This window comes from Spirosoma pomorum (assembly GCF_054776615.1).
The window spans coordinates 57,672-115,342 of record NZ_BAAHBP010000032.1 but is presented as its reverse complement, the minus strand read 5'-3'; the positions used below and the strand labels follow the sequence as shown (position 1 = coordinate 115,342).

Sequence of the window (57,671 nt, the reverse complement as noted above, 5' to 3'; positions counted from 1 at the left end):
GATGGTTTTCGGTACGTTTTCAGCCATCGAGATTACGAACTCCAGCCCCTTTTCCTTAGCTAGTAGCCCAAACAACGACTGTAATTCATTGGTCATGTCAGTAATCTCGACGGGCAATAGATCCAGTGTCATCTGCCCGGCTTCGATCTTAGACAGATCCAGGATTTCATCGATCAGTCCTAACAACCCTTTGCCGGATGACTGGATAACGTTAGCGTATTCGACCTCTTCCTCGTTTAGATTTTCGTCGGTGTTTTCGGACAGCAGTCGGCTCAGCAGCAGAATGGAATTAAGCGGAGTTCGCAGTTCGTGCGACATGTTGGCCAGGAACTCCGATTTATAGCGGGTTGATAATTCCAGCTCGGTCGCTTTCTGCTGAATTTCGCTGTTACGTTCTTCCAGCAGTACACCGCGTTCCTCCAGTTCGGTATTGGTTTGCTGCAGTTCTTCCTGCTGAACGCGTAATTCCTCCTCCGAAGCTTGCAGCTTCTGGGTCTGCATTTCGAGCTCGGCGTTTAGGTTTTCGAGTTCGTGCTGCTGAGCCTGTAGTTCCTCAGACTGGGCCTGCGTTTCTTCCAGGAAATTCTGCAGTCGGACGTAATCCAGTGCCGCATTCAACCCAATGGCCATCGACTCCTGGTTCCGCTCCAGAAACAGCATTTCCTGGGCGTTTGGCTCTCGCAGTAGTCCCAACTCAACTACGCCCACGCAATCGTCTCCGTATACCATCGGCACAATCACTACCGATTTAGGCCGGACCTCCCCCAGGGCGGACTTGATGTGCTGGTAATCGTCGGGCAGGTTATTTATAACAACTGTTTGCTTTCGTTCAATAGCCTGACCAACCAGTCCTTTACCTGCTACAACGTATTCCGGGGCGTCACTAACCGCGTAGCGCCCCGTCAATCGGTAGTTAGATCCATTATCGACGAGATACATGGCTCCCAGCGGTGCGTTCAGGTAGCCAGCCAGCGTGTCCATCAGGTTGTTCGCCAGTTTTTTCAGATTACGTTGCCCCCGGATAGCATTACCAATATTGACGGCTCCGGTTTGCAGCCAGGTGTACTCGTTCAAATCCTTGAACGTCCGCTCCAGCGCGGCTGTCATAACGTTTAGCGCCCGCCCAATTCGACCTAGTTCATCATCCCGAACGTCTTCGCTACGTATTGTATAGTTACCATCGGCAATGTCCTGGGTTACGTCTTCCAGCACGGCAATGCGCTCGCTAGCCTCCCGATATTGCCGATCCGTTTCCTTCTGGTGCGCAATTCGGTCATCCATATCCTTTTTTATACGGAGGTAGGTGAGCCCCGTTATCAGAATAGAGATGATAGCGACAAGTACCAACAGAAACGGGGTGTAGGTAATGTACGTCTGTTGCTCCGACGTCCGCTCGACTAAGATTTTATGTTCCGCCGTTTTTATCTGATTGATTGCCAGCCGAAGATCATCCATGACCTTCTTGCCTTTCATCATGTCGGCGTTACGAGCCTCGCGATTATCGTTATAACCCGGCGTTCGTTGTGCCAGACTAATGATCTTACGCATCTGATCAAACTTGGCTTCGTACAGCTCCTTGGCGCGATCCAGCGTCTGCTGCTGCGCTGGGCTGCCACTCGTCAGTTCTTTCAGATTTATGTAGTTTCGATTGATCTTCTCGTAAGCTCCGTTGTAAGGTTGTAGAAAGTCGGTATCTAGCGTAACCAGAAACCCGCGCTGGCCCGTTTCAGCATCCTTCATGTTTGAGATGATATTCTCGGCTTCGATCAATACCTGGTTGGTATGGTTAACCAGCTTCGAGTTATCAATCAGCTTCTGAATGCTATAATACGCTGCGGCCAAACTACCGATGAGTAGCAGCGTAGAAAGCGTAAAAACGAGTTGGAGTTGCCGCAGGACGGAATCCGACGAAGAGTATTTAGGCATTAGTTTATACGTAAGGGCGGTGTTCTCAGCTAATTTCTTCGGTAGTGGCGGTTTGCGTTACGGGCAGGACAAGAATAAAACTGGCTCCCTGATCGGGCTGGCTACGAGCCGAGATCAAACCGCGGTGCTTGTCAATATTCTTCTTGGCAATAGCAAGTCCGATCCCCGTTCCTTCATAGGCGACCCGGTTGTGCAGCCGCTGAAATATAATAAAGATGCGACTCAAGAATTTCTCGTCGAAGCCAATCCCATTATCCTGAACGACAATCCGGCAGAATGCGCCCGACGCTGAGGGTTCGCCGTCAATGGCTTTCGTAGCAATCAGTTCGCCACGAATGGAAATAACCGGCGGAACTTCCTCTTTTGCAAACTTCAGTGCATTGCTGAGTAGGTTCTGAAAGACCTGCCGCATGCGCGTAGGAATAACATCAAGTATGGGCAGCCGATCGATCTGAATTATTGCCTGTTTCTGACTGACCAGATCATCGAAGTCCAGCAGAAGTTCTTCGAGCAGTTCGTTCAGGTCTGTCGTTTTGAACGCTTCGGGGGCCGAAAGCTGTGAGTAGGCCAGCAGATCATTGATCAGCGATGACATACGAGCCGACGAACGAATCGAGCGATCCAGGTAGGAAACCGCATCGGGATTGTCACCCACGAATCGTTCCTTGATGGTATCGTTCAGCAATTGAATTTTGCGGAGAGGTTCTTTCAGGTCGTGCGATACAACCCAGGTAAACTGCTGCAACTCATGGTTAGTCAACTCCAGTTCCGTGTTCTTCAGTACCAGCTCACTCGTGCGTAGGTTCACCTGCTCTTCCAGCAGCTCGGCAGCCTGCTTTTGCGCGTGTATATCAGTGAACGTACCAATCCAGCGCGATGGTGCACCTGTTCCCACCGGCGTAATGCGCAATAGATGGTAACGGTAGTCGCTCGTCATCAACTCTTTCAGACGAACTTCACGCGCGAATTCAACGCCGTCAGCGAAGGCTGTCTGCCAGTCGTGATAGGCTTCGTCGTCGGGGTGAGTTACGGGAAATTGGGTAGCATCGGCAGAGTAGCGAAACCAGTGCGAATTGGCATATTCGATGATTCCCGCCGTTGTCATCGTGAAGGCAATCTGGGGCAGCGAGGCCAGTACCATCTGGAGTTCCTGCATCTGCTGGGCCAGGCTCTTCTGCGCTTGCTTACGTACTTCCACTTCTTTTCGCAGCGCGTCCTGCGCCAATCGCAGTTCCTGCTGCTGCATGTAAAGCCGATGCAGCGTTTTGACTTTCAGCGCCAGGATATCCGGATCGACAGGCTTTGTCAGATAATCGACGCCCCCAGAAGTGTATCCTTTTGTGATGAATTTCTTTTCGGTATTAACCGCCGACAGAAAGATAATGGACGTATCACGGGCTTTACCGAAGCCGGCTACGGCCGTAGCCACTTCAAACCCATCCATATCGGGCATCTGCACGTCCAGAATAATGACGGAGTAAGCGTTCTTCAGGACTTTTTTCAGGGCTTCTTCGCCCGATTCGGCGGTATCAACCGAAAACCGATGCAGTTCCAGAATTTTCTTTAAGGGGAGAATATTTTCTGGCCTGTCATCAACGATGAGAATCATGCTTTACTTGTATAATGACGCTGAGGGTGGTTGCGGCAGGGCCGTTGAATCGGTCATCAAACAGGCGGTATGCCGTAACCAATCGGTGAAGATACGGCCATAAACAAAAAAATCGTACGTAGCTCCCCTGATTAGCGGGGTTACTACGTACGATCTTATTGAATAGCCCTACCCGAGTACCAGATCTGGCGGGGCATCGTCTACTTTTCAGCAACCTGACACAGTACGTAATAATTTGCGTCGGGCGTTAGCTTAGTCGCCTGTTTAGTCGTCAGGGTTTTCCACTGCTTTGTGGGCTGAAGCTGCTGATAGGGTCCTGATTCACCCAGACAAACTCGTACGGGCATCGTAAAGTCAGCGATGCAATTGGTCCAGCGGTATTGGATGCCGCCTGCTACGGGCCGGTATTCTAAGACCGGAATCTGGGTGTTACGTAAGTACTGGTCGAAGATTGGTTTCAGGTTTTTTCCCGTCTGCTCGATCATGTACTGTTCGATCTGCTGGGTCGTTACGGTCTGGTGGTAAAAGGTCTTGTTCAGACCACGCAGCACCTGCCGCCACTTGTCGTCATCGCCCACCATCTGCCGGATCATGTGCAGCATATTGCCTCCTTTGTAGTACATATCGCTCGAGCCCGACTGGTTGACATTATACGTACCGATGATTGGTTTATCGTTCCGAACCAGCGCCCGACAGCCGACTACGTACTGCGAGCCGGCTTCTTTGCCGTAGTAGTACTCGGTAAACAGACATTCCGAATAGTTTGTGAAACTCTCGTGAATCCACATGTCAGCAATGTCCTTGTACGTAATGTTGTTGGCGAACCACTCATGACCCGACTCGTGGACGATGATGAAATCCCAGAGCAACCCCCATCCCGTTTGCGACAAGTCTCGGCCCAGGTACCCGTTCCGGAAGCGATTGCCGTAGGTTACCGAACTCTGGTGTTCCATACCCAGATAAGGCGTCTGCACCAGTTTGTAGCCATCTTCGTAGAATGGATACGGCCCAAACCAGTATTCAAACGCCTTCATCATCTTAGGCACTTGCTTGTACTGTTCGCGGGCCTGTTCAACGTCGTCCTTCAGCGCATAATAGTCAATAGCAAGCGGCCCTTTTTCACCCTGGTAGGTCTCCGACCAATGTTCGTATTTGCCAATGTTCATGTTCACCCCGTAGTTATTGATGGGGTTTTGCACGTACCAGTCGAACGTACGGGTATGATCAGCGTTGGTCGTTACCCGGCGAAGTTTGCCGTTTGATACGTCCATCAGGTCTTCCGGCACGGTGACACTGATCGCCATGGAATCCGGCTCGTCGTACATATGGTCCTTGCAGGGCCACCACGCGCTAGCCCCCAGCCCCTGGCAAGCCGTAGCGATGAACCAGTTGCCAGACTTATCCCGCGACCAGACCATGCCGCCATCCCAGGGTGGACGTTTGGCGATGTGAGGTTTACCCGCGTATTCCACCGTAATGGCTTCCGTTTTTCCAACCTGCTGTGGTTTAGTCAACGTAACAAAATAGGCATCGCCGTCCTGACGTACCTGTAACGGCTGGCCATCCTGTTTTATGCTGACCACCTTCAGCGGACGCTGCAAGTCGACCTGCATGGTCTTACCTGGTTTCAACACCCGGTAACGGATTTCGGTCGAGCCGCTCAGCGTACTGTCTGTCGGTTGCACCCGAACCGTCAGGTGATAAAACGACAAATCCCACCAGGCCCGCTCGGGCGTTATGGAGCCCCGCAACGTATCGGCATGGGTAAACTCATACCGTTGCGCCCAGCCTGCCAGCGGCAGCAGACAGGCGAAAATTATCAGCAGTCGGATCATGGTTAGCGAGGGCCAGGAGGGCAGTTTTTCAGCATATAGTTGGTGTACAGCTTGCGCAGGTGCTGCGACGTACCGGGTCCTTCGCTAATCGAATGTGATCGGTTTGGGTACGACATCAGTTGGAATTGCTTATTGTGCTTAATCAGCTCATTGATCAGCACTTCGGCGTTATCGTAGTGCACGTTATCATCGCCCGTACCGTGAATATACAGCAGATTTCCGCGTAAGTTCTTAGCGTAGGTAATTGGTGATCCAGCGACGAAGTCTTCGCGGTTTTCCTGTGGCAGACCCATGTACCGCTCCTGGTAGATGTTATCGTAAAACAGCTGGTTACCCACGGCCGCAATCGAAACGCCGGTTTTGTAAATCTCCGGATACTGGAACAGCAGATGCAAGGTGGTCGATCCTCCCCCGCTCCATCCCCAGACGGCTACGCGACTGGTGTCCATGTAAGCGTGTTGCGAGAATAACTTCTTCGCTCCCAGGGCCTGATCGCGGATGTTGAGTCGACCAATCTGCCGATAAATCGACTTGCGCCAGGCGGCTCCTTTCAGATTAGGCGTACCCCGATTATCTAGCGCTACGTAGATGTATCCCGCTTTAGCCATATCGCCTTCGAACAGTCCGTTACGTCCCAGCCCGTACTGATCGTCAACCGTACTGCTTGCGGGCTCGCCATACACGTGAAAAACAACCGGGTATTTTTTGGTGCTGTCCATATCGACGGGCTTAGCCATCCAGCCGTCCAGCGTCACGCCATCATCAGTCGTTACCTTGAAGAAGCTAACATTCGGGCGGGGCGTCGCTTTCATACGCTTTGCCAGGCTCTCGGCTTCGTTGACAGCTTTGTGCTCGGGCAGGCTGATCCATTCGCGAGCAGTCGGCGTTTCGTAGTTGGTAAACGTATGCGTGGCCAGTTTTCCGTTTGGCGAGAAGGTATAGCCGTGCGTACCTGAGAGTCCTTTGGGCGTTACGCGCTCCGCCTTACCTTTCCCGTCCAGCTTTGTCCGGTACAGGTACCGTTGATTGGTGTTTTCGGGCGATGCGATGAAGTAAATCAGGTTGGCGGGCTCGTCGATGTGGCTGATGGTCTCAATATCGTACGAACCGGGCGTTAACAGAAGTTCTTTCTTACCGTCCACGCCCATCCGGTAAATGTGCCGCCAGCCGTCTTTCTCCGATACCCAGACAAATGATTTACCGCCTTCCAGCCATTCCCAACCGCTCGGATCGTCGTGGTTCCAGCGACTTTTTATGTCAATCCACGCTTTATCGGTTTCGGAATAAATTGGATTAGCAGCCTGCGTAGCCGGATTGCAGACAAACAGTTTGCTTTCGTTCTGTTTGCGGTTGAGCTGCTGCACGATCACTGAGTTGCCGGTTGGAAACCATTCCATCCGGGTCAGGTAGTGCTGTTGCGGATCGCCGGGAATGTTCAGCCAGTTAGTTTTCCCGCCCGTTACGTTCACCACGCCAATTCGCGCGGGTGACGGATCAACCCCTACTTTAGGATACTCGACCGGAATCACGTACGAATAGATTGAATCCGTCGTGTTGAGCATCAAGTAGTCCGGGATTTTGGTCGCGTCGATTTGCCAGTAGGCAATCTGTTTGCTGTCGGGACTCCACCGAAAACCATCCCGGCAACCGAACTCCTCTTCGTACGCCCAGTCGAACGTACCGTTGATCCGTTTGCGGGTTCCGTCCGTCGTCAACTGCGTCGTCTTGCCCGTGGCTACGTCTTCTACGTAAAGGTTGTGCTCGCTCACATAGGCGACGCTACGTCCATCCGGCGAGAGCTTGGCGTACATCAGCGACTGCATCGGCCGACTCGCGCCGGCTCCTGTTCCCAGCTGCCGGTTCTGCCCGGTGGCCCGATCAATCAGGTAATAATCACCCCGGGTATTGTAACGCCAGACCCGGGCGGGGTTTGTAAAGATCAGGAGTTGGCTGCTGTCAGGCGTAAAGGAAAAGTCGACGATAGGCATGCCATTCGTGCCGAAGCGACGTAATTTATCGCTACTTAACAAGGTTGTTTTCTGGCCCGTCCGGATGTTCGTTTTTACCAGGTTCCCCTGCTCAACGGCGGCATAGGCATTACCGTTATCGGTCCAGTGCGTCTGACGGCCGGGAATCTGAGCCTGGGCAGTAAACGATGAAAGACCGAGCAGGGCAATCAGCCGTAGTCGGCGGTTAGTCAAAAAAGACAGATTCACGAAGTAAGCGTGTAAGGATTTGATGAATCACCAAATTTACGCGCTTATTCCGTGAATCTGTCTCTTGAGCGATTACCGAAACTGGTAGTATCTTAACCGTCCCCGGCCAAGCCAGGCCTTTATCCCTAACTTTTTACCGGTTTATGTTCCGTATTTGTAGCAGTCGGCACGGGTAACCGCGAACTCCGGACCAGAAAGAAAATACCTAGTAACACCGCCGGAATGCTCAGAATCTGGCCCATGTTCAGTGCCATCGTGTTTTCAAACGCTTCCTGGTTTTCTTTTAAGTATTCATACAGGAAACGTAATGTAAAGATCCAGATCAGGAAAATACCGAGCAGACTACCGGGGGGCGTTGCCGCTTTCTTCCGGTTCCAAAACCAGATCATAATAAAGAACAGAACTAGACACGACAGCGATTCGTACAGTTGCGCCGGATGACGGGGAATCTTGGCGTATTCGGCATTCCGCAGAAAAACAAACGCCCAGGATACGTCCGTTGGGCGACCGACAATCTCAGAGTTCATCAGGTTACCAAAGCGGATAAAGGCCCCACCCAGCGCTACGGTAATGGCCATACGATCAGTCACCCACAGAAACGTCTGTCCCGTAGCCCGGCTCGACTCCCGGCGGGAATAGAGCCACAAGCCCAATAATATCCCAATGAGCGCACCGTGGCTGGCCAGTCCCGCAAACGGCGGCAGTACCACTTCGAGTGGGTTGTGCAACAAAACCTGTGGTTCGTAGAACAGAAAATGGCCGATCCGTGCGCCCAGGATAGTCGACACCACCATGTAGATCAGCAGTGAGTCGGTGTCAGCGACGGGTTTGTTTTCCTGTTTGAAAATATGCGTCATGATCTGCATACCGATCAGGAAACCCAGCGCGAACAGCAGCCCATACCAGCGAACGGAAAACGCGCCAATGTGAAAAATTTCGGGATCAACGTCCCAAATAACGTATTGCAGCATAAGAAGTAAGATCGACGCCCAATATAAGCGTAAAAGTCGATCGCGGGCAAAGATACAGATTGCGGGAAAGTTTTCCGTCGTTTTGGTGTTGTGGTTCCATGATGAAAACAATCCTGATCGGACTCGTCAAAGTGTATCAGGGGGTGCTGTCGCCGTACCTGCCCAACGCGTGCCGCTACACACCTACCTGTTCGCAATACGCCATTGAGGCCATTCAGAAACATGGGGCGTTGAAAGGCGGCTGGCTCGGTTTGAAACGTATCAGTCGTTGTCATCCCTGGGGTGGCCACGGATATGATCCCGTCCCGTAACTTTGCCCACTTTTTAACCAATTTCAGACATTCTACCCATTCTCCCATGCTTGGCATTACAGCTGATAACAAATTGAAACGATTAATCGTCGTTGGTGATCGTGTTCTGATCAAACCTAAAGATCCAACCGACCGGACAGCCAGTGGTCTTTACCTGCCGCCCACCGTTCAGGAAAAAGAACAGGTGCAGTCGGGTTACGTTGTCAAAGTTGGACCGGGCTATCCGATCCCGGCTCCGGTTGATGATGAACCCTGGAAAGAAACCGAAGAAAAGGTAAAATACATGCCTCTTCAGGCACAGGAGGGCGACGTAGCGCTGTATCTGCAGCGGAATGCTATTGATCTGCAATATGAGGGCGAGCAGTACGTCATTGTGCCGCAGGCATCCATCCTGATGCTCGAACGGTCGGAAGATCTGCTATAACTTATTTCGTTGCCCACCGGTTACCTGTGTAGTCATTACCGACCGGCCAGACGGTCTTTGCTCGAAACACTATGCAACACCGTTGGTTACTATCTCTGACAGTCCTCCTTATCGGACTTACTCTAGTTATGGAAAGCGTAGCGAATCAACAAAAATCGTTGAAAGCCTTACTCGACGAGAAAAAAGACAACCGGCGCGTGTTACTCCTATACGGTCGCGACGATGCCCAGCATTTCCTGATCGAACAACAGGAAGCGCTGAATGAATACCGAAAAGAAATGGACGAGCGCGATCTGGACGTAATCGTCCTCGTAGCCTCGGAGGTCTCCGAACCCGATCGGCAGTTCCTGATGAGCCAGTTCAAACTCGTTCCCTCCAGCGACTTCGTTGGCTGGCTAATCGGTAAAGACGGTGGGGTAAAAGAAACGTATAAGAAACCCGCTGATCCGAAAGACATTTTCGGGCTGATCGACACAATGCCCATGCGAAAGCAGGAGACAAAACATTGACTAAAAAACGGGAGCCAAATGACTCCCGTTTTTTTATTGTCTATCAAAAAGGATAAGCAGAACTACAACTTAACGAAGCCGGCTAGCTGCGTTTCCCTTCACTTCGAGAACACTGTTTGTCCGGGTACGACGGAGCGCATATGTATAACGTAGCGACACTCCGTAACTCATGCCCGTACCAGCGCCGTGCAGAGAAGTTTGCTGAACTGTTCCTTTGCTGGATACGTAACGCACGTCTGTAGTCATCGCATTGCCTAATCCCCAGAGTCGGCGAACCGAAAAACCAAGGTCAACCGCATTACTCAATCTGACGTTATATTCAGCACCCATTTCTGCCAGTGCGGTTATTTGCGGAGCTTCATTTGTCAGGCTACGAAGTGTATCAGGCACTTCCATCTTTCCCCAGTAGCCGTACCGTACCAACGCCAGACGGGCTTCCTGCTGCCCATTCGTAGGAACTAGATGCATCCCGGCGCTCAGCCAAAAGCCGGATCGTAACCATCGCCCACTGGTCGAAGCAATCAATCGTTTTCCCCGTACCATGAACGCATTACCCACGTTGGTGTACCGGAACGAAGTAGGCCGGTAGGCATTGCCAATAGTTATTTGCGTGTGAATGGGCATCCGGGCGTATCCTCCTTCGACAGCCCATCGCTCGCGGAATGACCAGCCAATCATGGCTCCCCAGCCCGCTTTCGTAACTAGTCCGCTTTCTACCAATCCATTTAGGGAATTTTCCAGCCGGGCCCGGTCTGTGCGAATGAATCCGTCAATAGCGAAATACCAACGATCCCGGATAGTAGGACCACCATACCGGGCCAGCAACCGACCCGATGAATTGTTACGTTCCGGCAAGCGGTAGTAATCCATCATTTCCTGCCCACTTGCAGACAAGGTAACGATTAAGAACAAAACGAATAGAACGTAATTTTTCATCATGCGGTACGCGGAATAAATCTCTCTGCAATAACTACACAAATTATTGTTTGTTAGTCATTTAACCCTATAAATTTCATCTTTTACTACACAGAAATCGAGTTACCGGCTTCGTTCATAGCCACAAGCGCATTCTTTTCAATTTTCTGTTCGGTTGTGAGCTTCCTAACAACAAAAAAATCCGGCTTATCAGAAGCCGGATTTTTGAACCAATATTGGAAAGGATCAGCCGTGTTTCATGACGGGTACTGATACGGTCATATTGTCCCAGGCAATCGCCAGGCTATTGTTCGCAGGCGTAATGGTTAATTTCTCGATAGGAGTTTTACTCATCGATACGGGTACTTTCACCGAAGCGACATCGGCCCCTTTTATTTTATCGTAATTAAACGCCCCCCACTCGCCTAATGTGCTATTCAGAATGACGCTCCACTCCTTCTCGCCTGGAATAGTGAACATGGTATAGGTACCTGCTTTTACCATCTTCCCGCCGAACATAACATCGTTTTGAAAGGTGATTTCGGTTGCTTCGTTTGCCCCCGTGCGCCATACGCGACCGAATTTTTCCAGACTGGGCGAACCTTCTGGTCCGAAAACCACCCGGCCTTTTCTGGAAGGTTGCCCGTAAACTACCTTTATATTTTTGTCCGGACTTTCGGCCGTTATTCTGGGGCTCATGGGCTGTTTTCGCGTTTGCGCCACAGAAACGACGCTGACAAATAGCGCCAAAAGAACAAGTAAGTTTTTCATGATGAGATTTGGTTTGATTCGTATAATAGGTATATACGCTGCCAAATAAACGATAGTTTTCAAAGAAAAGATCAAACAACCAATACATACCTACTTACCAGGCCGGCTAGCACGTTACTAATCCTAGTGCGATGATTTTTAGTGTTTTTGTCATCTGTCTCGTACAAAAGCCCTTGGAAATCGTACCTTTGCGCCTTCAATCACCCGCGTCTGATAATGCCGCTGATTGCTCCTTCTAGTTATCATCCTCCGACCCGTTTGTGGAACGGTCACTTACAAACCATCATTCCTTCGCTGTTTCGCAAGGTCGTGGTCAGCTATGTGCGCGAGCGAATCAGTACACCGGATGATGATTTTCTGGATCTGGACTGGGCATACCCCGCTAACCAACAGCCAACAGCCAACTCCCGCCTTGTCATTTTGTCGCACGGTCTGGAAGGTAATTCCAATAGTCAGTATCTGGCTGGCATGGTCCGGCATCTGACCCAGCACGGGTTTACCTGTCTGGCCTGGCATTACCGGTCCTGTAGTGGCGAGCTGAATCGCCAGCAGCGTTTTTACCATATCGGCGAAACGGGCGACCTGCACCTGGTAGTTCAGAACGTTCTTGCCAGAGGTTATCAGGCGCTCTACCTGATGGGCTTCAGCGCGGGTGGCAACGTAACGCTTAAGTACCTGGGAGAGCAGAGTACTAGTATCAATCCGGCTATAAAGAGAGCGGCCGTTTTTTCGGTACCGCTTGACCTACTTGGTTCGGCCCGGCGACTGGAACAGTGGGACAGCCTGATTTACAATTATCGTTTTAATCGGGCGTTGAAACGGAAAGTACTGCAGAAAGCCGAGCGTATGCCCGACGCCTTTCCAAACCTGGCCGTTAAGCAGGCACGCACCATCCGGGAGTTTGACAATTTATTTACGGCTCCCCAGTTCGGTTTTCGCGACGTAACGGACTATTACACGAAAAGCAGTTCACTACAGTTTTTACGAACGATTGCTATCCCGACTTTAGTTGTTAACGCCAAGAACGATCCGTTTCTATCGCCGGAATGCTTTCCGGAATCACTAGCGCGGGAACTGGCTAACGTCTGGATGGAGTTTCCTGAACAGGGTGGGCACTGTGGTTTCCCAACGTTGACCAACGGCCTTACTGGTACGTTCTGGTCAGAGCAACGAGCGCGGGCTTTTTTACAAACCGAAAATTGATGAGTACTATGCTAAGTCAAACAGCTACAATACAGCAGTTTTTCGGTTCGCAACCTGTTAGCCGGGCATTCCTTTTTGGCTCCCGTGCAAGGGGGGAATCAACGGATCAGAGCGATGTGGATATCTTGGTAGAGCTTGATTCGAACGTGTCTCTTTTTGATTTTGCCCGAATGCAGTACGAATTACAGCGCTTAATAGAAGTACCTGTCGATCTTGTTTCAGCAAATGGCCTGTCAACGCGCATAAAGGCATTCGTCGATCAGGAGAAGATACTGATTTATGAAAAGTCGAATTAGCGAACAGATTCGTGTACAGCATATGCTCGACGCGGTCAGGCAAATTCAGGACTTTACGGCGGGGACAACGTACGATGAGTATCAACAGGATCTAAAACTCCGTCTTGCTTTAACACGACTTATTGAGATTATAGGCGAAGCATCAAACCATATCTCTAGTGAAACTAAATCGTTGTTTACAGATATAGAATGGAATGTTCTATATGGTATTCGCAACGTATTGGCTCACGAATATTTTGGTATTGACTACGACATAATCTGGGTTACGATACAAAAGGATATACCTACACTTCGCTTCCGACTAGAAAACATGATTCTTCATTTGAATCCGCCGGAATAGTATCATTTTTTTATTCGTTATGCTCACCAAAACACCTGAACAGACGTATTTCGTCATCGATTTCGACAGTACGTTTACCAAAGTTGAAGCCCTTGATGTGCTGGGGGAAATATCCCTCGCGGGCAGTCCAGACCGGAACAACGCGCTGATCCAAATTAAGACCATTACCGACCGGGGCATGTCGGGCGAACTGTCGTTTACCGAATCACTCGAATTACGTCTGGGTATCCTCAAAGCCCATCGCGATCAGTTGCCTGCATTAATCGAGACCCTGATGGGTCAGATTTCGGATTCATTTCAGCGGAACAAGCAGTTTCTGACCGAAAACGCGGATCATATTTATATTATCTCCAACGGCTTCAAGGACTTCATCGTCCCGATCGTTACGTCGTTGGGCATCCGGGCGGAGAACGTGTTTGCCAATGATTTCGTCTTTGACGAAAACGGATACGTAGTCGGATTTAACCGGGAGAATCCGTTATCGGCAAACGGCGGTAAATCGCAGGTTATTCGTAACCTGAATCTGGACGGGGAGGTGTACGTACTCGGCGATGGATACACCGACTACGAAATCAGGGCCTCGGGCTTAGCCAGCCGGTTCTACGCTTTTACCGAGAATGTATTACGGCCGAATGTTGTCGAGAAAGCCGATTTCATTGCTCCCTCGCTTGACGAGTTTCTTTACCACAATAACCTTAGCCGCAGCCAGTCGTATCCCAAAAGCCGGATCAAAGTCCTATTGCTGGAAAACGTTCACCCCGTAGCGGTGCAGTTGTTCGAACAGGAAGGCTTTAACGTCGAGATTCGTAAAGGAGCCCTGGACGAAGACGAACTGATCGAAGCCATTCGCGATGTATCGATTCTAGGCATCCGGTCGAAAACGAACGTAACGGCCCGGGTGCTGGAACACGCCAACAAACTGATGTCGGTTGGTGCTTTCTGTATCGGTACCAATCAGATCGATCTAAATGCTTGTACGGAGAAAGGTATTGCCGTTTTCAACGCCCCCTACAGCAACACCCGTTCGGTAGTTGAACTGGCTATCGGTGAGATTATCATGCTTGTTCGGGGCATTGTTCCCAAAAGCAACGCTATGCACCGGGGCGACTGGGACAAATCGGCAAAAAATAGCTACGAGGTACGGGGTAAAAAACTGGGGCTAGTTGGCTACGGTAATATCGGTACGCAGCTGTCGGTTGTCGCCGAAGCCCTGGGGATGGAGGTGTACTTCTATGACATTGTCGACAAACTCGCGCTGGGCAACGCCCGCAAATGCAAGACACTCGACGAACTATTGACGGTAGCTGACTTCATTAGTCTGCACACCGATGGTCGGCCGGAGAACAAAAACCTGATCAGTTACCGGGAGTTTGGCCTGATGAAAAACGGGGTTATTTTCCTGAACTTGTCACGTGGTCATATTGTCGACATTGCGGCTTTGGTCGATGCTATTGAACGGGGTAAGGTAATCGGCGCGGGCGTGGACGTATTCCCGCAGGAGCCTAAAACGAACAACGAAGAGTTTGTTAATGCCCTACGAAATTTACCGAACGTCATTCTGACCCCGCACATTGGTGGCAGCACGGAAGAAGCACAAGCCAATATTGGCAACTTCGTACCGAGCAAGCTACTCGAATACACCAATAACGGCAGTACGTACGGAAGTGTTAACTTCCCGGAACTACAACTGCCACTGCTAAAAGACTCGCACCGGCTACTACACATTCACGCGAACGTACCGGGTATTTTGGCTAAAATGAATCAGATCTTCGCCAACTACCACATCAACATCCACGGCCAGTATCTCAAAACCAACGAGAAAATTGGTTACGTGATCACCGACGTGGCGAAAGAATACGCTGATGAGGTGGTTAAAGAACTGAAAGAACTCGATAACACGATCAAGTTTAGACTATTATATTAAAGAGTGAAAGGGCTAAAGAGTGAGAGAGCGAATTGCTACCCCACTCTTTCGCCCTTTCACTCTTTCGCTCTTTAAAAAATGAAAAACCTCTACTTCACGCCCGGACCGGCGGAGTTGTATCCGACGTTTTATCAGCACCTCCAGACGGCTATGGATGAGCAGCTGGGCTCGATTTCTCACCGTAGTCAGCGTTTTCGGGATATATACAAATTCACGGATGAGCAGTTGCGTATTCTGTTGACTATTCCTCAGAGTCATGGCATTTTCTTTACAGGTTCGGCTTCGGAAGTATGGGAACGGATGCTGTTTAATTGCGTCGAGCACGAAAGCTTTCACCTCGTCAATGGCTCCTTCTCCCGTAAATTTTACGATTACGCCAACAGCCTGCACAAGTTTGCGCACATCATCGAGAAGCCTTTCGGCGAGGGTTTTGATGCCACTGACGTTGAGATTCCCGAGTATGCCGAAGTTGTTTGCCTGACCCACAACGAAACGTCGTCGGGTGTACAGATGCGAACTACGGACATGCACAAGCTGAAGCGCAAATACCCGAAAAAGCTGTTCTGCGTAGATACAGTTTCGTCAGCCCCCTACCCTGATCTGGATTTTGGGTTGATTGACTCTGCATTTTTCTCCGTCCAGAAGGCGTTTGGTATGCCCGCTGGGCTAGGTGTCTGGATTGCCAATAACAGCTGTCTGGAAAAAGCGGAGCGACTGCAACGCTATGAGTCGATGACGATTGGTGCCCATCATACGTTGCCGACGCTTTGGAAGCATTATAAGACGTTCGAAACACCTGCCACCCCTAACGTTCTCTATATTTACATCCTGGGTAAAATCGCCGAAGATTTTAACCGAGTTGGTATTGAAAACATCCGAAAACAGACGGAAGAGAAAGCCAAAATGCTTTATAAATTCCTGGACGATTCGGAGATGTATTCACCCTTTGTGAAAGAGGAGCGGCATCGTTCACAGACGGTTATAGTAGCGAATACCAAAGGTCCTTCAGCGGGTATTATCGCAACCGTCAAGAAGGCAGGCATGATAGTAGGTAGTGGTTACGGCAACCTGAAAGAGTCCCAGATTCGGATTGCTAATTTCCCGGCTGTTTCTACCGACCAGGTCGCTAGCCTCATCCAAGAGCTAAAAAAATAGTATTACCTTTTGTCTATTTCCGGGCTGCAAGATCAATTTAACGGATCTGGCGCCCCTTTTTTTGTATTCTTTTCAGGAGACCCATCTTCGCTCACAAACCTTATCAGACGTTTGTGGTTAATAGTTCGATGTTTATTTCACGTACAACTATCAACTCAGCGACTATGAAAAATTTACTTACTACAATGGGCTTACTGACTTGTCTGTCAGTAACTAGCTTCGCACAGGACGGTGCTGACTCAACCGGACGGCGGTCATCCCGCAACGAAAATACCCGCCAGGAAGCGCGCGAAAAAGCGGTCCAGGTCGAAGAAAAACTGAATTCTGAAATCGAGAAGTCCCGTACCTACATGCAGGAAAACCAGCTAAGCTGGTTTCAGCCGAACAATCTTTTCGTCGGTGGAGGCCTTGGCTTAGGTGCTACCAGTGGGAAAGTATATACTGATATAAACCTGCGCGCGGGCTATTTCTTTCAACCCGGCTTTGCCGCCGGACTTCGGTATGACTTTGACCGCTTAGTCGGTAACTCGTACCGGGCGCAGCAGGCGGGTATTTTCGCTCGGTACTATCCCTTCCGGACGCGGGTTAGCAGTTTCGTCGGTGCGAGCATCAACAGCGGTCGTGAATTTTCCCGGACAATTTCAACAGATACGAAAGCTAAATACACCAGCGTGGGTTTAGAGCTCGGTGTTATGTTCTGGATTCTGCATCGCCTGGGTGCCGAGGTGAGCTACGAAGGGAATTTCTACAACAAATTTGACCCTTCGTTAGGACGCGGTAAGGGTGATCGAATAAAGTTCGGTGTTAACTATTACTTCGGACGCGTAGGAAAACGCGGTGTTGAGCTTGCCAAATAACAGTACGTATCTCCTTTTTCGAGGCCGGTTATTCACTAAGAATGACCGGCTTTTTTTGTTGAATTCCATTGAGTTAAGGCAAGCCAACAAAAATTCACAAAATACTGACTATCAAGCATTTACAACTCTAAATAAATACACTTTATGGGACTTATCCAGACGGATCCTGTGTTGTTAATACGTACTCTTTTCCACTAGTTTTTACGCTCGTTATGCTAACTGAATCAACTGCTCAACCCCTTGTCAAATCTCCTCGTCTCTGGATGCCCAAGCGTGTTGTGTTCACTCCAGATGCACTGGAGGAGCCTTTTGGTCAGGCCATATACGAGCGTATTTCAGCACTTAACTTACCCATCGAGGTGGCTAAGAACAATCGGATCACAGGGCTACGCGGGGCTGATGAGCGCGAAACGTATCGAATCGCGAAAAACACCTTGGCTATTGTCAACGCCCCTCCCAGCGCTTTCCGTTTGCAACCAATTCCGCCTTCTGCCGATTGGCAAATGAATCTGGCAGAAGGATGCCCAGCCCATTGTCAGTATTGTTACCTGGCGGGTAGTCTGGCTGGGCCTCCGGTTGTACGCGCTTACGCCAATCTGCCTAAAATGCTAACAAATACGGCCAACTACGAAGGGACGTACCCACCCAATAAAAGCTGGCAGGGGACCGACGCCGACCGTCCAACGACATTTGAAGTAAGCTGCTATACCGACGTATTAGGTATTGAACATTTGACAGGTAGCCTGGCTGAATGTATTCGCTATTATGGCACGCGAGACACCAGTCAGCGTGGGCATGGCCAATTACGATTTGTAACGAAGTACGATCAGGTAGACAGTTTGCTGGACTTGCCCCATAACGGTCAAACCCGCGCCCGCTTTAGCCTGAACACCGATCAGGTTGCCCGACGGCTGGAAGGTGGTACGGCTTCTGTCGAAGCCCGGTTGCTGGCGCTCCGGAAGCTGGCATTGCCTAAAGAGGCAGGTGGAGGAGGTTATCCCATTGGCTTGGTCATTGCGCCTATTATGCCAATCCCTGACTGGCGAGCGCATTATACGGCACTCCTCGACCGGATTGCTGAGGTGCTGGATTTTGGGCCGATCGATATGAACGTTGAATTTATTAGTCATCGCTTTACGCCTGGCTCAAAAGACGTTTTGTTACAATGGTACCCAAATACTTCGCTCGATATGGAAGAGGCAACCCGGGCAGAGAAGCGGAACAAGTTCGGTGGTACCAAATACGTATATCGCCCCGAAGAGATGAAAGAAATGAAAGCGTTCTTTTATGCAGAGTGGGCTAAGCGCTTTCCCAATGCGCCTATTCTGTATTGGACGTAGTGTATGCATGTTACCCTCACGGTCGGCATCGGCCGTGAGGTCTCCCGCTCACAAGCAAGAACAGTATTGCCCTCACCAAACCACCACCCTCTCCCTTTCCGCCTTATACAACCGATCCCCCCGCTTCACCCCGAAAGCCAGATAAAACGGCGAGAAATTCGTCAGTGTACCGTTTACCCGAAACCGGACCGGAGCGTGGGGATTCGTAGCTAGACTCAGCCGCTCAGCTTCATCGCTGAACTTGAACCGCCAGACCTGCGCGAACCCCAGGAAGAATCGCTGGTCGGGCGTGAAACCGTCAATCTTCGCTGTGCTCTTACCCTGTTTCGTCTGTTTGAACGCCTGGTAAGCCAGCGTAAGACCACCCAAATCGGCCAGATTTTCGCTTAAGGTCAGTTGACCATTGATGTACTGACCAGCTATGGCGTAACCAGCAAACTGCTTCACTAGCGCGTTCGTCTTTTTGGTAAAGAGGGCCGCATCTGCCTTGGTCCACCAGTCGCGGAGATTCCCAAATTGATCGTAGTGGCGGCCCTGATCGTCGAAGAGGTGCGTCATTTCGTGGCCGATCACCATGCCGATCGCACCGTAGTTTATGGCGTCGTCGGCATCCTTGTCGAAGAAGGGAAACTGTAGAATCCCAGCGGGAAACACAATCTCGTTGCTCGCCGAATTAGCGTAGGCGTTCACCGTAATAGGCGTCATCAGCCAGTCTTCCGGATCGACGGGCCGGTCAACCTTTGCCAGTTTTTTCGTCGTCTCCTGAATGTTAAGCCGCTGTACATTGCCGAAGAAGTCGTCTCGCTTAATCGCTACGTCCCCGTAGTCGTCCCAACGGTTAGGGTACCCAATTCGTTTGACGAAGTTTTTCAGCTTGATCAGTGCCACCCGCTTGGTGTCGGGCGACATCCAGTTGAGTTGTTCAATTCGTTCATGGTACATACGTTGTAAATTATTCACCAGTGCAGTCAAACGAATTTTTGCTTCGGGCGGGAAGTAACGGGCGATCCAGCGTTTACCCAGTACATCACCCAGATGCCGGTCAGTTACCAGAGCCACCTGTTTCCAGCGTACCGCCTGCTGTTTCTGCCCATAAAGCATCTTATCTCTGAACGCGAACCTGGCCGATTGGAAAGGCTGGCTCAACAGGTTTGCCTTGTCATCGATGAGCGTAAATGTCAGGTAATCTTTCAGATCGTCGGCCGACACCAGTGGTAGTAGCTCATTCAGCGCTTTATAATAGTCGGGTTGGGCCATGAGCACCGTATCGACTCGGTTCAATTTCATATTATCCAGCAATTCTCGCCAGGTCAGATTTGGCATCTGCCGGTTCAAATCAGGCACAGACAGCTTGTGATAATTCGCCACCGGGTCTCCTAGCTCGGCAGGTAGTTTGTGGGACTCAGCCAGCTTTGTTTCAAACGCCAGAATGGTGTTGGCTTTTGTTTGCGCCGATAGTGCATCGACGCCCGACAGTCGAAAGAGGGTAGCAACGTAACGAATAAAAGCCTTTCGGACGGCTCTCGTCACCGAATCCTGCCGGGTATAATAGCCTTTCTCCGGCAGCGACAGGCCAGCCTGCACGAAGTTGATTCGATTGATCGTATTCTGCCGGTCGTCAGCCATTACTCGAAACCCAAGCAGTCGTCCACCAGGATCAGTTTTGGTCGTAGTCAGGTAAGTCAGGATACTTTTGTAATCGGTCAGTGCCCGGATAACAGCCAGATCTTTCTCAATCGGTATGTGCCCTAATGCACTAATGCGATTTGTGTCCAGGCCACTTACGTAGAAATTACCCAGTTTCTGTTCCGGGCTGCCCGGTTTCGGGTTGGCTTCTATTGCTTCGTCAAGAATGATTTTTGTTCGTTGCAGATTCTCCTCGTAGAGCGTATTGAACGATCCCCAGCCAACCTGATCATCGGGAATTTTCGTTGTTTTGAGCCAGCTGCCGTTAGCATAAGCGAAAAAATCATCGCCGGGCGCGATCGTCGTATCCATACCCGCCCGATCGAAAAATTCGGTTCGGACAGGAACTTCCGTTTTATGACGACAAGAAATGCCGAACAGGATTCCTACAACAGTCACGAAAAACAGGTTTAATACGCGCTTCGTAATGTCCTGAAATGCATACATTTGTTCTACCTTTTCCATATACGGCAACTTTGTTTCAGGCAATAACAAGCTAAGTTTAACGTACTAATCACAACCTTGTCCATATTCATTCCGATGAAAAATCTATTTGCTCTCGCTATTGCGTTCAGTCTATCCTACGGTGCGTTTGCCCAACATGATGCTTCCTATCACGGCAAAAAAATCACCGAGAAAGGCGCCGTCCCGGCTACTGAACTGGCGGCTAAAATGGGAGACAAAACAGCCATGCCCATCAAAGTAGAAGGTACGGTCGAATCAGTCTGCAAAATGAAAGGCTGCTGGATGAAAGTCAACACGGGCGACGGACAGACGATGCGGGTCATGTTCAAAGATTACGCGTTTTTCGTCCCCAAAGATATCGAAGGCAAGACCGTGGTTCTCGAAGGGGTTGCCGAAACGACCACCACTTCTGTGGCTAAACTGCGCCACTACGCCGAAGACGGTGGTAAGTCGAAGGAAGAAATTGAGAAAATCACCGAGCCCGAAAAAGCCATTACGTTCATGGCAGACGGCGTCATTGTCAAGAAATAACTTAAGGAAACTACTTAACTAATTTGCATTCTGGTGTATTTTGAGGCCGCAACGTACTGTTGCGGCCTTTTTGTGCTTACCTAACTTCACTTTCATGAGAAAATTTTACTTCGTGGCAGGCCTATTCCTGCTTGCTTCTCCTCTCTTTGCCCAACGTACGCTTATCCACTGCGGTAACCTGTTCACTGGAACGGGCAACGATGTTCAGCCCCAGATGACCGTCGTTATTGAAGGAAATAAGATCGCTGGTATCCAGAAAGGCTTCACAGCAGCCTCAGGTCAGGATCGAGTGGTTGACCTGAAAAACAAGACCGTACTGCCCGGCCTGATCGACATGCACGTCCACCTCGAAACCGAAACCCGGCGCGGGGGCTTGATCGATCGTTTTACGTTAAATACGCCCGACGTTGCCTTTCAGGCCGCAAAAAATGCGAAAACAACGCTGCTGGCTGGTTTTACGACGGTTCGGGATCTGGGTGGTAGCGGAGTCAACGTTGCACTACGTAACGCTGTCAACCGGGGGCTGGTCGACGGACCACGTATTCTGACCGTTGGCAAATCAATTGCCACCACTGGCGGGCATGCTGATCCTACGAACGGATACCGAAAAGACCTGATGGGTGATCCAGGCCCCGAGGAAGGTGTTATCAACGGCCCCGACGACGCCCGAAAAGCCGTCCGGCAGCGCTACAAAGACGGCGCTGATCTGATTAAAATCACGGCGACCGGTGGCGTTTTAAGCAACGCCAAAGATGGGTCTGGCCCCCAGTTCACGGAGGAAGAAGCTAAAGCGATTGTCGACGCGGCCAACGATTACGGCTTTGCCGTAGCCGCCCATGCTCACGGAGCCGAAGGCATGAAACGCGCCATCCGAGCGGGTGTGCAGACCATCGAACACGGCACCTACATGGACGATGAAACCATTGCCTTGTTCAAAAAACACGGCACATATTACGTCCCAACGATCATTGCCGGTAAGACCGTTGCCGACTCGGCCAAAATGTTTGGCTATTATACGGCGCTGGTAACACCTAAAGCGCTAGCCGTCGGCCCCAAAATTCAGGCGACGTTCAGCAAGGCATACAAAGCGGGCGTTAACATTGCGTTTGGCACCGACGCGGGCGTGTTCATTCACGGCTACAACGCCAAGGAATTCGAATACATGGTTGAAGCAGGTATGCCACCCGTCGAAGCGATCAGGGCAGCTTTGCTTACTAATGCCAAACTACTAAAAATGGATGCGCAAATCGGCTCCATCGAAACCGGCAAATTCGCCGACATCATCGCCGTCGACGAGAATCCCATCAAGAACATCAAAACTCTGCAAACTGTACGGTTCGTGATGAAGGATGGGAAGGTCTATAAGGGGGAATAAGGAGAAAGGAGGAGAGGGAGAAAGGAACAAGAAAACTAGTTCGCCAGCAGTTCCTTGTTCCTTTCTCCCTCTCCTCCTTTACTTCTTTCCTCCTTCCATTATCAACTCCCCTACCCGTTCTGGTTGCTCGTGCTGGACCCAGTGGGTTGTCGGAAGGTATACGACGCGACCATTGTCGCATAGGTTGATGCTGGCCTGCGCCATGTCACGTTTCAGGAATTGGTCATAAACACCCCAGATCAACAGCGTTGGTACAGTCACGCGAATGGACGAGCGACGACCAGCAGGCATGCGCAGGGCTGCCCGGTACCAGTTGACCATACTTCGCACGGCATCAGGCTGGTTCCAGGCGGCTCGATACGCCACCAAATCAGCCTCGAGAAACGTACCCGGTTCGCTGCTGCTACGTAATACGCGCGCCAATACCCTTGCCCGCTGCCAGCTCAGTAGTTTTTCGGGTAACCAGGGTACTTGAAAGAAGCCAATGTACCAGCTACGCCGTAACTGACCCAGATCGCGCCGGGCAAAGCGTTGCATGACAACCGGATGCGGTACATTCAGCGCTACAAGCCGCTCCACCCGGTCGGAATACGACACCGCCGTCCACCAGGCAACGGCAGCGCCCCAATCATGACCGACAACAACAGCTTTCTGCCGACCGGCCGCATCGATCAGGCCAATTACGTCCCCAACCAACGTGTCAAGCGCATAATCCGCTACGTTACGCGGTTTATCACTCAGGTTATACCCCCGCTGGTCGGGTGCCCAGACCCAGTAACCCGCTTCAGCCAGCGTATTGATCTGGTGATGCCAGCCGTACCAGAACTCCGGAAAGCCATGCAGCAAAACAATAAGCGGGCCCGTTACCGGACCCGCCTGAGCGACGTGCAACCGCACGCCATTGGTTTCAACAAACGTATGTGCTATGGACATCACTGATCGAAGCCAAAATACTGGTTGGCGTTTCGGTAGCAGATATCCTGAATGATATTGCCTACCCAATCCACATCGTTCGGTAGCTCGCCGTTTTCGATATCGTTCCCAAACATATTGCAGAGAATTCGCCGAAAATACTCGTGTCGACTGTAGGATACGAAACTCCGGGAGTCCGTCAGCATTCCCACGAACGTACTGATCAGACCCATGTTTGAGAGAGCATTGATCTGCTTCTCCATGCCGTCTTTCTGGTCCAGGAACCACCAGCCCGAGCCGAACTGAACCTTGCCCCGAACCGAACCGTCGTTGAAGTTTCCGATCATCGTCGCGATCACCTCATTATCGGCGGGATTCAAATTATACAGAATCGTTTTGGTCAATTTATTTCGATCGTCCAGCCCGCCAAGAAAACGGGATAAAGCCACCGCCTGCGGAAAATCACCGATGCTGTCCCAGCCCGTATCGGCCCCCAGCTCACGCAACCGACGGCGGTTGTTGTTACGTAACGCTCCCAGGTGAAACTGTTGCGTCCAGCCCTTTTCGTGATCCCACTCGGCAAATTGCTGCAGCATGAACGATTTGAATTTGCGCTCGTCCTGCGGGCTGATTACGTCGAGTCCCTGCTGCCAGTTGGGCAACAGGTTGTTGAAAATAACCTTGATTTCGTTTTCCTGATATGGCTCGGCATACACCGTTTCTAAACCATGGTCGGACAAGCGGCAACCCATTTCTGCAAAGTAATCGTGCCGGGATTTGAGCGCACCCATGAAACCATCCAGCGTCCGGATTTCCTGATTGGTTACCTCACCCAGTTTCTGCACATACGCCCGAAAGGCTACCGGATCTTCAACGGCCATTGCCTTGTCGGGCCGGAACGTAGGGAGAATCCGTACACCAAACGGCTGTTTGGCAATGGCCTGATGATGTTCCAGCGAGTCCGTTGGATCGTCGGTTGTACAAACTACCCGAACGTCGAAATGCTTCAGTAAGCTCTGGGTCGTAAACTGCGGCAACTGTTCGTTGCAGGCGTCGTAAATCGACCGGGCGCTTTCTGGGTTCAGTACCTCGTTTATACCGAAGGGATTGCGTAATTCCAGATGCGTCCAGTGATAGAGGGGATTACGTAGTGTGTACGGTACCGTTTCAGCCCATTTTTCGAATTTTTGCCAGTCTGATGCCGTCCCGGTGCAATACTGCTCGTCGACCCCGTTCGTGCGCATGGCCCGCCATTTGTAGTGATCACCGTACAACCACAACTGGGTTATGGTATCAAACTGCTTATTAGCCGCAATCTGATCGGGCGGCAGGTGACAATGGTAGTCTATAATGGGCATCGACCGGGCGTATTCATGGTAGAGCCGCCGGGCAGTTTCTGTCTGAAGCAGAAAATCTTCCGAAAGGAAAGCGGGAGCCGTAGTGAGATTGTTCATAGGCTGTAAAGCATAAAACAGGAAATTTCTTCCCGTTTTATGCTTTATTTTTTCGTGTCACGGATAGTTATCCTGTAAAAGCTGATTACATACTTCGGCTCAGACCCAGCATCAACCCGCGCAGTTCGGCCAATCCACGTAGCCGGCCAATAGCGGTATACCCCGGATTGGTCCGTTTACCGGACGTAAGATCATCCAGCATCCGGTGACCGTGATCAGGGCGGAACGGCATCCGTAGGTCGGGGCGTCCCTCCTCCTGCCGACGTTTCTGTTCCGTCAGCAAAGCCTGCATTACGCCAGCCATATCAACGTCGCCTTCCAGATGGTTTGCTTCCTGGAAACTCCCGTCCAGCGCATTCTCGCCGGTGGGGGTTCGCTCCGTGCTACGCAGGTGAATGAAATGAATTTTCGGGCCTAGCCGCTGCGCCATCCCTACGAGATCGTTATCCGACCGAACCCCGTATGATCCCGTACAGAAGCACAGACCGTTCGCGGGCGAGTCAGCGGCTGCCAGCAACGCCTGCGCGTCCGCTTCGGTACTGACCACGCGCGGCAATCCCAGAATAGGATACGGCGGGTCATCCGGGTGAATCGCCAGCCGAACACCCGCCGACTCGGCAACGGGGACAATTTCCCGCAGGAAAGCATACAAATTCTGCCGCAGTTCCTTATCACCAACAGTCTGATACGTATTCAGCGCTTCCCGGAATTGTTCAACGGTATAGCTTTCTTCCGAGCCGGGCAAACCGGCGATAATCGTCCGGGTTAGGCGGTTTACGTCCGTTTCGCTCATGCGGTCCAGAAGCTGACGCGCCCACTGCTGCTCCTGAGTAGAATATAGTTGCCGGGCGCCGGGACGTTGTAAAATATAAAGTTCAAAGGCGGCAAACTCGGTTGCGTCGAACCGCAATCCAGTTGAGCCGTCGGGCATGGAATAATCCAGATCCGTGCGAGTCCAGTCGAGCACCGGCATGAAATTGTAGCAGACGGTATCGATACCCGCTTCTGCCAGGTTAACGATCGATTCCTTGTAGTTTTCGATATATGTTCTGACATCTCCAGAGCGCGTTTTAATCCCCTCGTGCACCGGAATACTTTCAACGACCGACCAGCTTAAGCCAGCCTGCTCAATAGTAGCTTTTCGTTTCTTGATTTCATCAATCGACCAGACCACACCGTTCGGAATATGATGTAGTGCGGAGACAATGCCGGTAGCACCTGCCTGGCGCACATCGTTGAGCGATACTGGGTCGTTTGGCCCAAACCATCGCCAGGTTTGTTCAAGCATAATAAGTAAATTAGTCAGATGTATCAGGGACAAACGTACGGCCTCCCGCCGTATTGACACGTTGCCGCAATAGTAGAAAAGCAACAAATTTTACTTTTCTCCTCAAACCCTGCCGTTTTGCAAACGATTACTACAACTGGCCGCTTTCGCTGGCGCATTATTGCGCTGCTTTTTCTGGCAACCACCGTCAATTACGTCGATCGTCAGATCCTTTCCTTTACGATGACCGATGAGGTCTTCCGGAAAGATATGCTCGAACTAGCGCCCGATGCTGTAATGACCCGCGAAGCTACCGATCGATTCAAGGTTCTCTACGGCGACGTAGATGCTGCGTTTAAATTTGCTTACGCTATTGGTTTTCTGCTGGTTGGCTGGGCCATCGACCGGATTGGTACCCGACGGGGATTCGCCCTAGGTATTGGTATCTGGAGCGTAGCCGCCGTACTGACCAGTTTTGTATCGAGCATCAGCGGTCTGCGCTGGATGCGTGCGCTGCTAGGCCTGGGGGAAGCCGCTAACTTTCCGGCGGCTATCAAGACCGTAGCCGAATGGTTTCCCAAACACGAACGGTCATTCGCCAATGGTCTCTTCAACGCCGGAACGAACGTAGGAATTATTCTGACTGCGCTCATTGCTCCCTATTTGATTTTGCAGTTCGGCTGGCGTAGTTCCTTTCTGATTACGGGTCTGCTCTCCGTTTTTCTGCTTTTCTTCTGGTGGACAACGTACAGTAAACCCGAACGCAGCGCTAAACTTTCGGCCGATGAGCTGGCTTACATTCGTAACGATAATGATCCAATTCCTTCGCGACCCGTTTCGTGGGGGCAACTACTTGGCTATAAGCAAACATGGGCCTTTGCCGTCGGTAAGTTTCTGGCCGATCCCATCTGGTGGTTTTATATGACCTGGCTACCCGATTTTTTCAACTCCAACGACGCCCTGGACAAAAAGCTTGACCTTAAAAGCTTCGGCGTTCCATTCCTGATTCTTTACGTTGTTTCTGATGCAGGAAGTGTTTTCTTCGGCTGGCTCAGTACCCAGCTCATGAGCCGTGGCTGGTCGGCCAACCGAGCCAGAAAAACGACTATGCTTATCTGCGCGCTTTGCGTCGTCCCCATCTTTTTTGCGGCCCAAACCAGTAGCTTAACGATTTCTATTGCCTTGATTTCGCTGGCTGCGGCTGCCCATCAGGGCTGGGCGGCTAATATGTACACCTTCGCATCGGATCTGTTCCCCAAAAATGTAGTGGCTTCCGTTACTGGCATTGGCGGTATGTTCGGCGCTATTGGTGGTATTCTACTGGCGCTGCTCTCTGGCCGGATCATTACGGTATTTGGTTACCAGCCCATGTTCCTTATTGCCAGTTGCTCGTATTTGCTGTCGCTGGCTATCATCCACCTCATCCTGCCCCGGCTACAACCCGTAAAAGCGGAGGAATTAGAAAAGAGCGCGCAGTGGAGCATGGCCCATGAACGCTAAATGCCTATCATTGCATTTTCTCTCGGGTCCAATCCTTTTATCGCGCTATGAAAGTTGTCACCTTCGGTGAAGTTATGCTCCGGTTAAGTCCGCCGGGCGTTGGAAGATTCTTACAAACGGATGTATTAACCATGCACTTCGGTGGTACGGAAGCCAACGTAGCCGTATCGCTGGCGCAGCTTGGTGCCGAAACAAGTCACGTTACTCGATTTCCTAATCACGCCCTGGGTCAGGCCGCATCAGGCTATTTGCGCAAATACGGGGTTGGTACGCAGCACATCAACTACGGTGATGGCCGACTGGGTTTGTACTTTCTGGAAATGGGTGCGGGGAGCCGGGCCAGCCAGATCGTATATGACCGGGTCGATTCGGCCTTTGCTCGTATTCAACCAACCGAGATTGACTGGGATAACGTATTAACTGGCGCCGACTGGTTTCACTGGACAGGTATTACCCCAGCCCTTTCGCAGGGGGCAGCCGACTGTTTGCTGGCAGGTATTAAGGCCGCTAATCGGCTGGGCGTCCCGGTTTCGGGGGACATTGTCTACCGCAGTAATCTCTGGCAGTACGGGCGTACTCCCCAGGAAATCATGCCAGCTCTAACCGAAGGCTGTACGCTGGTTCTTGGTGGAAAAGGGCTATTCAATGAAATATACGGGCTTAGCACCAGTTCGTTCCAGGAAGCCAGCCTGGCAATGATGGAGCGGTTCCCGACGATCAAATACATTACCGATACTAAGCGCGTATCGGTTAGCGCGTCTCACAATCAGCTTTCGGCTAAACTGTTCGATGGCGAGACAATTCACCGGTCTAGGCAGTATGATATTCAGCCCATTGTCGATCGAATTGGTACGGGCGACGCCTACATGGCCGGGCTTATTTATGGTCTGTTGACCTTCACCGATCTACAACAGGCTGTTGAGTTTGGGGTGGCGGCATCGGCGCTGAAACACACGATCCCCGGGGATGTGAACCTGGCTACCGTAGCCGAAATTACGACGCTGGCGGCTGGTGACAGTTCAGGAAAACTAAAGCGATAAAAAGTCGGATAAATCAAATCAGGGGATTTTAGTGTTACTTCATATGAGCAGTGTTGCGGGCATATGATGAATAATTGACGCCTACTGGTCAAAATTTAATCAATCCATAAAATTGCCGTGGCATATCAGACAGTCCTTTGTAATATTGTCGAATTGTGATCACCCAGCTTTTTTTACCCATTTATAGTTGATTGTCGACTGGCTGCCTTCACCGGCAGTTCGTTAGCGTTTTTTATCCATATGTCTCAACTAAACCGCGCCCTCTATCCAGCTCCTGCGCTTCCAGAACGTGTTCTCCAATTTGGCACCGGCGTCTTATTGCGGGGTCTACCTGATTACCTCATTCAACAGGCCAACGAAGCCGATCGATTCCGCGGCTCGATTGTTATTGTTAAATCGACAGATAGTCAGACGGATGAGTTTGCCCAGCAGGACAACTTGTACACGGTAGCGGTTCGCGGGGTACAGCAGGGTAAAGACGTAGCGGAAACTAAAATTGTATCGGCCGTTAGCCGCGTGCTTGCCGCCCAGACGCAGTGGAATGAGGTGCTGCTGATCGCCCGGAATCCAAACCTACAGATTATCATCTCCAACACGACCGAAGTTGGTTTAAACTATACCGAAGAAAGCATTTTTCAACGCCCACCCCAGTCCTTCCCGGCGAAGCTGACGGCGTTTCTGTACGAACGATTCCGGAGCGTGGGAGGCTCAAAAGCAAAGGGCCTGGTTGTTATCCCAACCGAGCTGGTAACGGATAACGGCCTGAAACTGAGACTAGCCGTCGAAAAACTGGCGGAGTACAACGAGCTGGGTAAACTGTTCGTCAAATGGCTTAAGTTCCACGTTCGATTCTGTAACTCGCTGGTTGACCGAATCGTTACACGCCCCACCGAAGAAGCCAAACAGGCACTGCAGGCGGAATTAGGTTACGAAGATGACCTGCTGACCTTCACGGAGCCCTACCACCTGTGGGCCATTGAGGGCGACGATCGGGTGCGGCAGATGCTCTCATTTGCCGACGCAACTACACCGCAGATTATCATTGATGAGGATATCAACTTCTACCGGGAGCGGAAACTGCGGGTGCTAAATGGTACGCATACGCTGGCTACCCCACTAGGTTATCTGCTGGGGCTGGAAACCGTAGCCGACGAGATGGCCCATCCTACCATGAGTCAGTTTGTCGAGCGGATGATGCTGGATGAAATTGTCCCTACCGTACCCCATTATAACGTACCGGGCATGGATGAGCAAGCCGTTGCCCAGTTTGCCCATGATGTACTGGATCGGTTCCGGAACCCTTACCTTGATCACCTACTGTTGAACATCTCGCTGCAACAAACTACCAAAATGCAGGCACGTAACGTGGCGACACTGCAACGGTATTATCAGCGATTCAACGCCGTACCGAAATACATGGCGTTGGGCTTTGCGGCTTATCTACTGTTCATGAAAGCCGTTCGCGAAGAGGATGGCCAGTTCCTGGGCGAAATTTCGGTAGGCAGTGGCGTACTGACGTATCCTATCCGGGATGACAAAGCAGGTTACTTCTACGGTGACTGGAAAACGATAAAAGAGAACAACGTAAAATCGGAACAGACCTTCGTCACCAGCGTTCTGTCAGACAGCACGATCTGGCAGGCGGACCTGACTGCGCTGCCTGGTTTTGCCGACGCCGTCGCTACCTATTTGCACGCACTTTTGATTGAAGGACCAGAGAAAACGTTACGTCAGGTTATCGAAGCCTAATCAGCTTATTCGAGCGCTGTCATAATTTTGTTGTTGACTCAGTGCGGCCAGATGGATTTGACGGTGTAAAGCTTCATATCCTTAACATCAATACGGTTCCCCCAGAACATGAGTCCTTCTTTATTGCCGGCAGCCGCTTTTCGTTCCAACGAATACGAGTGGCGCCCTCCATCAACGAAGACCTCTATTGAGGTGCGATCCACATATATATCGGCAGTAAGTTCCATACTGGTCATGTCTTCCTGGGAATAGAAGACACCATTTATCAAATTGCTGTTCAGGTCGTAGTCAAGTATTTTCTGCCCCATAAGCGCTAGACCGGCACTGGTTGCGTGTGACAGTTTAATTGTCGTCATCAATCGGAATCGATCGTACTGAGTGACTGATTTCAACTTCTCGTTGGCGTCTGCCGAACTTAGGGAAGACCATTGTCCGGCGGGTTCAAATACTTGCTCCGCTTCTTTGATGGGTAAGCTGAATAGGCGTGGACCATCCTTTGTCGTACGCAATTGTAGCTCGGTGGGTAGTAACATCATGCCGTTAAAGGGCATTTCCGGCTGCTGAATACGTCCCCAGCCGATCTGAATCCGGCGGGGATCATTGTCAGGCATGTTAGCAAACGTCTGGGCGGCATAAATAGACCCCGTTGCGTAAGCGTGTTTCCCTGATTCAGGCGTAAACTTTTTTCCGTCGAAAGCGCCAATCATGTACGTCGTAGAAGCGCCGTACATGACCCATTTGGTCTTGCTTTTGTCGCCATCAATGGGCAACTCGAATAGATCAGGACATTCCCAAAATCCGGTGATGTGACTTTCGTACGTCCACTGCTTCATGTTTCTGGATGTATAGATCGAATGCCCATCCCGCTCATTAAGTACCATTACCCAGTGGCGACCGGGTTTATACCAGAATACGCGTGGGTCACGTGTGTCTTTACTACTCCACTTGGCTTTTGAATCGATCAACGGGTTCTGGTTGTATTTTGTCCAGGTGCGGCCTTTGTCCAGGCTATAGGCCATGCACTGAACTTGCTTCTCCGGGCTGTCAACCGTAAAAAATGCAACCATAGCGGGTACGCTTCCCTGATTGAAACCCGCTGTATTGTCGTAGTCGATCACCGTTGATCCCGAAAACATGGTTCCCATACTATCGGGTAACAGCGCAGTAGCCAGCTCGGTCCAATGAATCATGTCCTTGCTAACGGCATGGCCCCAGGACATATTTTCCCATTCCCGTTCGTAAGGATTGTGCTGGTAAAACAGATGGTATTCACCTTCATAGAAAATCATCCCATTGGGATCATTGATCCAGCCCCGGCGGGTGGAGAAATGGTATTGGGGGCGATTTTTCTCCTTGTATAGCGAATCCTGCCCCGCAATCTGATCAGCCTGATACAATTTGTCCAGGCCCGCTGGATTACCGTCGAACTGAATTGTGATAGTTTTGCCGAGCAGGGCCGACACATCGCAGAAAACCCAGTAATCAGGCTTTCCAGCAGTGAGTCGTATTTTGAACGAACGCTCAGGTTTACCTGACAGACTGAATTGCATCGTATGCCGCTCCTGACCCTGCGCTACGGGTAAGTTTAAATAGTGTTTAGTAATCTTCAGCGTGCGCGCCTGAGCCTGGATGGCTAAACTCACACATGCGATTAATCCGGTAAGTACAATCTGTTTTACAATTGCCATCATCCCATTAAGGTGATTTGAGTGCAGTGCATATAAAGGGCTAGCTACGCCTACTCGCACTGAAAGCGCCTTTCTGCAAGCCAATACTCACCTTTGCCCGACTTAAATCGCGACATCAATGCCCCCAGATGTGCTTGACTATTGCTGAGGTAGATCGTTAGCCGCTGGATAGCAAGTCAACGAAAAAATGGAGGGGCAAGCCAGCAGATACGTCATCAAGGGGTATCATCGTGATCAACCAGAACCAGTTCCTTTTACAGACGGATGAGAGCAATCCCCGTTTCTTCGTCAATTTGTCGACGCAGGTGAGCAGGCGATTCGGTCAGTATCACTTCCAGCGTTGGAAACACGGTTGCCGACAGTAGGTGTCCACCCCGGGCGGCTCCGTCCGACATACCGATGACAGCGTGGGCGTGTACCTGAACCGTACTATCCGGTTTAAGGGTAATGTCTCCCGTCAGTGTCAGCACTTCAACCTGTTCGTTGACCGGTATCTTTTTATAGTCCTTGGTAGCTACCTCGCAAAAGCCTAACGTAACATCGCTGAAACCACCGATAGCCGTAAACTGACTGGCTGATAGTCGATTATCAGTAGCAAACCGACGTAGTCCTTCCATGACTTCGTCGCCTTTATCAAAAACCAGGGCGTACGTTTTCTGCTGGTCATCGTTGAGTAGTTTAGCTTTCATAGCACGGGTCAATTAATAAAAACGCTGATATAGTTACGCCGTTGATCAAGCCGATAATAGTCATTCAATGGCATAAACACCTTTGTTCTATACTGCCCCTAGACCGAAAGGTTTGTCCCCACTGGAATTTTAAGCAGAAATCAAGCCGACGGACACGTGGCTTCTGAAGCCAACTTCAAATCAGGTGAGTCCAAATGCGACATGAATTTCTTCGATCGTTGACTGTACCTTCGCGCTACGTTTTACTCGGCAACTTCGATTCCAGTATGAATTACGTTTACCTTCTTTTGGCATTTCTGACGGGCCTGGCCGTTACCGTTCAGGCGGGTGTCAATGCCAATCTCCGTCAGGCGATAGCGAACCCCGTTCTGGCAGCAGCGATCTCCTTCGGAACGGGCTTTCTGTCCTTGGTATTAGTTCTGCTAGCCCTTGGCGGGGGCTTGCCTTCAGCAACGCCTATTCGCCAAACGGAGTGGTGGAAATGGACGGGCGGAGTAATCGGAGCAATCTACGTAACGACGGTTATCATCAGCGTTCCTAAAATTGGAACGGCCAATCTGGTGAGTTTGAGCGTAGCTGGACAACTAGTGGCTGCCGTTATCCTGGACCATTACGGCTGGCAGGGGTTTTCACTGCATCCGGCCAACGGCTGGCGCCTGTTAGGTCTGGCGTTTATTATGGTGGGGGTACTGCTGGTGGTCAAAAACTAAATCAGTAGCAGGCGGTTGATAACTTATACGATTGCCGCTTTTTCTTTTATGGTTAACTATCGTTTTTATCCGTCGTTGCTCAATACATTCTCGCGCTACCTTTCTGGTGGTAACCTATCGATCCAGCAACTGATTGACAGTATCAACCGGGTGCCAACGCCCACTACTGCCGCGCAGGAACAGGGTATTTCGTTTGAGGAAGCGGTGATCAAAGGCACGGATGAAGAGCGATTCAATCCTGATATTCTGAAAAAAGTCCGGAAGCTTCTCCCCCGCCCCATCGTTGATACCCAAGTGTTTTGTCAGTGGCAGATCGACGACGTCTTATTTTATGGGTACGTTGACCTGATCGGCTCGTTCAAAGCTGTCGACCTGAAAACAACGGGGTCATACCAGCCGGGTCGTTTCGTCAATAACCATCAGAACCTGTACCTGCACGCGCTCAAGCGGAAGGGCATCAAACTAATGGAATACGTCATTACTGACTTTTCGGACGTGTACGTAGAGAGTTATTCCCTGACCCATCCCATCGAGAAGCAGTTAGAAGAAATCCGGCTGTTCAAAGCGTTTCTGGAAGAACATCGGGCGCTGATCTCCGACAAGAAGATTTTTGTCCAACCCGGCGAAGACGCCGATCCGGGACGACGACGGGGCTAGCTGTCCTTTCTTGATTCTTGGCTTAGAAGCCTGCTGGTCATTGATTGCTGTTCCATTTCTAGTAATGAATGTCTACGTCATACCTTTACGGTATGATTCAACGTACCATTCACCTATATCGGGATGCTTATTGGGGCTTATCACCGTCGGTCTGGCTGCTGGCGGGCGTCATGCTCGTTAACCGCTGTGGAACGATGGTACTTCCTTACCTGACGCTATATCTAACGCAGCACCTGCACTATAGCGTGGCCGACGCGGGTATCGTTATGGCGGTGTTCGGCGTTGGCGCTTTCTTAGGTACGTTTCTAGGTGGTCAACTGGTGGACCGGTTTGGGTTTTATTACGTTCAGTTGTTCAGCCTTGTGTTCAGCGGGGCGTTCCTGCTTTTTCTGCAATTCGTCACCCATTTTTATGCCCTCTGCGGGAGCGTTTTTGTATTCACCCTCTTCGGCGAGTCATTCCGCCCCGCTAATCAGGCCGCCATTGCTCATTATTCTGTACCCGAAAACCGCACTCGTGCCTTTTCGCTGAACCGGCTGGCTATTAATCTCGGCTGGGCTATTGGCGGGGGCTTAGGTGGCTGGATAGCGGGCGTCAATTACAGTCTGCTCTTCTGGACCGACGGACTGACATGCCTGTTTGCCGGGCTGTTTTTGTGGCTGGCGTTACAACCACCCCGTAATGAGACAGCGAACGATGAACAGCTGGCTGTTCCGCTCCCGGTTGGTTCCGAAAGTTCGCCGTCGCCGTATCGCGATACTCCATTTGTCTTATTTACGGTACTGGCTACGCTATATTTTATCGTTTTCATGCAGTTATTTTCCATCGTGCCGCTTTACTTGAAAGAAGCAGTGCATCTGTCTGAGGGTCAGATTGGCTTACTGATTTCCATGAACGGAGTCATTATCGTCTGCTTCGAAATGGCACTCGTATACACGCTGGAGCGAAAGCATTTTCCAAAAATCCGGCTGATTATCACCGGAATTTTGCTGGCCACGGTTTCGTACTCGCTGCTCACCCTTCCGGCCATCTGGGTGAACGCGCTCTTGTTTACGTTGGGAATTACGTTCAGCGAGATGCTGGTAATGCCCTTTTTTCAATCGTTTACCGTCGAGCGATCCCAGCCAGCTACGCGTGGAAAATACTTGGCCCTGTACGCCATGGCGGGGGCACTCGCGCAGACGCTGGCCCCCATGCTGGGCGCTCTATTGGTAGCGCGTATGGGGTTCCAGCTGCACTGGCTGGTAATTGCACTTATTGGTTTGGTTGCAGCGCTGGGGTTCTGGCGATTGGGACCTCACTTAAGTACCACGTTGGATTCGCGCGTGGATTCATTGAGCCACACATAAATTTCTTTACGACCTTTGCGTAGGCTATCGGTAAGATCCCTGTAGCTGGTTGATTCGACTCACTCACTCGTTTTTGATTTTGAAACTCTGGCAAAAAGAAGGCGTTACGACGTCTAAACAAATTGAACGTTTTACCGTTGGGCGCGACCGCGAAATGGATCAGTATCTGGCGCCGTTCGACGTACTGGGTAATCTGGCGCACGCGCAGATGCTCGAAACCATTGGCCTGCTCACTCACGACGAACTAACGGCGCTACAGGCCGAACTTAAAACGATTTATCAGCAAACGCAGGATGGCCAGTTTGCTATCGAAGACGGCGTTGAAGACGTTCATTCACAGGTCGAGCTGATGCTGACGCGAGCACTGGGCGATACGGGCAAGAAAATTCACTCCGGCCGCTCCCGGAACGATCAGGTGCTGGTCGACCTCAAACTCTTCACCCGCGATCGGCTTTGGCGGGTTGCGGAGGCTGTCCGGCAGGTATTTGACCAGCTCATTAGCCGCTCCGAGCAGCATAAAGATGATCTGTTGCCAGGTTACACCCACTTACAGATTGCCATGCCTTCATCGTTTGGTCTCTGGTTTGGTGCCTACGCCGAAGCGCTGGCCGATGACATGCTGACGCTGCAAACGGCTTATCGACTGAGCAACCGAAACCCGCTGGGATCGGGCGCGGGTTATGGCTCGTCGTTCCCGCTGAACCGCACGATGACCACTGAACTGCTAGGTTTTGAAGGCATGCACGTCAACGTCGTCTACGCGCAAATGAGCCGGGGTAAAACGGAGCAAACAGCCCTGACGGCAATGGCCGCTGTAGCCGCTACGATCTCGCGGATGGCGATGGATATTTGTCTGTATAACAGCCAGAATTTCGGATTTCTGGTCCTACCCGACGCACTCACGACTGGTAGCAGCATCATGCCGCATAAGAAAAATCCGGACGTAGCCGAGCTGCTGCGCGCTAAGACAAACCGGCTGAAAGCGCTGCCAATGGAAGTGACGCTCGTGATGAGTAACCTGCCATCGGGCTATCACCGGGATATGCAGTTGCTGAAAGAGATTCTGATGCCCGCTTTCGACGAATTGCTTGACTGCCTGGACATCACAAACTATATGCTGGAGCACTTACAGGTTAAGAACAACTTACTGGAAGACCCTAAATACGATTTGTTGTTCAGCGTTGAGCGGGTGAACGAACTCGTTTTACAGGGCGTCCCCTTCCGGGAAGCCTATCAGACGGTTGGGAAAGAGATTGCTTCCCACACGTACCAGCCTCCGCGTACGATACACCATTCGCACGAGGGTAGCATCGGCAACCTGGGCTCAGACCTGATCGTTGCCCATATGAACCAAATCCAGGCTGGTTTTGGCGCCGATAGAGCTCAGAAGGCCATTGAAAGACTATTAAACAATTGATACCTAAGCTCGTTCAGGAATTTACTAAACTCCTGAATGAGTTTACTGACAGTACGTTATTGATTTTCTGACTCTTATACATCATCAAGCAGCGTCCGAATAGTACAAATTCGGGTACACGTAAAGCAATATCCGTTTCTTATACTTTCTATAATCAGGTAAACTTTAGCCAGACAACATTGGTGAACCACCCCGCCCCGAGACGACAAGCTGGTAGTGACCACAACTCGCTTTATATAATACTACCTGATAATGAGACTAATACAACTATTTTATATTTTTTTTATTGGATCTTCTTAACTCATCATCCGCAAACTGGCCTGTAATGGGTAGGTAGCGTGGTACTATTTTTATTAGGTGCATATTGTTCGGCAAACCAAGTGAACAATAAATGGAAGCTGCTGTTTAAAAAAACTAGTGTAACACAAAACCAGCAACTTACACATGAAAAATTATCAGCCACTGGCTCGCATCGCAGAAGCCGCTAAATCGTCAGGATACTCGTTGAAAGAAAGTATCCGCGACATGCTCGACTTACAGAACCAGTACCAGCTCTCGGATGAATTATTCTGGGAAGTGTTCAATAATCGGGTTCTTCTCAACAAACCGATCAATGTACACGCCTACGTTCACGGTGCTACGGCCAGTGGTCATGCATAAGTTCACCTTTCCCCGCCCCTGAGCGCCGTAGTACCTTTAGTTCGTGTACTATGGCGCTCAGTTTATGTGCAGTTAGTTGAGCTTAACCGAAAAAAGACTTTTTGACCGGGAATAAATATACGTTAGGGCGACCAGCGTAAAGATTCCTCCTACCAGCACCGACTGGGTCGTTCCCAGCAACCGGGCCATAAGCCCCGATTCGAAAGCGCCAATCTCGTTGGATGAGCTTACGAAAATACCATTCACGGCCGCAACCCGCCCCCGCAGGTGGTCAGGCGGGAAAATCTGCATAATCGTCTGCCGGATGATTACGCTCACACTATCAAACGCGCCCGTCAATGCCAGCATCAGTACGGACAGATAAAAGTTAGTCGACTGCGAGAAAATGATGGTGGCTACCCCAAAACCTGCCACTGCCAGCAGCATATTCCGCCAGGCATGATCGGTAGGTGGGCGTTTGGTCATGTACGCTAGTGTTAATACGGCTCCTATTGAGGGGGCCGCTCGTAAAACGCCCAACCCCTCGGCTCCAACTTTCAGAATATCCTCGGCAAAGACGGGCAAAATGGCAACTACGCCCCCAAACAGGACCGAAAACAGATCAAGCGAGATCGCGTATAGGACGATGGGGGTATTGAAGACAAACTGAAATCCTTCTTTTAGGCTCTCCCGAAAACCAAGTACGGGCGCGTCGCTGACTGGTACCGGTCGACGGCTTACCATCGTAATGAGCACAAAACAGATCACTAGCATGCCGATTATTACCAGCAACGTATTGTCGAAGCCCAAGCCACTGTACAGAAAACCCGCTACACCTGGTCCCGCGATAGCCCCGATTTGCCAGAATGAACTGTACCAGGTCGCCGAATTTGCGTACAACTCGCGGGGGACCAGAAAAGGCTTCAAGGACGAGCTGGCGGGCGAATAAAACCCCTTGGCCGTACCGATCAGCATTAGCACGCCGTAAATCGTTGCCAGCTGGGCCGTTTGCGACAACCGGCTCACCACTACGGGCTGGAACATGAAATACAGAATGACGGACCCCAACGTAATGACCAGTAAACTCCACTGCAGAATGCGTTTTTTATCGCGTCGGTCGGCCAGGTGCCCGCCAAACAGCGAGAGCGCGATAAAGGGAATCGCTTCGGCCAACCCAACCAGGCCCAGGGCCAGTGGGTCATGGGTCATTTTATATAACTCGTACCCGAGTACAACTTCCTGAATCAGCAACGTAGCCGTAATCAGGAAACTGTTCATGACAAAGTAGCGAAAATCGGGGATACGCAGCGACGCAAACGAGTCGCCAGGAGTGAGAACTGTAGCCATAGAAACAAACGCAATTCGATTTCTTAACCGAAGCAATGGGCATTTTGTCCCTTTCGAGCCCAATATTCTGAGGTTCCAATCGAATCGGCGCCCCAAAATGTATTTCCTGACCTTGCGCTACCCACTCGCGCGACTTATTTCGCCTTCGCCGGCTCTTTGGGGCTAAGCGTTCCCCGCGCTATGGTTTCCGGCTTCGACTGGGCAGTTGGATAACGTAACAGCATCGCCGTGGGCAGTGAAATCTGGGGCTGTTTGATGATGACCAGCCGGTAAGACTTTTGGCCAACCACTAAGTTGTGATACATCATCTGGTCACCCGATGCCTGGGGCAGGCTCCAGTTTGCAATAGGCTCTTTCCCCAGGATGTCGATGTCTTCTTTGGAAAGTGTAGCGTAAGCGGTGTCGGGTTTGAACTCTTTCCCGGTAATACCTTCAATAAGCGAAACGATGGTAGGTGGAGTTGTTTTGCTCTGGGCAACAGCCGAGAGACTCACCAGCAGTAATGCGAATAGAATCGGTAGTCGGTTCATAGTCTTGTTGGGTAAAGTTGGTACAAAAACAACCACTTCCATCCAGCTTTGTTCCCCGAGCCAAACGCCAGCACTCGTTAACGCAGAAAGACCACTGCTCAGGTCGGTGGCCTTTCTGCGTTAACGAGTATATGATTTTAAAACTCTTAATCGTGTTATTCTGTCAAACACCGCATGCGTTACGTCAAGACACTGACGTTTTGGGAGAATTGCGAAAAGACTTGAAAACGGCCAAAATTCCCGCCAGTATCAATCCGACAATCAGCCCCACGCCAAGCTCTTTCAGGAAAGCAGGAAGAGCGGGAAACAGTGTATGCAGGTAGTGAATGTTGTGGACAAATATTCCGCCAGCCACCAGCAAGAGAGCAAACGTGCCCACTACGTTTAAGATCCGGATGACCACTGGCAACGCTTTGACCAATCCATGTCCCAGCGTTGAGAGGAAGCCAGTCTGATTCGAGCGTTTGATCAGCTGATAGCCTGCATCATCCATGCGAACAATAAGGGCAACAATGCCGTATACGCCAACCGTTGCCAGCAACGCAACCGCCGACACCGTTATGATCTGCGTAACGGAGGCTTCTCCTGCTACTGTTCCCAGCGCAATGATGACAATTTCCACGGAGAGAATAAAATCTGTCGTGATAGCGGATTTTACCTTTGCTTTTTCCTGATCAGCAGCCGAATCGGCTTGCTTACTTTCTACGACTGCCTTCTGTTCGTCCGTGTGATCTTTGCTGAAGTAGTGAATTATTTTTTCAGCTCCTTCATAAGCCAGGTAACAGCCGCCCAGGAGCAGCACAAAAGTTATGGCAGCCGGAAAGAAGGCATTCAACAGCAGCGCAATGGGGACGATGATGAGTTTATTGATAAAGGAGCCTTTGGTAATTGCCCAGAGGATAGGTAGTTCTCTGTCAGCCAGGAAACCCGTAGCTTTTTCGGCGTTGACAGCCAGATCGTCCCCTAATATACCGGCTGTTTTTCGGGTGGCTACTTTTGTTGCCAAGGCCACATCATCCATCAACGCAGCTATATCATCCAAGACTGCAAAAAAACCTGACGCCATTTGGTTAAGATTTGATCTTTTTATATTCCTGCGGTAAGATAGAGATAGGATTGATCGCTTCCCATAAAAGTGAGCCACTGGAAAGTTAAAAAACGCTTATCAGACACCTGGGCTATACGGGTACGGGTCTGTGACAAACTCCTGCAAACCTATTCTAGTAGTGTAACCTTTATTTTACTGTTCTTGATTTATCATTAAACTACGTAACGCCCATCGGAACTACATTTCAGTCTTTTTACCTCTTTTCAGCTCATCTATGTCATGTATCCTACTATCCGTACTCATTTGAAAGTTTGCTGCATTAGCAGTCTTGAGGAAGCCCGATTAGCCGTCCGGGCGGGAGCCGACGCATTGGGATTAGTTGGCAAAATGCCCAGTGGCCCCGGCGTTATTGACGACTCGCTGGCTGCCCAAATTGTACAAGTGACTCCCCCACCCATTGCTACGTTCATGCTGACCAGTGAGACAGAGCCCAATGCAATTGTTGATCACCAACGTCGGGTAGGTGCCAACACGATTCAATTGGTCGATGCCGTAGCGCCGGGAGTCTATGTTCAGATCCGGTCGGCTCTCCCCGCCATCAAACTGGTACAGGTCATTCACGTAGTTGACGAACGTAACGTTGACGAGGCTTTGCACGCGGTGGAGGAGGGCATCGATGCGCTGTTGCTTGATTCCGGTAATCCAACATTGGCCGTGAAAGAACTTGGCGGTACGGGACGGGTGCACAACTGGCAGATCAGCCGGCAGATTGTCGAGCAGGCCAGCGTACCTGTTTTTCTGGCGGGGGGCCTTAGTCTTAATAATGTGCGGGATGCCCTTGAGCAGGTTCAGCCGTTCGGCCTGGACATTTGCAGTGGCGTCCGCACGAATGGCCGTCTGGACGAAGCAAAGCTATCAGCTTTCGTAAGCGCCCTGTACTAACGCATTTCTTTTAAGCAAAAAAAGGCCTACCCCGTTGGGGGCAGGCCTTTCGTGTTCATTCATCGATTGCGCTTAGGCAACAACGATTTCTTTAGCGGCTGGCTCTTTCACTTCGTGCTTGGGCAGTTCCAGTGCCAGGATACCGTTGTTATAGCTGGCCGTGATCTGGTCGGCGTTAACGGTTTTGGGCAGGCGGAAACTCCGTTCGAACGAGTTAAAGCTGAACTCCTGACGGGTGTATTTGTCGGTAGTTTCTTCGCTCTTCTGTTCGTTTTTGTACGAAACGGTCAGTTTGTTATTGTCAACGTTCACTTTAACGTCTTCTTTTTTCAGACCAGGAACCGCCATTTCCAGATGGAAAGCCGTTTCCGTTTCTTTAACATTGACCGGTACGGTAGCTGTCGAATTAATAGCCGGACGGTTGTATCCGAAATCACCAAAGAAAGGGTTGAAGAAAGGAGCGCGGTTGTATCGAACTAAAGTTGCCATGGTTTTATGTGTTTTGTCTTTTGTGTTTATCTCGTCTGTTTGTTCATAAGCGAACACATCTCTCTTTATACAAATGACGTACCAAGCGAGGAAAAACGCCTTTTAGTGACTTTTTGTCACTAAAATACAATACAACTACCCATATTAAGACAAATTGTCATTTTTGCTACCTTATTTTTGGCATACTTACTGTAACCTCATACTATAGCTAACACCTTATAAATGTTTCATATGTTCTCTAAATAATTTAAAAACTTAACAAAATCGAAACTTGCCCTAATTGCTCGCAGTAGCTATTTTTAGGTTTTAATAGTACGTACCTACCTCTTTTTTAACCCATTATGAAACAATCTTTACGTTCATTCTCGACCCTTTGCATCTGGGCCGGAGTGAGTGCATCTGCTTTGGCGCAGCAAACAGCGGCCGACTATTTTGAGAACGGCCTGGGAAAAAGCAAAAGCGGAGATTTTACGGGAGCCCTACAGGCATTTAGTACGGCCATCACCATGAATCCCGAGAATTCGGCCAGTTATTACAACCGAGGGCTGGTCAAAGCAAACTTAAAAGATCACCGGGGGGCCGTACTCGATTACGACCGGGCCATTGATCTGAATGCGAAAGATGCGCTCGCTTATCTTAGCCGGGGAGTTAGCAAAAGTAGACAGGATGACCACCGGGCCGCCCTTCTCGATTTCAGCCGCTCCATTGAACTCAACCCGGACGATCCACAGGCGTATTATTATCGCGGAGCCAGCCGGAGCCATCTGGAGCAGTACCGTAACGCGCTGGCTGACTTTTCCAAGGCGATTGAGCTGGACCCCGCCAACGTGCAGGCCTATTACGCCCGCGGTATCACGAAACAGAAACTCGATGATTTTTCCGGTAGCCTCAATGACTTCACGCGGGTAATCGACGCTACGCCCAAGCGCGCTCAAGCCTACGCAGGACGTGGTTTATCAAAAGTAGAACTGGGTCAGTATGCGTCGGCCCTTGTCGATCTTACCAAAGCCATCGACCTTGACCCCGATGATGCAGGCTCGTACTACTACCGCGCTTACGACAAGGCAAAACTAGACGATTACAAGGGGGCACTGGCTGACTATAACAAAGCGATTTCGCTCCAGCCCGACAATTTCCAGGCGTATTACGGTCGGGGGTTCTGCAAAACAAAGCTGAACGATCAGAAAGGGGCGGTTCAGGATTTCGATGCCGCGATCGCGATGAATAACTCGAACGTCGACACGAAAGTAAGTTATGTGGGGCGTATCAACCGGGCCACCCTCGACAACCTACGTAACGTCGTGCAGGAAAAGAGCAAGATTTCGCACATGGGTAACGAACGGGCCGAAGCTTACTTTAGTCGGGCATTGAGCAAAAACAAGCAGAACGATCAGAAAGGAGCCCTGCTCGACCTGAACAAGTCTATTGAGCTGAACCCAACTTACGCCGAAGCCTATTTCACGCGGGGGTTGATCAAGTCAGCCCAGGGCGATCAGAAAACAGCTGTCACGGACTGTACCAACGCAATCAAGCTAAATCCAACCTATTCAGAAGCCTATTACGTACGGGGCATCATCAAACACAGCCTCGGCGATGAGAATGGTGGCTGCCTGGATCTTTCCAAAGCTGGCGAGCTAGGATACACCCCAGCGTATAAGGTGATAAGTGAGTATTGCAACTAGGGGGAAGAAAGGATTAGCGGAGGAAAGGAGTTCGAAGACAAACCCCTTTCCTCCTTTTTCTTTTTTTCACAGTAACCACGAGCTACCATTTGGTTTTACTTCTCCCTCTCGTTCCTTTCCCCCACTCCTCCCCTTTCTCCTTCTATTTATTCAAACCTCAAATGCTTAACCGATTCGCCGGAGGATTCGAGTTCGAGCAGGGCATCAATACCGATCTCGAGGTGGCGATTCACAAATTGGCCAGTCACCCGTTTGTCGCTTTCTTCGGTTTTTACGCCTTCCGGCACTAATGGGTTGTCCGAAACCAGCAATAAGGCACCGTGGGGAATCGAGTTGGCAAAACCTACCGTAAAAATGGTGGCAGTTTCCATGTCAATAGCCATCGCCCGGATTTCCCGCAGGTAATCCTTGAAGACCTCGTCGTGCTCCCAGATCCGGCGGTTTGTTGTATAAACCGTACCAGTCCAGTAATCAAGTTCGTACTTCTTGATCGTTGACGACACCGCCCGTTGTAACCGGAACGAAGGCAGCGCCGGAATTTCGGGTCGCATATAATCGTTGCTGGTTCCTTCGCCCCGAATAGCGGCAATGGGCAGAATGAGGTCACCCAGCTGCGTTTTCTTCAGACCACCGCATTTACCCAGAAACAGCACCGCTTTAGGGTGTACCGCCGTCAGCAGGTCCATGACCGTAGCGGCCATTGGGCTACCCATCCCAAAATTGATGATGGTGATGTTGTTCGCCGTGGCTGTCTGCATAGCCCGCCCGACACCATAGACCTCCACGTCGAATTTTTCGGCGAAGATCTGCACGTAGTTGATGAAGTTGGTCAGCAGAATATACTCACCAAAATTCTCGATGGGCATCCCCGTATAGCGGGGCAGCCAATTATTGACGATATCTTCTTTTGTTTTCATGTCTAAAGAGCGAAAGAGTGGATGAGTGAAAGAGCGAAATCGGAACGCGCCACGGTGACCGCCGAAGCGGAACGAGCATAAAAAGAATCACTCTTTCGCTCATTCACTCTTTCACTCTTTTTATCTTTGAGGTATGGTCGCATTGAACCTACCAACATTTGAGTACAAAACTAAACAAGTCGAAGGGAAACCGTATATTTTCGATTTGTTACGCAGAAAATACGTCCGACTCTCCCCCGAAGAATGGGTCCGTCAGCACATTGTCCACCTGCTACTCAGCCATTACGCCTACCCTAAAGCTTTGATCCGAACCGAAGGAGGGCTGATCTTAAACCAAACCCAGAAACGAACGGACGTGCTGGTATTCGACCGGGCCGGGCAGCCGTTTCTGCTGGTGGAATGTAAAGCCCCCCACATTGCGCTGAATCAGACGGTTTTTGATCAGATCTCCCGTTACAATCATGTTCACCGGGCGCCTTACGTTGTTATCTCGAACGGCCTGGTCCACTATTGCTGCTGCGTCGATCACGAAACGGCCGAAGTGAAGTTTCTGGACGATTTCCCAGCCTTTACCTAGCGGATACAAAAATCCCCGGCACCAGCAGGTACCAGGGATATTGCACGTTTATTGATGAATGGTTATTTGTTGGCAACCAGCTTCATTTCGACGGTGAAGTCGTCGTAAATGGCTTTGTCACCAATGTTTTCGAAGAACGATTTCGATCCGTAACGGATATCGTATTTCGTCCGGTCAAGCGTTGCTTTGCCATCGGCCATCAGCGTGTTTCCTGATACTTTTACCGTAGCGGGGAAGGTCACTGCGTTGCTGATACCTTTGATGGTCATGTTACCAGTGATGTCGAATTTATCACCACCTTTTGGTGTCACTTTCGTGATTTTGAAGGTCGACGTTGGAAATTTCGCCGTGTTGAAGAAATCTTCCGACTTCATGTGGCCGATGAATTTCGCATTATACGTCGCATCGGTCAGGTCAGTGCAGGTAATGCTGTTCATATCGAACGTGAACGTACCGCCGGTCAATTTGCTACCATCAGTGGTGATCATACCGTTTTCCAGTTTAACGGCACCCGAGTGTTCACCCGTTACTTTCTTACCATTCCAGTTCATGACACTTTTCTGCGTGTCGACTTTATAGGTCGTTGCTTTTGGGTTGATAAAAGCAGACGTACCAGCTACGATAGCTACAGCCACCAGGCCAGCCAGGAATTGACGTGTTTTCATTGGATTGTTTATTGGGTACTTTATGGTTGTATTGAATTGCTTTTTTAAGCGCGTAACCGATCTAGAAATTCGCTGAGTTTTACCGCTTCTGCGGCCGTCAGCTTGCTGTTCATTTCTTGGTCCAGGCCTTCAATGCTCGTGTCCAGTTGCTTCAGCAGCTCAAGGCCAGCATCGGTTATTACGACATCGACGGCGCGCCGGTCGCTGGGGCATTCGGTACGCAAAACCAGCTTTTTTAGCACTAGTTTGTCCACCAGCCGGGACGCGTTCGACATTTTGTCCAGCATCCGCTCGGTGATATCGCTTACTTTGACGGGTGCTGGATGTTGCCCGCGCAGGATACGCAATACGTTGTACTGCTGCAGGGTCAACCCCGACGGCTTCAGTATTTGCGCCTGACGATTAGCGAACCAGTTACTCGTGTACAGCACGTTGACCATCGCCCGTTGATAAGGAGATTTGAATGGTGTACCCTGTTTAATGTCGGTTTCAATTGACATGATGCAAAGATAATACAACTACATTAAATGTAGAAACATTAGTTGAAAATATTTTTATCGATACGGAATAATCTGTGGAGCCGACAGATCGAAATCGCGGAAGCGCAACGCCGGAACCCCTTCAAACGCCTGCCGGAATGGCGCTGTTATGCCCGGTATATTCGGATAATAGGACAACCGAACCTGAAAACTGTTAAACGTCAGGTTTTCGTTTCTCAATCGGAAGCCAATACCATATCCCTGGTACAACGGACCTTTTAGCAGCGATCGTTCCGGAAACGTTATCAATCCCAGATTCGCAAACGTGATAAAGGCAACCCGGAACCCAATGAAGTTCAGCTTGGAGAACAGGATGTTTTCGTAGTTGATAATCCAGCGTTGCGTTCCCCGCAAGGCGTCGCTGTACACACCAATACCATCCGTAATTAAGCCGCTGGAGCCACTGCTCAGGTTCAGGTACTCGTTTTCGAAACGCCCGATGCCGGTTGTATACCGTGTGTTAAAGAAATGGCGCATATTCCCCCAGCCGGTTTTCAGGAGCGGACTAAAATAGTTGGACTCCAGGGAAATAACCCCCTGCTCAAAACCTACGGTCCGTGAATAGCCTCCTACATTAACCAGTCCGTATAGGTAGCCGAATTTTTTGATATATCGACCCTGCGAGAAATTGAGTCCCATGTACAGCCGCTGGCCAAGTTCGGCATTATCAAAGCCGATGATACCCGCAATCGTTTCCCCAACGGGAACGTCCTCCGTCCGGCCGAAGCCGTAGATCAGGACGTCGCGCACGTATTTACGGCGGGAAAATCCAACGCTCAGCAACGTTGTACGACTGTCCTGGTAGAGTTGGTTCGTATCCGCCGTTACACCCGGTCGTTGCAGATAACTATAGATAGTGTTACGTACCGCAACGATCAGCCGGGAACGCCCTTTTTCGTCAGAATTCGCTTGTTTCCCAAACAGGCGAAACGACCGCCCGATCCAGATATCCGAATAGTTATACCGCAGGGGTACTACTATCGCACTGTCATTCCGCATCAGCAGGCGATTGTTAATCTGGGTCTGACTCAGCTCAAACGAACCGGCGTATTTGGTATCTGGCGTCAGAAAAGGGCGGTATACCCGGAAAGTCCCCTGTTTCAGGTCACGTAGATACAAGAACTCGGCCTGGGCGGTGATAAACGTCTTACCGATGAACGGAATAGTATAGCGAGCCCGGTATTCAACCTTCTGCCGGGGATCATTGCCGTCAACGGCGACCTGTCCGTACAACTGGTGCCCCAGCCCCCGAACGTTATTTTGCTGAAACCCCACGCTGAACCGATTGAGCGCCCCTACCCCACCATTGGGCTCCAGTGACCAGACATCCTGCGTGATGACGTACACGTCGACAAACTGCCGACTACCTTCTTTGGGCAGTACAACAATCCGCGCATCGTGGAAAATCGACGTATTCCGTAACAATCGTTCGTTATCCCGCATGACGTTGGGATCAACCGCGTCCCCCTCCTTAAAGAGCAGATACGACCGACGAATTACGTGCTCACGCGTGTTCGTATGCAATCGGTTCCCGGTCCGTTCAATCCAGTTTCCCGGCTGACGTAACGTATCGTATACGGTTTGCCCAAAAACACCCAGTCGTCGGATATAGATCGTGCCGATGAGCTTGCCTTCGTAGGCTTTAAATGGATTAACCTCAATCTGGTTGACCTCTCCCGTCTTAATCCGGCTGTTGTACACATCCCGAAAAACGGCATCGTACAGCTGGCGGGTTAGCCGACGCTTGTACATTTTCGTTTTCAGCTTTGTGTAAAAAACACTGTCGCGCTGCATCAGCATACTGTCGGCGATGGTAGTCGACAGTGCGGTCGCCAGCGAATCGGTGGCTGCTTTCTCTTTCTTTTCTTTGTCTTTGTTATCAGCTCCTGCTTTTTTGGGATCATTCTGCGCCACGGCGTTGGTACCAACCAGGACGCACAGCAACATTCCGCTCAGCCAAAAGCGGGTTACTGACGTCAGGCAGGATCGGTACAGTTGAGTCATGTCGGGAATTTATCGGTTAGAGCCGATTTCAGGCAAGAAGTTTAATAATTCCCTTTTTTCGTTGACATCTTAGTGACTCATGTATGGCAGAGGCTGCCAATGGGGCCAGGGTGGTTAAATCGGAGGGCACAACGGGCCGTACGGTCATGACTTTGGTAAGTAATCTATTCAATTTACGAAAAAAGCTCCCGTTCCGACTTATTTTTACCAACTGTTCTATTTACCAGTATGCTCTCACTACGTTATCCGCTCGTACTGGCTTCGGGCTCCCCCCGCCGGAAGCAATTGATGGCCGACGCGGGGTTTCGCTTTACCATCGAAACCCGTCCTACCGACGAATGTTTTCCCGACGACATGCCCGTCGATGAAGTAGCCGAATACCTGGCCCGCCAGAAGGCCGAGCAGTTTCTCCCTGATTTCTCGTCAAAACTGGTGCTTTGCGCTGATACGGTCGTGATTCTGGACGAGCAAATCATGAATAAGCCCCAGGATGAAGCTGATGCCCGGCGGATGCTGCGAGCGCTGTCAGGTCGTTCGCACCGCGTTCGTACTGGCGTTTGCATCCTGGTACCTAACCACGCGGGCGCTCCTGAATTAATCTCGTTCACCGACGAAACGACGGTACAGTTCGCGACTCTGAACGAATCCGAGATTTCGTACTATATCCGGGAGTGTAAACCGTTCGATAAAGCCGGCTCGTACGGGGCGCAGGATTTTATTGGCCTAGTCGGCATTACTCGGCTGGAAGGTTCATTCTATACGGTGATGGGTCTACCCACTCACCGGGTTTATCAGGCGCTAAAACCATACGAAATTTATCCTTAGTCACTCAATCAGATCTCAGTAGCTACGTATGAAATCAATCTGTCTAGCCCTCCTTTTTATCATAAGCCTATCGGCAAACACATTTGCGCAGACTAAACCCAAGTCCGTCGAGGACGAAAAATTCGTATTTCTGAATAATGGGGCAACGGTAGGCATGATCGTCAAAGCCGTCCTGAAAGCCGATAAGCAGCGTCTGAAACTGACCGAACAGCAAATGCTGCCTGCCCGCGACGTAATCATCAACGCGACGGTAAAGTATAACGAAGGCGTCAAAAAGCTGAAGGCCAGCAAAAGCATGACCCAGCAGAAACTCCGGACGCTGGCCGTAGCGGTTGAGGACGAGAAAGTACGTAATTACAAGGCGGTACTGACACCAGAGCAATACACCAAACTGGTGTCTCAGCACAAGAAAGTATACCCGGAGAGCAAGGTCTAGGGTGACGTCGTGAATCTATCGGTGTCCGTGTCCACGTCCAGGCCGACCAAGGCGCGGGGGACGTGCCCGTCCTTTGCCTATTAACCCACCCGAATCCGTACGCAGCAGACCATAACGGAGAAAAACGCCGTAGAACGTTTTGGCGCTATCGGTCTGTTCGTTGCTAAAATCAAAGTAGCCCGTCGTCAGCCCAATGCCCAGCCGGGGTGCTACCTGCGCCACAATACTATAGGTTAGTTCCAGCATCAGACTACCTGCTTTGTCGAACACCCGCCCCGCGCCAATGGTCATTTCGTTGGCGAAAACGCCGTAGTTCGCCACGTCCATCGTCACCCGGCCTTCCAAAAAAAGAGTCGAGTCAGGACGTAGCGCATTGCGGCCAAAGGCGATTCCCAAGTCGATTACGTCGAACGATTTACCAATTTCGATAGTCTGGGCAATACGATCGTTCCTCTTCCCGGCTCCGGTGTAGATCAGCAGCGGAGAGGCCCGACCGTACCATGGAGCAGCTTTAAAATTGAACACCGACCGCGTAGAATCTTCCGTTGACCGGCTGATCGCCTGGTACGTTTGCTGGTTACGTGCCGCCCGCGATGGCGATTGGTCGTTTTGCGCGTATAATGTGCCCGTCAGCAGCAATCCTGCGCTCATGCATACGATTCGGTAGCTGTTCATCCCCATTCGATCAAAAACGTAAATGTAGACGGATAACCGAGAGGATCAATAGCATCGTTGAACCAGAGGGTTTATTACCGTAAAGTAACTCGATGGCTGTATTCTGGACTGGTGAATAGAATTGCCACCTGATTTTGCTTAGTTGGGGCGCTATTCCACTCCTTGATGATTGCCCAACAGAAATTACTCCGTGTTTTCACGCTGATTCGCCTATTGAAGCAGCGTCCGGGTCGTACCATCGCCCAGCTTGCTCAGGCGCTGGACATCGACAAACGGTCGGTGTACCGCTATCTCACCTTGCTGGAAGAAGTCGGTTACGAACACGACCTCGACGAGCACCAACGCTATTTCCTGTTCGAAGCCGAGACGACCGGCAATCCGACGTTTACGGAGGATGAAGCCGAACTGCTCCGACAGGCGCTAACCAGTCTGCCCGCCGACAGTCCGCTCGTGGGTAGCATTCGGCAGAAGGTCTTTCTGGCTTCCACGCTTATCCCATTGGCCGACGGGCTCATCGATCTGCATCAGGGGCAGATTGTACAGCGACTGGCCGAAGCCCTGCGCGACAGAAAACAGGTGCAACTGATTCGCTACCAGTCGACCAATTCCAACTCGATTACGGATCGGCTGGTCGAGCCGCTTTCCTTCTCAGATGACTACGCCAAGCTGAATGCGTACGAACCCGCAGCGGGAAAAGTCAAGACGTTCAAGACGCGCCGGATTGATGATATAACGCTACTGGACACGTCCATTACGTACCGGGCGGGTGAGGATATACTGGACTTGTTCGACTGGTCGGGGCCGCACCCGATCCCCATCGTGCTCCAATTGACGTCCCGCGCCTACCGACTCCTGATCGAAGACTACCCACCCACGCGGGTCTACGTCAGCAAACAGGGAGACGACGCGTTTCCCTACCGACTCGGCATTACCGTCAGGGATTTCCGGGGCATCGGCCGATTCATTTTGGGCCTACCGGGCGAAATACAAGTGGAGAAGCCGCCAGAGTTGAAAGACTATTTGCGGGAGCGTATTCGGGAGTTCAGATTCTGGTAGCTATTTATCAGCGATCCAGTGTAAGAAGTCAGCTGGGTTCAGTATAGCGAAACCACGATAAGGATGTAATACCAGCAAGTCCTGATCACCTGTGATGATGCAGACCGCATTTCCGTCCACCGCTAGTTCAAGGAATTTATTGTCTTTCCGATCGCGGCAGTCTATCAATGAACTAGTTACGGCAATGGATATCGCCTTTAGACTGAACTGATTTACAAACAGGTCAGCTTCTAGGGCAGTCAGATAACGGGCAAATTTAGAGCGGTGTAGTACTTCGTCGAGCTCAGCAAGGCAGGCTTCTGACGTTAGCAACTCTCCTCGATCGAAGGCACTGTCAAAAGCAAGTCGGGGAAGTGATCGTGAGAATAGTGCCGCACTGACAAGCGTGTTCGTATCAAAAACAAACCTCATTCTTCGTCCAGTAACTGCTGTAAGATATCAGGCGTAAGTCCCCGTTTCTCTGCTTTAAAACTGATATAATCCATCACACTAAGCAGGCTGGTCGGCTCGGCTAGACAGTCAATTACTAGTTGAGACAGCAACGTTTGCTGTTGCGGTGATAAGGCGCTAAAGCGTTGAGCCGTTGCCTCAGGGACAGGAATCTGGAGGGTGGTCATGATATAAAAGATATGGCCTAGTAGTAAATATACCGAATACATAGCTGCGACAGCAGTTGTCACAGACGAAAATTTACTTTGCTGATAGTAAACAAAACGAGAGTAAGATGCAAGATAAAGCGATAGCTGCCATTGGGCAGTTGGCTCTCCAAAAAGAGAGCCAGTCTGAGCCGTACTTGCTGTACGTGCAGAATATGTTTCCTAGTGTCAACTATGATATGATTCTGGTGAAGTTCTCCTTCCTTAGGGAGAGAGAACGATTGATCTGCCAGTTCGCTGGTGTTGACGTAGAAAAGGTAAGTGAAGCAACTTATTCTAAATACCTCTACCGTGGGGGCTCTCCACGCGGTGGGGATATCACATTCACAACAAAATCAGGGGATTTAGCCAAAAAGTTGAACACGCTACTAGCGGTTCAGCTAAAGAACGTAATCGCTCTCTGTCGGGTATCAGGTTCTGCTGACGATCTGGAAATGCTGTTATCCTTACAACATCGGCTGACGGAAAACTACAACTTGATACTTGCTGGTTTGTTGGAGGCTTATGGGCAACTGGACAAGAAACGGCAACAGGCCTCGGGTTTTAGTTTCCGCTTTGAGATGGATGGCAAACAGTTCTACTTGGCTGACTTTCCTATCTTTCAACAGCAGATTCTGCTTAGTGGTACGTCGGGAAAATCAGAAAAATATGGCGTCGTGTCGCAGGGCAAGGACCAGTTTTGCTCAGTGTGTCTTCAACAAAAACCATTGCTACATGGCTTTGCATCGCCCTTCAAATATGCGACAGTTGACAAGCCCGGTATGGTTAGCGGGTTCTTCGATCAGCGTGGAAACTGGAAAAATTATCCGATCTGCTCCGACTGCTCGCTTGAGTTTGAGTATGGCCAGAAATATGTGTCGCAGAAGCTGAAGAAATACTTTTACGGCAGTAGCTATTTCGCTATTCCTAAGACAGTGCTTAGGAACGACTCGAAAGGGCTCGATCGGGCTGTAAAGATGCTCACTGGCCTAGAGTTTAAACTAGACGAAGCCGAGAAAGAGAAGCGGATTGAAGATAAAATCATGCAGGAGATTGGCCAAGAAGACAACTACTTCACGCTCAACCTGCTGTTCTTCGAAGAAAATCCGACAACAAAAGCAATCAAGATAAAGCTGTTGCTGGAAGAAATACTACCCTCACGCTTTCGACAACTCTTTACAGAAGCCCCCGCACACGTCAATCCAAACAGCATTTATAAAGCCGCCTATCGTATTAGGAAAGAGCCGTTTGATCTTAAGTTTTCGTTCGGATTATTCAAGCAGTTTTACGAAGACGACTTCTACAGTATTGTCAACGATGTGTTTGTTGGGCGACCGGTCAATAAGCAAACACTGTACAATCGCTTCATGGCTCAAATTCGGGCCAACTACAATAAAGCTCAAACATCAGATAACTACGTCGAACCAGCAGGGCTAACCATCCTAAAAGCCCATCTAATACTCAATTACCTTACCTATCTCTCGTTAATCACTGTAAACCCAACAAAACCAATGCAAGCCGAAGACATCCCGGAAGAGGAAGCTAAAGTCGAAGAAAAATATGGTCGGGCTTTCGATGAAAATCTGTTTCACAAGTTTATCGGCGACAATGCCAATTTTCTGGACGATAACTATAAAATAGGCGTGTTCGCTGTTGGTGTACTGGTTCGTCTGTTGCTTAACATTCAGCAGCGGGAGTTAGGCGGTACTCCTTTCGAGAAAAAACTCAAGGGATACAACCTCAACCCGGAGACACTGAAAAACGTCTACTTGGAAACGATGAATAAGCTGGCACAGTATCGCGATTATGGCCGTCGGTATGAGTCGTTAAGCCGTATTGTCAGCGAATATTTTACGCTGAATAGTTATCAACTGCCCACGATTTCTAACAACGAATTATCCTTCTATTTTGTGGCGGGTCTAGAAATGGCCCATCGTTTCCGCATTGAAAAACCAGAACCCAATCAATCTAAAAATCAATAAGTAATCCTGATGGCTACTCCACTAACCAACCGCACCGAAATCCTTTTTCTGTACGAAATTGAAAACGCCAATCCCAATGGCGACCCCCTTAACGAAAACCGTCCACGCTACGATTCAGAAGAGCAGCGGGTGCTGGTGTCTGATGTTCGTCTGAAACGCACCATTCGTGATTATTGGTACGAATACAAAGGATATAATGGTACCGACGGCAAAGACATTTTTGTTCGCGAAACGAATTATCAGGAAGGTGATAAGACGTACGTCGCAGACGGCAAACGTCGGGCTAAAGCCTTCCAGGAAAAGCGCGAAACCGTGCTGGAACAGTGTATCGACGTTCGTACGTTTGGTGGTGTTCTACCACTGGACAAAGATTCCATTACGCTAGTAGGACCGACGCAGTTTCAGATGGGTAAGTCATTGAATAAGACGGATATTGTAACGGAGCAGGGTACAGGAGCGTTTGCTTCCGGGGATAAAAAGGGGCAAGCTACGTTCCGCACCGAATACAAAGTGCCCTACGCACTTATCGGTTTCAACGGTATCATTAACGAAAAAGCAGCTGCCTATTCGCAAATGACCAACGATGACAAGGCTCTGTTGCTAGAAGGTATCTGGGAAGGGACTAAGAACCTGATTTCGCGCTCAAAATTTGGCCAAACCCCCTTGCTGCTAATCACAGTTGAGTACAATGAGCCTTACTACATTGGCGGTCTGCGGCAACGGCTGAAGTTGACATCGGCCAAGAACGAAATGCAAGTCCGCAGCACGGACGATTATACGCTGGACGTGAGCGAGTTACTGGCTGAACTATCCCGCAACAAAGCAAAAATCAACGCGGTAAATGTGCAGATCGATCCACGTCTGAAAACATCGACGCCGTTGACTAGCGGCTCTCTATCGTTATGAGCAATCGGCTAATCGTCTTCGAGCTATCGGGCGAGTACGGCCACTATCGCAAATTCAACACTACCACATCGCCTTTGACGTACCCCGTACCGACCCGCACGGCGTTGGCGGGGCTACTGGGGGCGGTGCTGGGCGTTGAACGCGAAACGGCTCCCGGTCGCTTCCCGGACCACGTGGTACCGGTACACGAATTATTCGCCAGTTCCGTCTGTGGAATAACGGTGCAGTTGCTGGCCCCCGTCAAGAAAGTAAACATCGGCTTCAACCTGCTGGATACTGGTAACTCGTTTTTTGAGATCAAAAAAAGCGGACGCACGCAGATTGAATTTGAACTGCTGAAAAATCCAGCCTTTCGGGTCTTCGTTCAGCATCGGGATTCAACTGTATTCGATAAACTGCTGGAACGATTGGTAGACAAGGCGCATCATTTTACGCCTTACCTCGGTCTTAGTCAGTTTACGGCAACTCTCAGTAATGCCACTTCCTGCTCGGCAACGTCGCGCTCAGGAAACAGTTCGGCTGTGCCTGTTGCTTCGGCAGTTAATCTGTCACTACTCGCAGCTAATCCGCCCATTCAGTTTGATCAGCACGTGCATTATTACGTGGAAACGATGCCTATTGAGCTATCGCGCAGCCGCATTGTAACGCGCTACGGCGAAGTACTGGTCAATGCTGACGGGGGAAATGCGCTTGTGTACACAACTGAATGGCTGGAAACAAGTGACTTTGGCAATATTCTGTTTCTCTGATGCTATACTCTCACCCCGGTGTTCCGCTGATTGACCACTTACGGAAAGTAGCCCTGTCCTGCCGTCAACTATTACAGGACCGAACAACCAATTTTGGCCTTCCCGATGGGCTGCTGGCCGATCTTGGTTATCTGGCTGGCGTTACGCACGACGTAGCGAAGGGAACGCGCTATTTTCAGCACTACCTGTTGTCGGCAGACCACGAAGTGATCGGGCCGAAAGAACACGCGCTTTTGTCATCGCTGCTGGCGAAGATGGTTGTAGAACAGTACCTAACCCAGTTCGACAATGACGATACTGACCGGCGGCTATTGCCTTATCTCATTTTCACGGCTGTTAAGCGGCACCACGGCAACCTGAAAGATTTCTCACGTGAACTGTATCTGGAAGAAAAGGAAGAGATTCTGTCTGAACAAATAGACGTGTTTGACGACGAGCCAGTCGTTCAGTCCATACTGGACGAACTGTTGGCTCTGGTTAATTTCACTTTTGATTGGAACACGTTTAAAGCGTACATCAAAGGCAAGACGTACCTGGATGAATATGGTAATTTTTCGCTTGATTTTTTTGACCTTGGTGAATATGACGATCTGCCACCGCAGACCAAAAACCGTTACTTCTATTGGCATCAACTGTTTTACGGCACCCTTCTCTTGTCGGATAAGTCCGATGTAATTCTGAAAGGAATTGAGACGCCACTGGCCGTGCAGCCCGCTCTTGAAGCGTTGGAACTATACCGAAAGAAACGGAGATTCGACCATCCGAAAACCAGTTTAGATAAACTCAAAAATCAGGCGTATCAGGAGACATTACAGGAGTTAGACAAACTATTTCGTTCTGAACAGCATCTGTACTCCATTACGTTACCAACGGGTTTGGGCAAAACGTTGACCTCACTGGCAGCGGGTATCGCCATCCAGCAGAAATTAGGTTTGTTGGCAGGTCGGTTAATTATTACGATTCCCTTCACATCAATTATCGATCAGAATTTTGCCGTTTTTCAAGAGGTGTTTGATAATCCACCTTCGAGTATTCTGCTTAAACATCATCACTTGGCAGAACCAGCTTATAATGTAGGTGATGATTCGACACTAGATCAGGATAAAAGCCAATTTCTGATCGAGACATGGCAATCGGGTATCGTTGTTACGACGTTTGTTCAATTGCTCGAATCACTGTTTTCGAATGATAAGAACAAACTGCTCAAGCTGCCTAATCTGGCAAATTCGGTCATTGTTCTGGACGAAGTACAACAGGTAAAATATGAGCTGTGGCCGCTGATTCGGCAAGCATTCATGACGCTAGGGGAACGGTATAATTGCTACTTCATCCTGATGTCGGCAACACAACCGTTGATTTTCAAGCCGGAGGAAGAGATAAAAGAATTGGTGCCTAATTACCGGAGTTACTTCAAAAATCCACTTTTCAACCGTACCAAACTTATCAATCGTACGGACAAAGAGGTCAGCTTCTCCGAATTTCAACAGGACGTCATTTCCTACTGCACGGACCATACTGATAAGAACGTACTGGTCATACTGAACACAAAACAGGCAACTCTGGATTGCTTCAACGCCGTTGCAAATGCGCTTGACGAAGAGACGACAGACGTCTACTACCTCACCACACTCATCACGCCTTATGAGCGGAAGCGCATTATCGACCGCATTAAAACGTACCGGGGGCCTAAACAGCAGGTAATCATCTCCACACAGTTGATCGAAGCCGGAGTGGATGTATCGGTTCATACCGTTTTCCGGGCCATGGCCCCACTTGATTCGATCATTCAGGCTGCCGGGCGGGCTAACCGATACAACGAAAAAGGTGAAATCAGCGAAGTATTTTTGTACGCTATCACTGAACTACGAAAAGCTAGCAGTTTGGTCTACGGCGGTGATCTACTGGTTAAAACAGGCAACGTGTTGAAAGGAATTATT

General features: G+C 50.3%; 54 protein-coding genes (2 of these 54 cut by a window edge). 30 read left to right on the top strand and 24 right to left on the bottom strand.

The genetic code is table 11. The features are described from left to right. The 5 genes from ACYVAD_RS20340 to lgt all read right to left on the bottom strand — a co-directional run. Positions 1-1,926: the 5' portion of a response regulator gene (locus tag ACYVAD_RS20340; protein ID WP_461141369.1), read on the bottom strand. Its footprint begins 1,689 nt before the window's first position; 1,926 of the gene's 3,615 nt are visible here — the first part of the coding sequence; it begins with the start codon at positions 1,924-1,926; its stop codon lies beyond the left edge, outside the window. Positions 1,927-1,951: 25 nt separating this feature from the next. Then, positions 1,952-3,535 carry a hybrid sensor histidine kinase/response regulator gene (locus tag ACYVAD_RS20335; protein ID WP_461141368.1) on the bottom strand — a complete coding sequence of 528 codons (1,584 nt, stop codon included), beginning with the start codon at positions 3,533-3,535 and terminating at the stop codon, positions 1,952-1,954. A gap of 200 nt (positions 3,536-3,735) precedes the next feature. Beyond that, complete coding sequence (locus ACYVAD_RS20330; protein WP_461141367.1) at positions 3,736-5,370, bottom strand: M1 family metallopeptidase; 1,635 nt, start codon at positions 5,368-5,370, stop codon at positions 3,736-3,738. A 2-nt stretch (positions 5,371-5,372) separates the two neighbouring features. Further along, positions 5,373-7,505, bottom strand: coding sequence for a S9 family peptidase (locus tag ACYVAD_RS20325; protein WP_461141391.1), 2,133 nt, complete (start codon positions 7,503-7,505; stop codon positions 5,373-5,375). Between the two features lie 206 nt (positions 7,506-7,711). Continuing rightward, positions 7,712-8,557, bottom strand: coding sequence for a prolipoprotein diacylglyceryl transferase (gene lgt / locus ACYVAD_RS20320; protein WP_461141366.1), 846 nt, complete (start codon positions 8,555-8,557; stop codon positions 7,712-7,714). Positions 8,558-8,658: 101 nt separating this feature from the next. Here lgt and yidD point away from each other — a divergent pair, with 101 nt between their 5' ends. The 3 genes from yidD to ACYVAD_RS20305 all read left to right on the top strand — a co-directional run bounded on the left by yidD (position 8,659) and on the right by ACYVAD_RS20305 (position 9,801). Next, positions 8,659-8,868: a membrane protein insertion efficiency factor YidD gene (yidD, locus tag ACYVAD_RS20315; RefSeq protein ID WP_461141390.1), complete on the top strand. Its 210-nt coding sequence runs from the start codon at positions 8,659-8,661 to the stop codon at positions 8,866-8,868. Positions 8,869-8,914: 46 nt separating this feature from the next. After that, positions 8,915-9,292, top strand: coding sequence for a co-chaperone GroES (locus ACYVAD_RS20310; protein WP_461141365.1), 378 nt, complete (start codon positions 8,915-8,917; stop codon positions 9,290-9,292). Between the two features lie 128 nt (positions 9,293-9,420). Then, the gene (locus ACYVAD_RS20305; RefSeq protein ID WP_461141364.1) at positions 9,421-9,801 is read left to right on the top strand and encodes a DUF4174 domain-containing protein; all 381 of its coding nucleotides are present in this window, start codon (positions 9,421-9,423) and stop codon (positions 9,799-9,801) included. Between the two features lie 69 nt (positions 9,802-9,870). Here ACYVAD_RS20305 and ACYVAD_RS20300 read toward each other — a convergent pair whose 3' ends face one another. Beyond that, complete coding sequence (locus ACYVAD_RS20300) at positions 9,871-10,740, bottom strand: hypothetical protein (protein ID WP_461141363.1); 870 nt, start codon at positions 10,738-10,740, stop codon at positions 9,871-9,873. A 222-nt stretch (positions 10,741-10,962) separates the two neighbouring features. Beyond that, complete coding sequence (locus ACYVAD_RS20295; RefSeq protein ID WP_461141362.1) at positions 10,963-11,487, bottom strand: DUF2911 domain-containing protein; 525 nt, start codon at positions 11,485-11,487, stop codon at positions 10,963-10,965. Between the two features lie 216 nt (positions 11,488-11,703). On the opposite strand from ACYVAD_RS20295, the gene ACYVAD_RS20290 reads away from it, so the two are divergent. From ACYVAD_RS20290 to ACYVAD_RS20260, 7 genes are all read left to right on the top strand, one after another. Beyond that, positions 11,704-12,690, top strand: a complete 987-nt coding sequence (locus ACYVAD_RS20290; RefSeq protein WP_461141361.1) for a YheT family hydrolase — start codon at positions 11,704-11,706, stop codon at positions 12,688-12,690. Continuing rightward, positions 12,690-12,986 carry a nucleotidyltransferase family protein gene (locus tag ACYVAD_RS20285; protein WP_461141360.1) on the top strand — a complete coding sequence of 99 codons (297 nt, stop codon included), beginning with the start codon at positions 12,690-12,692 and terminating at the stop codon, positions 12,984-12,986. The genes ACYVAD_RS20290 and ACYVAD_RS20285 overlap by 1 nt, the downstream gene beginning before the upstream one ends. Further along, positions 12,970-13,326, top strand: a complete 357-nt coding sequence (locus ACYVAD_RS20280) for a HepT-like ribonuclease domain-containing protein (protein WP_461141359.1) — start codon at positions 12,970-12,972, stop codon at positions 13,324-13,326. The genes ACYVAD_RS20285 and ACYVAD_RS20280 overlap by 17 nt, the downstream gene beginning before the upstream one ends. 19 nt (positions 13,327-13,345) lie before the next feature. Then, entirely contained in the window at positions 13,346-15,250 is a 1,905-nt protein-coding gene (serA, locus tag ACYVAD_RS20275) for a phosphoglycerate dehydrogenase (protein ID WP_461141358.1), read from the top strand. 78 nt (positions 15,251-15,328) lie between these two features. Next, positions 15,329-16,405 (top strand): aminotransferase class V-fold PLP-dependent enzyme, encoded by a 1,077-nt coding sequence (locus tag ACYVAD_RS20270; protein WP_461141357.1) that lies wholly within the window; start codon positions 15,329-15,331, stop codon positions 16,403-16,405. Between the two features lie 164 nt (positions 16,406-16,569). After that, positions 16,570-17,262, top strand: a complete 693-nt coding sequence (locus tag ACYVAD_RS20265) for a hypothetical protein (RefSeq protein WP_461141356.1) — start codon at positions 16,570-16,572, stop codon at positions 17,260-17,262. Between the two features lie 212 nt (positions 17,263-17,474). Next, positions 17,475-18,602, top strand: coding sequence for a spore photoproduct lyase family protein (locus ACYVAD_RS20260; protein WP_461141355.1), 1,128 nt, complete (start codon positions 17,475-17,477; stop codon positions 18,600-18,602). Between the two features lie 72 nt (positions 18,603-18,674). Here the strand turns inward: ACYVAD_RS20260 and ACYVAD_RS20255 are convergent, their stop codons facing one another. Beyond that, positions 18,675-20,753 (bottom strand): M13 family metallopeptidase, encoded by a 2,079-nt coding sequence (locus tag ACYVAD_RS20255; protein ID WP_461141354.1) that lies wholly within the window; start codon positions 20,751-20,753, stop codon positions 18,675-18,677. Between the two features lie 75 nt (positions 20,754-20,828). Here ACYVAD_RS20255 and ACYVAD_RS20250 point away from each other — a divergent pair, with 75 nt between their 5' ends. Together ACYVAD_RS20250 and ACYVAD_RS20245 are read left to right on the top strand one after the other, a co-directional pair. Then, positions 20,829-21,284: a DUF4920 domain-containing protein gene (locus tag ACYVAD_RS20250; protein WP_461141353.1), complete on the top strand. Its 456-nt coding sequence runs from the start codon at positions 20,829-20,831 to the stop codon at positions 21,282-21,284. A 94-nt stretch (positions 21,285-21,378) separates the two neighbouring features. Then, complete coding sequence (locus ACYVAD_RS20245; RefSeq protein WP_461141352.1) at positions 21,379-22,659, top strand: metal-dependent hydrolase family protein; 1,281 nt, start codon at positions 21,379-21,381, stop codon at positions 22,657-22,659. A 78-nt stretch (positions 22,660-22,737) separates the two neighbouring features. Here the strand turns inward: ACYVAD_RS20245 and ACYVAD_RS20240 are convergent, their stop codons facing one another. The 3 genes from ACYVAD_RS20240 to uxuA form a co-directional block, all read right to left on the bottom strand. Continuing rightward, on the bottom strand, positions 22,738-23,592 hold the full coding sequence (locus tag ACYVAD_RS20240) for an alpha/beta fold hydrolase (protein ID WP_461141351.1): 855 nt from the start codon (positions 23,590-23,592) through the stop codon (positions 22,738-22,740). Further along, positions 23,592-25,025, bottom strand: coding sequence for a glucuronate isomerase (gene uxaC / locus ACYVAD_RS20235; protein ID WP_461141350.1), 1,434 nt, complete (start codon positions 25,023-25,025; stop codon positions 23,592-23,594). The genes ACYVAD_RS20240 and uxaC overlap by 1 nt, the downstream gene beginning before the upstream one ends. A gap of 85 nt (positions 25,026-25,110) precedes the next feature. Further along, positions 25,111-26,313 carry a mannonate dehydratase gene (gene uxuA, locus ACYVAD_RS20230; protein WP_461141349.1) on the bottom strand — a complete coding sequence of 401 codons (1,203 nt, stop codon included), beginning with the start codon at positions 26,311-26,313 and terminating at the stop codon, positions 25,111-25,113. A 117-nt stretch (positions 26,314-26,430) separates the two neighbouring features. Between uxuA and ACYVAD_RS20225 the strand changes: the two genes are divergently transcribed. From ACYVAD_RS20225 to ACYVAD_RS20215, 3 genes are all read left to right on the top strand, one after another. Continuing rightward, positions 26,431-27,792 (top strand): MFS transporter, encoded by a 1,362-nt coding sequence (locus tag ACYVAD_RS20225; protein ID WP_461141348.1) that lies wholly within the window; start codon positions 26,431-26,433, stop codon positions 27,790-27,792. 47 nt (positions 27,793-27,839) lie between these two features. Continuing rightward, positions 27,840-28,832, top strand: a complete 993-nt coding sequence (locus ACYVAD_RS20220; protein WP_461141347.1) for a PfkB family carbohydrate kinase — start codon at positions 27,840-27,842, stop codon at positions 28,830-28,832. Between the two features lie 240 nt (positions 28,833-29,072). Further along, positions 29,073-30,581 (top strand): tagaturonate reductase, encoded by a 1,509-nt coding sequence (locus tag ACYVAD_RS20215; protein WP_461141346.1) that lies wholly within the window; start codon positions 29,073-29,075, stop codon positions 30,579-30,581. A 38-nt stretch (positions 30,582-30,619) separates the two neighbouring features. Here the strand turns inward: ACYVAD_RS20215 and ACYVAD_RS20210 are convergent, their stop codons facing one another. Further along, a complete protein-coding gene (locus ACYVAD_RS20210) occupies positions 30,620-32,224 on the bottom strand; it encodes a glycoside hydrolase family 32 protein (protein WP_461141345.1) in 1,605 nt (534 codons plus the stop codon). Positions 32,225-32,523: 299 nt separating this feature from the next. Continuing rightward, positions 32,524-32,958: a PPC domain-containing DNA-binding protein gene (locus ACYVAD_RS20205; protein WP_461141344.1), complete on the bottom strand. Its 435-nt coding sequence runs from the start codon at positions 32,956-32,958 to the stop codon at positions 32,524-32,526. Between the two features lie 266 nt (positions 32,959-33,224). Here ACYVAD_RS20205 and ACYVAD_RS20200 point away from each other — a divergent pair, with 266 nt between their 5' ends. The 5 genes from ACYVAD_RS20200 to ACYVAD_RS20180 all read left to right on the top strand — a co-directional run bounded on the left by ACYVAD_RS20200 (position 33,225) and on the right by ACYVAD_RS20180 (position 37,751). Continuing rightward, entirely contained in the window at positions 33,225-33,668 is a 444-nt protein-coding gene (locus ACYVAD_RS20200) for a DMT family transporter (protein ID WP_461141343.1), read from the top strand. A 48-nt stretch (positions 33,669-33,716) separates the two neighbouring features. After that, positions 33,717-34,325, top strand: a complete 609-nt coding sequence (locus tag ACYVAD_RS20195) for a PD-(D/E)XK nuclease family protein (RefSeq protein WP_461141342.1) — start codon at positions 33,717-33,719, stop codon at positions 34,323-34,325. Between the two features lie 92 nt (positions 34,326-34,417). After that, positions 34,418-35,674 (top strand): MDR family MFS transporter, encoded by a 1,257-nt coding sequence (locus ACYVAD_RS20190; protein WP_461141341.1) that lies wholly within the window; start codon positions 34,418-34,420, stop codon positions 35,672-35,674. Between the two features lie 79 nt (positions 35,675-35,753). Then, a complete protein-coding gene (gene argH / locus ACYVAD_RS20185; RefSeq protein WP_461141340.1) occupies positions 35,754-37,091 on the top strand; it encodes an argininosuccinate lyase in 1,338 nt (445 codons plus the stop codon). A 444-nt stretch (positions 37,092-37,535) separates the two neighbouring features. Further along, positions 37,536-37,751: a hypothetical protein gene (locus ACYVAD_RS20180; RefSeq protein ID WP_461141339.1), complete on the top strand. Its 216-nt coding sequence runs from the start codon at positions 37,536-37,538 to the stop codon at positions 37,749-37,751. A gap of 72 nt (positions 37,752-37,823) precedes the next feature. Here the strand turns inward: ACYVAD_RS20180 and ACYVAD_RS20175 are convergent, their stop codons facing one another. The 3 genes from ACYVAD_RS20175 to ACYVAD_RS20165 all read right to left on the bottom strand — a co-directional run bounded on the left by ACYVAD_RS20175 (position 37,824) and on the right by ACYVAD_RS20165 (position 40,673). After that, on the bottom strand, positions 37,824-39,077 hold the full coding sequence (locus ACYVAD_RS20175; protein ID WP_461141338.1) for an MFS transporter: 1,254 nt from the start codon (positions 39,075-39,077) through the stop codon (positions 37,824-37,826). Positions 39,078-39,211: 134 nt separating this feature from the next. Continuing rightward, positions 39,212-39,607, bottom strand: coding sequence for a hypothetical protein (locus ACYVAD_RS20170; protein WP_461141337.1), 396 nt, complete (start codon positions 39,605-39,607; stop codon positions 39,212-39,214). Positions 39,608-39,791: 184 nt separating this feature from the next. Beyond that, entirely contained in the window at positions 39,792-40,673 is an 882-nt protein-coding gene (locus ACYVAD_RS20165) for a DUF808 domain-containing protein (RefSeq protein WP_461141336.1), read from the bottom strand. Positions 40,674-40,934: 261 nt separating this feature from the next. Between ACYVAD_RS20165 and ACYVAD_RS20160 the strand changes: the two genes are divergently transcribed. Continuing rightward, positions 40,935-41,597, top strand: a complete 663-nt coding sequence (locus ACYVAD_RS20160; protein ID WP_461141335.1) for a phosphoribosylanthranilate isomerase — start codon at positions 40,935-40,937, stop codon at positions 41,595-41,597. A gap of 72 nt (positions 41,598-41,669) precedes the next feature. Here ACYVAD_RS20160 and ACYVAD_RS20155 read toward each other — a convergent pair whose 3' ends face one another. Further along, entirely contained in the window at positions 41,670-42,086 is a 417-nt protein-coding gene (locus ACYVAD_RS20155) for an Hsp20/alpha crystallin family protein (protein ID WP_461141334.1), read from the bottom strand. Positions 42,087-42,427: 341 nt separating this feature from the next. Between ACYVAD_RS20155 and ACYVAD_RS20150 the strand changes: the two genes are divergently transcribed. Beyond that, a complete protein-coding gene (locus ACYVAD_RS20150; RefSeq protein ID WP_461141333.1) occupies positions 42,428-43,768 on the top strand; it encodes a tetratricopeptide repeat protein in 1,341 nt (446 codons plus the stop codon). 146 nt (positions 43,769-43,914) lie between these two features. Here ACYVAD_RS20150 and ACYVAD_RS20145 read toward each other — a convergent pair whose 3' ends face one another. Then, positions 43,915-44,685 carry an AMP nucleosidase gene (locus ACYVAD_RS20145; protein ID WP_461141332.1) on the bottom strand — a complete coding sequence of 257 codons (771 nt, stop codon included), beginning with the start codon at positions 44,683-44,685 and terminating at the stop codon, positions 43,915-43,917. A gap of 133 nt (positions 44,686-44,818) precedes the next feature. Between ACYVAD_RS20145 and ACYVAD_RS20140 the strand changes: the two genes are divergently transcribed. Then, entirely contained in the window at positions 44,819-45,262 is a 444-nt protein-coding gene (locus ACYVAD_RS20140; RefSeq protein WP_461141331.1) for a type I restriction enzyme HsdR N-terminal domain-containing protein, read from the top strand. A gap of 62 nt (positions 45,263-45,324) precedes the next feature. Here the strand turns inward: ACYVAD_RS20140 and ACYVAD_RS20135 are convergent, their stop codons facing one another. Genes ACYVAD_RS20135 through ACYVAD_RS20125 form a run of 3 tightly spaced genes read right to left on the bottom strand, consistent with a single transcriptional unit; the run spans position 45,325 to position 48,470 of the window. After that, complete coding sequence (locus ACYVAD_RS20135; RefSeq protein ID WP_461141330.1) at positions 45,325-45,927, bottom strand: YceI family protein; 603 nt, start codon at positions 45,925-45,927, stop codon at positions 45,325-45,327. A 44-nt stretch (positions 45,928-45,971) separates the two neighbouring features. Then, positions 45,972-46,427 carry a MarR family winged helix-turn-helix transcriptional regulator gene (locus tag ACYVAD_RS20130; protein ID WP_461141329.1) on the bottom strand — a complete coding sequence of 152 codons (456 nt, stop codon included), beginning with the start codon at positions 46,425-46,427 and terminating at the stop codon, positions 45,972-45,974. Positions 46,428-46,481: 54 nt separating this feature from the next. Next, positions 46,482-48,470, bottom strand: coding sequence for a hypothetical protein (locus ACYVAD_RS20125; RefSeq protein ID WP_461141328.1), 1,989 nt, complete (start codon positions 48,468-48,470; stop codon positions 46,482-46,484). 228 nt (positions 48,471-48,698) lie between these two features. On the opposite strand from ACYVAD_RS20125, the gene ACYVAD_RS20120 reads away from it, so the two are divergent. Continuing rightward, positions 48,699-49,295, top strand: coding sequence for a Maf family protein (locus tag ACYVAD_RS20120; protein WP_461141327.1), 597 nt, complete (start codon positions 48,699-48,701; stop codon positions 49,293-49,295). 28 nt (positions 49,296-49,323) lie between these two features. Beyond that, positions 49,324-49,731 (top strand): hypothetical protein, encoded by a 408-nt coding sequence (locus ACYVAD_RS20115; RefSeq protein ID WP_461141326.1) that lies wholly within the window; start codon positions 49,324-49,326, stop codon positions 49,729-49,731. A gap of 15 nt (positions 49,732-49,746) precedes the next feature. Here the strand turns inward: ACYVAD_RS20115 and ACYVAD_RS20110 are convergent, their stop codons facing one another. Next, a complete protein-coding gene (locus ACYVAD_RS20110) occupies positions 49,747-50,382 on the bottom strand; it encodes a hypothetical protein (protein ID WP_461141325.1) in 636 nt (211 codons plus the stop codon). 189 nt (positions 50,383-50,571) lie between these two features. Here ACYVAD_RS20110 and ACYVAD_RS20105 point away from each other — a divergent pair, with 189 nt between their 5' ends. Next, on the top strand, positions 50,572-51,462 hold the full coding sequence (locus tag ACYVAD_RS20105; protein ID WP_461141324.1) for a helix-turn-helix transcriptional regulator: 891 nt from the start codon (positions 50,572-50,574) through the stop codon (positions 51,460-51,462). Here ACYVAD_RS20105 and ACYVAD_RS20100 read toward each other — a convergent pair whose 3' ends face one another. Beyond that, entirely contained in the window at positions 51,463-51,873 is a 411-nt protein-coding gene (locus ACYVAD_RS20100) for a putative toxin-antitoxin system toxin component, PIN family (RefSeq protein ID WP_461141323.1), read from the bottom strand. Continuing rightward, positions 51,870-52,079 (bottom strand): hypothetical protein, encoded by a 210-nt coding sequence (locus ACYVAD_RS20095; RefSeq protein WP_461141322.1) that lies wholly within the window; start codon positions 52,077-52,079, stop codon positions 51,870-51,872. Before ACYVAD_RS20095 ends, ACYVAD_RS20100 begins: the two co-directional genes overlap by 4 nt. Before the next feature lie 107 nt (positions 52,080-52,186). On the opposite strand from ACYVAD_RS20095, the gene ACYVAD_RS20090 reads away from it, so the two are divergent. The 4 genes in view from ACYVAD_RS20090 to cas3 are tightly spaced (at most 9 nt apart) and all read left to right on the top strand, a layout consistent with a single transcriptional unit that may run on beyond the window. Next, positions 52,187-54,079, top strand: a complete 1,893-nt coding sequence (locus ACYVAD_RS20090) for a TIGR02556 family CRISPR-associated protein (RefSeq protein WP_461141321.1) — start codon at positions 52,187-52,189, stop codon at positions 54,077-54,079. 9 nt (positions 54,080-54,088) lie between these two features. After that, positions 54,089-54,985, top strand: a complete 897-nt coding sequence (cas7b, locus tag ACYVAD_RS20085; RefSeq protein ID WP_461141320.1) for a type I-B CRISPR-associated protein Cas7/Csh2 — start codon at positions 54,089-54,091, stop codon at positions 54,983-54,985. Then, entirely contained in the window at positions 54,982-55,734 is a 753-nt protein-coding gene (cas5b, locus tag ACYVAD_RS20080) for a type I-B CRISPR-associated protein Cas5b (RefSeq protein ID WP_461141319.1), read from the top strand. The genes cas7b and cas5b overlap by 4 nt, the downstream gene beginning before the upstream one ends. Beyond that, on the top strand, positions 55,734-57,671 hold the 5' portion of the coding sequence (gene cas3 / locus ACYVAD_RS20075; RefSeq protein ID WP_461141318.1) for a CRISPR-associated helicase Cas3'. It continues 474 nt past the right edge of the window; the window shows 1,938 of its 2,412 coding nt (coding positions 1-1,938); it begins with the start codon at positions 55,734-55,736; its stop codon lies beyond the right edge, outside the window. The genes cas5b and cas3 overlap by 1 nt, the downstream gene beginning before the upstream one ends.

Bases quoted from the DNA above. Each gene is read 5' to 3' on its own strand.
- ACYVAD_RS20115 (WP_461141326.1), top strand. From the start codon at position 49,324: ATGAAATCAATCTGTCTAGCCCTCCTTTTTATCATAAGCCTATCGGCA.
- ACYVAD_RS20310 (WP_461141365.1), top strand. From the start codon at position 8,915: ATGCTTGGCATTACAGCTGATAACAAATTGAAACGATTAATCGTCGTT.
- ACYVAD_RS20150 (WP_461141333.1), top strand. From the start codon at position 42,428: ATGAAACAATCTTTACGTTCATTCTCGACCCTTTGCATCTGGGCCGGA.
- ACYVAD_RS20270 (WP_461141357.1), top strand. From the start codon at position 15,329: ATGAAAAACCTCTACTTCACGCCCGGACCGGCGGAGTTGTATCCGACG.
- uxuA (WP_461141349.1), bottom strand. From the start codon at position 26,313: ATGCTTGAACAAACCTGGCGATGGTTTGGGCCAAACGACCCAGTATCG.
- ACYVAD_RS20170 (WP_461141337.1), bottom strand. From the start codon at position 39,607: ATGAACCGACTACCGATTCTATTCGCATTACTGCTGGTGAGTCTCTCG.
- ACYVAD_RS20105 (WP_461141324.1), top strand. From the start codon at position 50,572: ATGATTGCCCAACAGAAATTACTCCGTGTTTTCACGCTGATTCGCCTA.
- ACYVAD_RS20145 (WP_461141332.1), bottom strand. From the start codon at position 44,685: ATGAAAACAAAAGAAGATATCGTCAATAATTGGCTGCCCCGCTATACG.
- lgt (WP_461141366.1), bottom strand. From the start codon at position 8,557: ATGCTGCAATACGTTATTTGGGACGTTGATCCCGAAATTTTTCACATT.
- ACYVAD_RS20090 (WP_461141321.1), top strand. From the start codon at position 52,187: ATGCAAGATAAAGCGATAGCTGCCATTGGGCAGTTGGCTCTCCAAAAA.
- ACYVAD_RS20195 (WP_461141342.1), top strand. From the start codon at position 33,717: ATGGTTAACTATCGTTTTTATCCGTCGTTGCTCAATACATTCTCGCGC.
- ACYVAD_RS20175 (WP_461141338.1), bottom strand. From the start codon at position 39,077: ATGGCTACAGTTCTCACTCCTGGCGACTCGTTTGCGTCGCTGCGTATC.
- ACYVAD_RS20300 (WP_461141363.1), bottom strand. From the start codon at position 10,740: ATGATGAAAAATTACGTTCTATTCGTTTTGTTCTTAATCGTTACCTTG.
- cas5b (WP_461141319.1), top strand. From the start codon at position 54,982: ATGAGCAATCGGCTAATCGTCTTCGAGCTATCGGGCGAGTACGGCCAC.
- ACYVAD_RS20125 (WP_461141328.1), bottom strand. From the start codon at position 48,470: ATGACTCAACTGTACCGATCCTGCCTGACGTCAGTAACCCGCTTTTGG.
- ACYVAD_RS20220 (WP_461141347.1), top strand. From the start codon at position 27,840: ATGAAAGTTGTCACCTTCGGTGAAGTTATGCTCCGGTTAAGTCCGCCG.
- ACYVAD_RS20095 (WP_461141322.1), bottom strand. From the start codon at position 52,079: ATGACCACCCTCCAGATTCCTGTCCCTGAGGCAACGGCTCAACGCTTT.
- ACYVAD_RS20160 (WP_461141335.1), top strand. From the start codon at position 40,935: ATGTATCCTACTATCCGTACTCATTTGAAAGTTTGCTGCATTAGCAGT.
- ACYVAD_RS20255 (WP_461141354.1), bottom strand. From the start codon at position 20,753: ATGGAAAAGGTAGAACAAATGTATGCATTTCAGGACATTACGAAGCGC.
- ACYVAD_RS20110 (WP_461141325.1), bottom strand. From the start codon at position 50,382: ATGAGCGCAGGATTGCTGCTGACGGGCACATTATACGCGCAAAACGAC.
- ACYVAD_RS20290 (WP_461141361.1), top strand. From the start codon at position 11,704: ATGCCGCTGATTGCTCCTTCTAGTTATCATCCTCCGACCCGTTTGTGG.
- ACYVAD_RS20130 (WP_461141329.1), bottom strand. From the start codon at position 46,427: ATGTCAATTGAAACCGACATTAAACAGGGTACACCATTCAAATCTCCT.
- ACYVAD_RS20330 (WP_461141367.1), bottom strand. From the start codon at position 5,370: ATGATCCGACTGCTGATAATTTTCGCCTGTCTGCTGCCGCTGGCAGGC.
- ACYVAD_RS20250 (WP_461141353.1), top strand. From the start codon at position 20,829: ATGAAAAATCTATTTGCTCTCGCTATTGCGTTCAGTCTATCCTACGGT.
- uxaC (WP_461141350.1), bottom strand. From the start codon at position 25,025: ATGAACAATCTCACTACGGCTCCCGCTTTCCTTTCGGAAGATTTTCTG.
- ACYVAD_RS20180 (WP_461141339.1), top strand. From the start codon at position 37,536: ATGAAAAATTATCAGCCACTGGCTCGCATCGCAGAAGCCGCTAAATCG.
- ACYVAD_RS20190 (WP_461141341.1), top strand. From the start codon at position 34,418: ATGATTCAACGTACCATTCACCTATATCGGGATGCTTATTGGGGCTTA.
- ACYVAD_RS20155 (WP_461141334.1), bottom strand. From the start codon at position 42,086: ATGGCAACTTTAGTTCGATACAACCGCGCTCCTTTCTTCAACCCTTTC.
- ACYVAD_RS20240 (WP_461141351.1), bottom strand. From the start codon at position 23,592: ATGTCCATAGCACATACGTTTGTTGAAACCAATGGCGTGCGGTTGCAC.
- ACYVAD_RS20295 (WP_461141362.1), bottom strand. From the start codon at position 11,487: ATGAAAAACTTACTTGTTCTTTTGGCGCTATTTGTCAGCGTCGTTTCT.
- ACYVAD_RS20245 (WP_461141352.1), top strand. From the start codon at position 21,379: ATGAGAAAATTTTACTTCGTGGCAGGCCTATTCCTGCTTGCTTCTCCT.
- ACYVAD_RS20140 (WP_461141331.1), top strand. From the start codon at position 44,819: ATGGTCGCATTGAACCTACCAACATTTGAGTACAAAACTAAACAAGTC.
- ACYVAD_RS20285 (WP_461141360.1), top strand. From the start codon at position 12,690: ATGAGTACTATGCTAAGTCAAACAGCTACAATACAGCAGTTTTTCGGT.
- ACYVAD_RS20335 (WP_461141368.1), bottom strand. From the start codon at position 3,535: ATGATTCTCATCGTTGATGACAGGCCAGAAAATATTCTCCCCTTAAAG.
- ACYVAD_RS20305 (WP_461141364.1), top strand. From the start codon at position 9,421: ATGGAAAGCGTAGCGAATCAACAAAAATCGTTGAAAGCCTTACTCGAC.
- ACYVAD_RS20260 (WP_461141355.1), top strand. From the start codon at position 17,475: ATGCTAACTGAATCAACTGCTCAACCCCTTGTCAAATCTCCTCGTCTC.
- ACYVAD_RS20280 (WP_461141359.1), top strand. From the start codon at position 12,970: ATGAAAAGTCGAATTAGCGAACAGATTCGTGTACAGCATATGCTCGAC.
- ACYVAD_RS20205 (WP_461141344.1), bottom strand. From the start codon at position 32,958: ATGAAAGCTAAACTACTCAACGATGACCAGCAGAAAACGTACGCCCTG.
- ACYVAD_RS20135 (WP_461141330.1), bottom strand. From the start codon at position 45,927: ATGAAAACACGTCAATTCCTGGCTGGCCTGGTGGCTGTAGCTATCGTA.
- cas7b (WP_461141320.1), top strand. From the start codon at position 54,089: ATGGCTACTCCACTAACCAACCGCACCGAAATCCTTTTTCTGTACGAA.
- ACYVAD_RS20265 (WP_461141356.1), top strand. From the start codon at position 16,570: ATGAAAAATTTACTTACTACAATGGGCTTACTGACTTGTCTGTCAGTA.
- ACYVAD_RS20200 (WP_461141343.1), top strand. From the start codon at position 33,225: ATGAATTACGTTTACCTTCTTTTGGCATTTCTGACGGGCCTGGCCGTT.
- serA (WP_461141358.1), top strand. From the start codon at position 13,346: ATGCTCACCAAAACACCTGAACAGACGTATTTCGTCATCGATTTCGAC.
- ACYVAD_RS20165 (WP_461141336.1), bottom strand. From the start codon at position 40,673: ATGGCGTCAGGTTTTTTTGCAGTCTTGGATGATATAGCTGCGTTGATG.
- ACYVAD_RS20100 (WP_461141323.1), bottom strand. From the start codon at position 51,873: ATGAGGTTTGTTTTTGATACGAACACGCTTGTCAGTGCGGCACTATTC.
- ACYVAD_RS20215 (WP_461141346.1), top strand. From the start codon at position 29,073: ATGTCTCAACTAAACCGCGCCCTCTATCCAGCTCCTGCGCTTCCAGAA.
- yidD (WP_461141390.1), top strand. From the start codon at position 8,659: ATGAAAACAATCCTGATCGGACTCGTCAAAGTGTATCAGGGGGTGCTG.
- ACYVAD_RS20120 (WP_461141327.1), top strand. From the start codon at position 48,699: ATGCTCTCACTACGTTATCCGCTCGTACTGGCTTCGGGCTCCCCCCGC.